The sequence below is a fragment of the Haemophilus sputorum CCUG 13788 genome, assembly GCF_000238795.1.
Taxonomy (GTDB): domain Bacteria; phylum Pseudomonadota; class Gammaproteobacteria; order Enterobacterales; family Pasteurellaceae; genus Haemophilus_A; species Haemophilus_A sputorum.
In genome coordinates this window covers 1-57671 of sequence record NZ_AFNK01000006.1, presented here as the reverse complement: position 1 = coordinate 57671, position 57671 = coordinate 1, and the positions used below count along the sequence as shown (strand labels likewise).

Genomic DNA, 57671 nt, shown 5'->3' with positions numbered 1-57671 from the left:
GGCTTTAGATGTAAAAGAGAGCAAAGCTAAAGCAAAAACAGCTTATGACAACGTTCAAATTGTAGATGCCAAAGGTAATGTGACTCAAAGTTTACAAGCAGAAAATGGCCAAGTGGTACTGACAGCAAATGGTCAATCTGAAACGATTGCGAATGCGACCATCGCATTAAAAGATAGCATCAAGAAAAGCGCGCCTTTAGGCATGGTACACGTGATTCAAATTTTCATGTTACTTGCTGGTGCTTTAATTGTGATTTTCACTAAAACAGATGCAGGTAAAATCAGTAAAAACGAAATTTTCCGTTCTGGTATGATTGCTTTAGTGGCGGTATTCGGGATTTCTTGGATGGCGGAAACCATGTTTGCTGTACATACCCCAATGATGAAAAGCGCATTAGGTGATATTGTAAAAGCACATCCATGGACTTATGCGGTAATGTTGTTACTTATCTCTAAATTCGTAAACTCACAAGCAGCGGCATTAGTGGCATTCGTTCCACTTGCATTAAATATCGGTGTAGAACCGGGTGTGATTTTAGCCTTCGCAAGTGCTTGTTATGGTTACTACATCTTACCAACTTACCCAAGTGACTTAGCGGCAATTCAATTCGACCGTTCAGGTACAACTCGCATTGGTAAATTCGTGATTAACCATAGCTTTATTTTACCGGGCTTAATCGGCGTATTTACTGCCTGCTTGTTCGGTTACCTCTTCGCAGGGCTTTACGGCTATATCTAATAACATTTTGAAACCCTTTTTAAACAGGGTAAAATGTTAGTCAAATAAAACGCCATCAGTTTTTGATGGCGTTTTTCAAATCTTCACTAAAATCCGACCGCTTGCAGAGCGGCAGCCCTCAACAAAGGACTCTTTATGACCAATAAAATCGTTAAAGTCGGCAATATTGATGTTGCTAACGACAAACCTTTCACCCTATTTGGTGGAATGAACGTATTAGAAAGCCGTGATATGGCAATGCGTGTGTGTGAACATTATGTTGAAGTAACAAACAAACTCAACGTGCCGTATGTGTTCAAAGCCTCTTTTGATAAAGCAAACCGTTCATCTATTCATTCATATCGTGGTCCAGGAATGGAAGAAGGTTTAAAAATCTTCCAAGAATTAAAATCAACTTTTGGTGTGAGCATTATTACAGACGTGCATGAAATCTATCAATGCCAACCTGTTGCGGAAGTGGTTGATGTGATTCAGCTTCCTGCTTTCCTTGCCCGCCAAACTGATTTAGTCGAAGCCATGGCGCGTACAGGAGCCGTGATTAACGTGAAAAAACCCCAATTTTTAAGCCCAGGACAAATGGGAAATATCGTAGAAAAAATTGCGGAATGTGGTAACGATAAAGTGATTCTTTGTGACCGTGGCACCAACTTTGGCTACGATAACTTAGTGGTGGATATGTTAGGGTTTAGCGTGATGAAAAACGTTTCAAACGGCTGCCCAGTGATTTTTGACGTGACGCACTCTCTACAATGTCGCGACCCATTTGGTGCTGCATCAAGCGGACGCCGTGCGCAAGTAACTGAGCTTGCCCGTGCGGGGATGGCAGTAGGTTTAGCAGGCTTATTCTTAGAAGCGCATCCAGATCCGAACAATGCGAAATGTGACGGCCCTTCAGCGTTACCATTAGCGAAACTTGAAGCTTTTGTTTCACAAATGAAAGCCATTGATGATTTAGTAAAATCATTCCCTGAATTAGACACAGCGAACTAATCTACAAGCGGTCATTTTTGTAAAATTTTTTGCGAAAATGACCGCTTGCTTTCGATCTCAGCGATAAGGAATTTTCCATGAATATCGTATTTCTAGACAGCACCGGCATTCCTGCCAGCCACCGTATTCCCAGTTTTTCATTTCCGCATCAATTAACCGAGTATGCACATACTGCAGCTGAGCAGGTCTTAGCACGTGCGAAAGATGCTGACATTATTATTACCAGCAAAGTGATTTTAAATCATGAAATTTTAAGCCAATTACCCAAGCTTAAGTTAATTGCTGTTACCGCAACAGGCACGAATAATATTGATTTGGTGGCAGCGAAAGCATTAGGCATTACCGTTAAAAATGTCACTGGGTATTCTTCGGTGACTGTACCGGAACATGTGATTGGAATGATTTATGCGCTGAAACATCGTTTAATTGACTATCATCGCGACCAACTTCTGACGGAGCGATGGGCAACTTGCGGACAGTTCTGCTATGTTGATTATCCGATTAGTGATGTGCAGGGTTCAACACTCGGCATTATCGGGCGAGGTTGTATCGGGAATGAAGTCGCAAGACTGGCACAAGCGGTCGGAATGCGCGTACTTTTTGCAGAACATCAACATGCGACAACCGTTCGTGAAGGCTATACTGCGTTTGATGAGGTATTAAAGCAAGCAGATGTCATTTCACTGCATTGCCCCCTTACGCCACAAACCGAGCAGCTTATCAACGCCAAAACACTAGCTTTGATGAAGCCGAAAGCTTGTTTAATTAACACGGGGCGTGGTGGTTTGATTAACGAGGCAGATTTACTACAAGCACTACAAAGCGGCAAATTAGCGGGCGCGGCGTTAGATGTGCTTGTTAAAGAACCACCAGCAAGTGATGATGCGCTTTGGCTTACCGCAAAAACGCAACCGAACTTGTTGATTACACCCCATGTGGCGTGGGCAAGTGATTCAGCCTTAACCACTTTGGTCAATAAAGTAGCACAAAATATTGAAGAATTTGTTTTAACGGGAAAATAAATCACATTTTCTCTACATTTATACATTTTTTTCGCTTAAAATCGAGATACTATTTTTAAATAACCGCATATAACAAAGGACACAACAATGGCTTTAAAAGATTTAGATTGGGCAAATTTAGGTTTCTCTTATATTAAAACGGACTACCGTTTTATTGCGCACTGGAAAGATGGCAAATGGGATGAGGGTAAATTAACCACAGACAGCACCTTACACATTCACGAAGGTTCAACGGCATTACACTACGGACAACAATGTTTTGAAGGGTTAAAAGCTTACCGTTGTAAAGATGGCTCAATTAACTTATTCCGTCCACAAGAAAACGCAGCGCGTATGCAACGCACAGCAGACCGCTTGTTAATGCCACAAGTGCCAACCGAATTATTTGTTCGTGCCTGTAAAGAAGTGGTAAAAGCGAACCAAGATTGGTTAGGCCCATATGGTTCGGGCGCAACCTTATATTTACGCCCATTCTTAATCGGCGTGGGCGAAAATATTGGTGTAAAAGCTGCACCAGAATTTATTTTCTCAGTATTCTGCTGCCCAGTTGGTGCTTATTTCAAAGGTGGCTTAGCACCATCTAACTTTATTACCACAGATTACGACCGTGCAGCGCCAATGGGTACAGGCGGCGTGAAAGTGGGCGGTAACTACGCAGCAAGTTTACTTCCGCATGAATTAGCCGCAGCGCAAGGCACAGAAACCCGTAAATTCGCGGATGCGATTTATCTTGATCCGAAAACGCACACGAAAATTGAAGAAGTGGGCGCGGCAAACTTCTTTGGGATTACCAAAGATAACAAATTTGTTACCCCGGCTTCTGAATCGATTTTACCGAGTATCACCAAATATTCTTTACTCTACATTGCGAAAAATCGCTTAGGAATGGAAACAGTAGAGGGTGATGTGTACATTGATCAGCTTGACCAATTTGCAGAAGCAGGCGCATGTGGTACAGCGGCTGTTATTACACCAGTAGGTGGCATTCAGCACAAAGGCAACTTCCATGTGTTCTATTCTGAAACTGAAGTAGGGCCGGTAACACGCAAACTGTATAACGAATTAACGGGTATTCAGTTTGGTGATGTTGAAGCGCCAGAAGGTTGGATTGTTAAAGTAGAATAATCTGTCAATCATACAAGCGGTGGGATTTCGCAAGAAATTTGCAAAATGTCACCGCTTGTTTGCATTTTCAAACAGGAAAATGAGATGAAAAAAATGGCATTATGCCTGATGAGTGCGACGCTGGTAGGGTGTGGCAGCACGGCTAAAAACGAAGATATTGTAGGGCAGTGGGTGTGTAAAACGGACTATCCGCCTAGTGCACAAATTTTAGATCACGTTCGCTATGCAGCAGATGGAAAACTCACGATTGAAGGGCTAATTTTAGCACCATTAGCGCAGCCTATTTTTGCTTATCAAACAGAATATCAAGGTCATTGGGCGTTAGATAAAACGCAGTTACGTTATCAAATTGAAAAACAAAATCTTCGTCGCGCACATCATCCAGATATTGAAGCTGAGTTGAAAACTAATGCCCAAGTGCAAAAAATCGAAGCGCAGATTTATCAGACTTATCAGCATAGCCAGCGTAATTTTTCAGGGCTGGAAATCAAAGCGTTTGATGGCAAGACGATGGTCATTGAACAACAAGTTGGGAAAAGTCGTTTTGTTAGCGGCTGTATGAGAAAAGAGGAAGAAAAATGATTCAACGTATTGATGTCAGCTCACGTTTTTCAGAAGTGGCGGTATTTAATGGTGTCGCTTATTTAGCTGGTCAAGTGCCAACTGACGCAAGCCAAGATGCTTATAGACAAACTCAGCAAGTATTAGGCGAGATTGATCGCTTTTTGGCAAAAGCGAATTCAGATAAAAGCCGCATTTTAATGGCAACGGTTTATTTAGCGAATATGGGCGATTATGCCGAAATGAATCGCGCGTGGGACGAATGGGTTGCCCCTAATCAAGCCCCGCCAAGAGCGGCAGTAGAAGCCCGTTTGGCGGATCCGAATTGGAAAGTAGAAATTGTTGTGACTGCAGCTGTCAATGGTTAACGTAGTGCCATTTGAAAGAGAATTAACTCTGCTTGGCAGCTAAAAAGTAATGCCATTTTTAACAAACACCCTTCTGCAAGCGGTAAGATTTCATGCGTGATTTGACAAGGTTCGCTTTCCACTGATTTTGCTTTTTGCGTGAAAAATTCGACCGCTTGCAATGCTTCTTCTTCACTTGAATAGACAATCTCAAAAGCCAATTGGCGGTCTTGATTATCTAACATCGACTCACCTTTTAACTTACACATATTGTGGGCTTCTGCCGCTTTTTGTTGCATGGTTTTATGCATGGGGTTTCTCCGATTAAGGCTGAATTGCATGGCTTATTATAAGCCTAAGCTGAATTCTTTGGCAAAAAAGCCTGTGGAGGCTACAATAGCGCTAATATTTTTATTTAGCATACAATCTTATGTCTTTTCATCTTCAATACACCCTACCGCTGATTAGTCAGCAAGAAGGGGGAAAATTTCAGGATCATCAAACGCTCGGGAATGTTATTGGGCATACCGATAGTTTGATTATTGCGCAAGCAGCGCAAGACTTTAACGGCGTGAGTGTTGTGGTGACGCCAGATTCTCAGACAGCGAATCGATTAGAAAAAGCACTCAAGCAGTTTAGTGCCTTGCCTGTTTCTGTTTTTGCGGACTGGGAAACCTTACCTTACGATAACTTTTCTCCGCATCAAGATATTATCTCTGTGCGTCTTTCCGCACTATTTCAGTTACAACAAGGCAATAAGCAAATTTTCTTGCTGCCAATTAACACCTTGTTACAGAAATTGTGTCCGCCAGATTATCTTGCTAATAATGTATTGTTAATTAAAAAAGGTGATCGTTTTTCGATTGATTCACTCAGAAACCAATTAGCCAAAGCGGGTTATCGTGCAGTTGAGCAAGTGTTGGAATATGGCGAATATGCCGTGCGTGGTGCGCTGTTAGATCTCTTTCCAATGGGGGCAGAATCGCCATTTCGTCTTGATTTTTTTGATGATGAAATTGATTCTATTCGCACTTTCAATACGGACAGCCAGCGCACCATTGCAGAAATTGACGAGATTAACTTACTGCCAGCGCATGAGTTTCCAACCGATGCAGCAGGGATTGAACATTTTCGAACTAAATTTCGTGAACAATTTGGCGAAATCCGCCGTGAGCCAGAACATATTTATCAGCAGGTTAGTAAAGGTATTTTGAATGCGGGCATTGAATATTGGCAGCCCCTCTTTTTTGAAGAGATGGTGAGTCTATTTGATTATCTGCCACAAAATACATTGTTTATTACTTTTGATGGTCTTCAAGAAAAAGCAGAACAGTTTTATCAAGATGCGAGCCGTCGTTATGAAAGCCGCCGTGTCGATCCGATGCGTCCATTACTTGCACCAGAAAAGTTATGGTTTAAGATTGAAGAGATTAACCGTCAGCTTAAAGGGTTCGCACGTTTAAGTTTAACGGCTGAGAAAGTGCGTAAATCCGCTGCTAAAAGTAACCTCAATGTAGCGAAATTGCCGCCAGTTGCGCTCAACCACAGCAGCAAAACACCCTTTGCGGATTTTGAAGCCTTTCGTGCTAAATTTAATGGTCGCATTGTTTTTTCAGTGGAAAGTGAAGGGCGACGTGAAACCTTATTGGATTTACTTTCGCCTTTGGCTTTAAAACCGAAGCAAATTCCAAACTTACAAGCGGCCGAGTTAGCCTTAAGCTTGTTGGTTTCGCCGTTAGATAAAGGCTTTATTATTGAAGATGCAAGCGGTCAGAATTTAGCAGTTATTTGCGAAACAGACTTTTTAGGCGAGCGCGTACAGCAAAGACGTGAATCCGATAAACGCAAAACGGTGAATCCAGACACCTTGATTCGCAATCTTGCTGAGCTAAAAATTGGGCAAGCGGTGGTGCATTTAGAACATGGCGTTGGGCGTTATGCTGGGCTAACGGTGTTAGATGCTGGTGGTGTCAAAGCGGAATATTTGGTGCTCAATTATGCTAACGAAGCAAAATTATATGTGCCTGTTGCCAGTTTGCATCTTATTTCGCGTTACATTGGCGGAGCGGACGAAAGCGCGCCATTACATAAATTAGGCAGTGAAGCTTGGGCGAAAACGCGCCAGAAAGCAGCAGAGAAAATCCGTGATGTGGCAGCAGAATTGTTAGATGTGTATGCGAAACGTGAATCGCAAAAAGGCTTCCAATTCCAGTATGATCGAGAGAGTTTCATGCAATTTGCAGGTACTTTCCCATTTGAAGAGACTTTCGATCAAAAAACGGCAATCAATGCAGTCATTAGTGATATGTGTTTGCCAAAAGCGATGGATCGATTGGTCTGTGGCGATGTTGGGTTTGGTAAAACTGAAGTAGCAATGCGGGCGACTTTCTTGGCGGTAGAAAACCACAAACAAGTTGCAGTACTGGTGCCGACGACATTGTTGGCACAACAACATTATGAAAACTTCAAAGATCGCTTTGCAAATTATCCGATCAACGTGGAAGTACTTTCTCGTTTCAAAACCGCGAAAGAGCAGAAAGCGATTTTAGAAAAAGTAGCAGATGGCAAAATTGATATTCTAGTCGGCACGCACAAATTGCTACAGGACGATGTGCAGTTTAAGGATCTTGGCTTATTGGTCATCGATGAGGAGCATCGATTTGGTGTTCGTCAAAAAGAGAAGATCAAACAGTTACGTGCGAATATTGACATTCTTACCCTAACCGCAACTCCGATTCCGCGTACACTAAATATGGCGCTCAATGGTATGCGTGATCTCTCGATTATTGCTAGCCCGCCAGCGCGCCGATTAACCATTAAAACCTTTGTGCGAGAACAAGATGATACGGTTATTCGCGAAGCGATTCTGCGTGAAATCTTGCGTGGCGGGCAGGTTTATTATCTGCATAATGATGTCGCCACGATTGAAAACTGTGCGGAAAAATTAGCAACACTCGTTCCAGAAGCCCGTATTGTAATTGGTCATGGGCAAATGCGCGAACGAGATTTAGAACGAGTGATGAGTGATTTCTACCATCAACGTTTTAATTTGCTCGTTTGTTCCACCATCATTGAAACAGGTATTGATGTACCAACGGCAAATACCATTATTATTGAACGTGCTGATAAGTTTGGTTTAGCGCAGCTACATCAATTAAGAGGCCGAGTAGGACGTTCGCACCATCAAGCTTATGCTTATTTGCTCACGCCGCATCCAAAAACGTTAACGAAAGATGCACAACAACGCTTAGAAGCGATTAGCTCAATTGATAATTTAGGCGCGGGTTTCGTATTAGCGACGCATGATTTAGAAATTCGTGGTGCAGGCGAATTATTAGGTGCAGAACAAAGCGGGCAGATTGAATCTATCGGTTTTTCACTCTACATGGATTTACTGGAAAATGCGGTGCAGGCATTACAAGCGGGTAGAGAGCCGAGTTTAGATGAAATTACACAATCTCAGGTGGAAATTGAATTACGAATTCCAGCCCTCTTGCCAGATAACTATGTACCTGATGTGAATATGCGACTTTCGTTCTATAAGCGTATTGCTTCAGCAGAAAATGATGAAGCTTTAAAAGCCTTGAAAGTTGAGCTGATTGACCGATTTGGTTTATTGCCTGAACCGACGAAGAATTTATTCCAAGTGACGCAACTTCGCCATATTGCGAAAGGGCTGGGTTTGAAGAAAGTGGAAGCGGGAATTCATGGCGGTTATTTAGAATTCTTACCAACGGCAGAACCCGAACCGATGAAATTCTTGAAACTGATTCAGTCTGATAAATCGGTATATAAATTTGATGGGCCACTGAAATTCAAATTTAGCATCCCGTTAGAAGAAGGGGAAAAACGCTTGGCGTTTGTGAGTGATTTATTGGTAAATCTTCAATAAGAAAAGACCGCTTGTACAAGCGGTCTTTTTTCGTGATTAGTTTGCTAATTTTTGGCGGACAATTTCAAACAAGCAAACACCCGTGGCTACTGACACGTTGAGAGAAGAAACCGACCCCGCCATTGGAATGCTAATGAGTTGATCGCAATGTTCACGTGTTAAGCGGCGCATACCATCTCCTTCTGCGCCCATCACTAATGCAATTGCTCCCGTTAATTTAGCTTCATAAATGCTAGCATCAGCTTCGCCTGCGGTGCCTACAATCCAAACATTGTGGTTTTCTTGTAGCTCACGCATGGTGCGAGCAAGGTTTGTCACGCGAATGAGCGGTACAGTTTCTGCTGCGCCACAAGCCACTTTTCGTGCGGCTGAGGTCAGTTGGGCTGATTTGTCTTTTGGCACAATGACGGCATCAACGCCAGCTGCATCTGCTGTTCGCAAACAAGCTCCGAGGTTATGCGGGTCGGTTACACTATCTAAAATGAGTAAAAATGGCGCAGATTTGTTGGCTAAAATCGCATCTAAATCATGTTCGTTGAGCTCTTTTTGTGGCACTATACGCGCAATAATGCCTTGATGCACTTCCCCTTGCGCTTTGTTATCTAAAGTTTGGCGGTTGACTTGTTGAACTGCCACGCCTAAGCGTTTTAATTCGCCTAATAATGGATTAAGACGTTTGTCTTCGCGGCCTTTTAGCACCAATACTTCAATTAAGCGTTCTGGTGCATTATCTAAAAAAGCTTTTATGGCGTGAATGCCGTAGATTTGTTCACTCATAGTGATTCCTTGATATGGATTTCAGGTATGTTAAGAAGGCGTAGGGCGTGTTATACACGCCCTGCTTTCTAGTATGTTTATTTGTTCTTATAACAACATTTTCACGACTTTATCGAGCTTCACGCGGCCAAATTTTTTCAGTAATTTGCGCACCGCTTCTGGGTAGTCTTTGAGCTGTTCTAAGTCGCTATAGTGGGTTAACACTTTGGTATGTTGACGAATATGGCTTAGCTCAGTTTGTGCTTTTTCACTTAATTCTGCTTTAGGATCATGAATCAATACCGCATTTTCCGCATCTAGCGCCCAAGCTCGTGGGTTGAGATTGTTACCGGTGAGTAAGATATAACAGTTATCGATCCAAACTCCTTTTAAATGGTAGCTGTTTTCATCATCTTTCCAAAGGCGAATCGTCAGTTGTTTGTTTTGAATAAAATGGTCAAAACGTCTAGCAAACGCGCGTAAGTTTTTCTCATAGAGATAAGGCAGCGCTGATGCCATCGTGAATTTTTCTTCTGGTTTAGTGTAGAAGTCGTTTGCAGTTTTATCGCCTACGATAATTTCTACTGATTTACCGCCTTCTAACAACCATTTAATACGCTGTTGGAGCGAGCGCGGGAAGTTAAAATAAGGTGTGCAAATCGTAAGTTTGTCTTGCACTTGGTAAAAGAGTGCTTCAATCACTTTGTTTAGTTGATTACGTTTGCGCAAACCGATAATCGGTGAAAGGCTTAAGTTTTCATCTTGTGCTTTGCCGGCAAATTGATATTGCTGCTGGCTTAAATATTTGCGAAACGCTTTAATTTGCGGGCGAAGTTCAAAGGTTTTCGGGCGATTGACATCATCCAATCGACAAACTGCAGGTTGGCTAATAATATGTTTTTCTAGCAATTCAACCATGCTGTCGGTTAAGGTTGCGTTTTCAATCACATGGTAACGGTCGTATCGATAACGCTCAAACTGTTGTAAATAGACGTTATTGATACTTGCACCGCTATAAACTAGCGTGTTGTCAAATATAAAACCTTTGAGATGTAACACACCGAAAACTTCACGTTTGTTAATTGGCACACCCCAAAACTCAATTGCTTGTTCAAGGTGATATTGCGCTTTTTGTTCTGCATACCAATCTGCATTAGAGCTTACTGCTCCTTCACCAATTCGCCCGCGTTGCGCACGGTGCCAATCGACTAGAATTTTAATTTCAAGAGAGGGGTTGGCTTGTTTAGCTTGATAGAGGGCTGCTAAGATTTCTTGCCCTGCTTCATCTTTTTCAAAATATAAAGCGGTCAAATAAATACGGGATTTTGCAGAATGGATAAGCTGTAAAATGCGCGTTTTGAACGCACGGCTATCTGCAAGAAATTCGACTTTTTCCGCTTGTTGCGGAATAAACATCAAATTATTCAGTTGCTTTTTAGCATATTGAGGTTTATTTAAAATCAGCATTTTACGGTTTCCTTGTATCATATAACTCGAACGTTATACAACATCATTTCTTCGTTAATCAATACTGCCAAATCTCCCCTACCCCTCGAGGCTCAAAGAGGGGATTTATCTTTACGAAATAATGAAGATCTTTATTCCTCATCAAAAATTCCCCCTCTTTGAGCTTCGAGGGGTAGGGGAGATTTGGCAGAAGAAAAAACGGAGAAATTAGTTTAATAAAATATGGGAAATGCATCCCCACATTTTATTTGTTTTACGCAAAATGACGAACTTCGCCACTGCCTGCTACGTTTTCAACGCAGCGTCCACACACTGAAGGGTGTTCTGCATTTGCACCGATATCGGTTGCATAGTGCCAGCAACGAGGGCATTTTTCGCCTTCTGCACGTTCAACTTTGACGGCTAAGCCTGCAAGTTCACCTTCTGCAACATCTGCTTCGCTAAGTGGTTTGATGACCGCTTGTGAAGTGATGAGTACGAAGCGTAATTCGTTGCCAAGCTGTGCTAATAGTGGTTGAATTTCTTCATTCGCATACACAGTCACTTTTGCTTCTAAGCCTGAACCAATGACCTTGTCTTTACGTGCTTGCTCTAATACACGGTTAACTTCTGCACGGACAGCAATGAGTTTTTGCCAGTAGTTGTCGTCTAATTTTTCATTTTCACCAAGTGAGAATAAACCTTCATAGAATTCTTCAGTGAAGACAAACTCTGCTCGACCTTCTACTTGTGGTAAGTAACCCCAAACTTCATCTGCCGTGAATGAAAGAATTGGCGCAATCCAACGCACAAGTGCTTCAGCAATGTGCCACAATGCAGTTTGGCAGCTACGGCGAGCAAGGCTATCTGCTTTGGTGGTGTATTGACGGTCTTTAATAATATCTAAGTAGAACGATCCCATTTCGATTGAGCAGAAACGCATTAAACGTTGTACTACGGTATGGAATTGATAGTTATCGTAGGCTTCTTTGATATCATTTTGTGCTTCTAATGCACAGCTTACTGCCCAGCGATCAAGTGCTACCATTTCTTCTGGTTTTACTAAGTCACGTTTAGGATCAAAGCCGTTTAAGTTTGCTAATAAGAAGCGAGCCGTGTTACGAATACGACGGTAAGATTCACCTGCGCTGTTTAAAATATTGTGTGAAACGGTAATTTCACCCGTGTAGTCAGTTGAGGCTACCCATAAACGTAAAATATCTGCACCGTTTTTATTCCAAACTTCGCTTGGTACAATCACATTACCTAATGATTTAGACATTTTTCTGCCTTTTTCATCAACGGTAAAGCCGTGAGTTAATACTTGTTTGTAAGGTGCTTTACCATTCGTTGCGGTTGAAAGCATCAGTGATGACATAAACCAGCCACGATGTTGGTCTGAACCTTCTAAATACATATCTGCGCTATTGCCATTAAACTCTGGACGAGCTTCTACCACAGAAGCGTAAGTTGATCCTGAATCAAACCATACGTCCAAAGTATCAGGCACTTTGCGATAAAGTTTTGCATCTGCTTCGCCGAGTACTTCAACCGGATCTAAATCCCACCAAGCTTGAATACCTTTTTCTTCTACACGTTTGGCAACATTTTCTAAGATTTCTAATGTGCGTGGATGTAATTCTTCGGTATCGTTATGCACAAACATCGTCATTGGCACACCCCAAGTACGTTGGCGTGAGATACACCAGTCTGGGCGATTTGCTACCATGTTTTCAATACGCGCTTCACCCCAGCTTGGAATCCAACGAACAGATTTAATTTCACCTAAGGCTTGTTGGCGTAAACCTTGCGTTTCCATCCCGATAAACCATTGTGGGGTTGCACGGAAAATAATTGGGGTTTTATGACGCCAACAGTGTGGGTAGCTGTGTTTAATGCGTTCTAATTTGAACAATGCGCCTACTTCTTTGAGTTTGTCTAACACTAATTCATTCGATTCAAACACGCCTTTGCCCGCAAAGAATGGTACATCAGATTTGAATTTGCCGTCGTTGCCAACTAAGCCTGCCATTTCGATACCGTTTTTGCGTGAAACGATATAGTCGTCTTGACCGTGGTCTGGTGCGGTGTGAACTAAACCTGTACCGCCGTCAGTGGTAACGTGGTCACCTAAAATAAATGGCACGCTAAAATCATAGAACGGGTGTTGGAAGCGAAGTAAATTCAACTCGCTGCCTTTAGTCTCGCCCAATACTTCAACCTGTTCAATCTCTCCCGCTTTAGCAACAGCCTCAACTAATTCTTTGGCTAAAATCAAGCGTTCTTCGCCCATTTGAACTAATTGATAATCAAAATTTTCGTTTAATGAAATCGCACGGTTAGATGGCAATGTCCAAGGTGTGGTTGTCCAAATTAACGCAGAAATTTGACCACTTCCTTTGCCTTCCGCACCGAATTTTTGCTCTATTTCTTGTGCATTGACCGCTGGGAAACGCACATAAATAGATGGAGAAACTTTATCTTCATATTCCACTTCAGCTTCTGCTAATGAAGAGCCACAATCTAAACACCAATGAACAGGTTTTGAACCTTTATATAAATGACCGTTAGCAATAACTTTACCCAGCGTGCGGATAATATTGGCTTCAGTTTCAAAGTTCATGGTTAAGTATGGATTATCCCAGTCACCTAAAATGCCCATACGGATAAAGTCTGCTTTTTGTCCTTCTACTTGTTCTTTTGCGTATTCGCGGCAAGCTTGGCGGAATTCAGCTGCTGAGATTTTCTCATTTGGTTTGCCCACTAAACCTTCTACTTTTAGCTCAATTGGTAAACCGTGGCAGTCCCAACCCGGAACATAAGGGGTATCGAAACCTAAAGCGGTTTTCGATTTCATAATAATATCTTTTAAAATTTTATTAACGGCGTGACCTAAGTGAATATTACCGTTTGCATACGGAGGACCATCGTGAAGAATAAAAGATTTTTTACCTTTTGAGGCTTCACGCACTTTTTGGTATAGGTTTTTTTCATACCAGTTTTTAAGCATATCAGGCTCACGTTTTGCGAGATCCCCACGCATTGGAAAACCTGTTTCAGGCAGGTTTAAAGTATTTTTGTAATCAGTCATTTTGTTGTTTCCAGTTAATAAAATTTATGCTTGCCACTTTTCTTTATATTGCCATAGAAAAGCAACCAAAAGGGGCTGATCGATACCCAATTTAAGATGATGCTAAATTGTTTATCAGAATTTTTATGTCATTTCTTTTTGCTTATTTTTCAAAAAATTTGACCGCTTGTTCGCAGTCTTTTTTAATCTGCGCTTTCAATTCTTCAAAAGAAGGAAATTTAATTTCATTTCGAATTTTATGTAAAAAGCTCACTTCAATTGCCTCTCCATAAATAGCTTGATTAAAATCGAAAATATGAACTTCAAGCAACGGTTTACTGCCGTTAATTGTTGGGCGGTTACCAACGTTAGCAACCCCATTAAATTTGCCAGATTTAGTTTCCACTTGCACTGCATAAACCCCTTGAATAGGGGTTACCAATCGGTTAAGCATAATATTTGCAGTTGGAAAACCAATTGTTCTACCGAGTTTGTTGCCATGTGCAACGCGCCCTGCAATCGAATAAGGTTTACCAAGCAGTTTTTCTGCCAATGTTAAGTTATCGGTTTGCAGCGCCTCACGAATAAGTGAGCTACTAATGCGTTCTGCTTCTAGGCTATGTGTATGGCTTTCTTCTACGGCAAAACGATATTTTAAACCGGCATTGCGTAAGGTTTCATAATTGCCGGCGCGTTTAGTACCAAAGCGGAAATCATCGCCTACGCTTAAATAGCGCACTTTCAGTTGTTTAACCAATAGGTCGGTAATAAATTCTTCTGCGCTAAGCTTGGCAAATTTTTCACAGAAACGGACGCAAAGCACAAAATCTACTCCCGCTTCGCCTAAATATTTGAGTTTATCGCGTAGTCGCATCAATCTTGCTGGTGGTTGATTTTGCGAAAAATCGCCAGATTTTTGTGCAAAAAACTCACGCGGTTGCGGTTCAAAAATCATCACCACGGAAGGTAAATTTAACGCTAGACTTTTATCAATAAGGCGCGCTAAAACGTTTTGATGTCCAAGATGGACACCATCAAAATTACCAATTGATAATACGCAACCTTTTTCAAGTTCTGCTTTGTGCGCTAAATTGTGGAATCCTCGAATGAGTTGCATGGCGAGATATTTATCCGTCAAATAATATAGAAAATGTTGCTGATTATAGCTTAAGCGGTCGAATTTGGCGAGATTTTTGCAAATCTTGCATAAAATCTGACCGCTTGTTTGATTATGTTATATAGATAAAGCATTGAGGAAATTAAACGGAGATAAAAAGTTATTCAAATGCTACATTTTAGGCTATGATAAGCAAAATATTCTAACGGGAGTATCCCTATGGCAGATTTTGCATACCTCCAATCTAAACGTAAACAGTTAAACCTCAAAGTAAACGATGTTTGTGAACAAGCAGGCGTGACACGCGCTTATTTTAATCAATTAGTCAGCGGCAAAATTAAAAATCCAAGTGCCAATAAATTGAAGGCTTTGCACCGTGTGTTGAACATTGTTGAAAACGATCACCAACGTGTAGGTGTTATTTTTGGGAAGTTCTACCCAGTGCATACTGGCCATATCAATATGATTTACGAAGCGTTCAGTAAAGTCGATTTATTGCATGTGGTGGTTTGTACCGACACCGAGCGTGATTTGAAGCTATTCCAAGAAAGTAAAATGAAGCGCATGCCGACAAATCAAGATAGATTACGTTGGATGCAACAGATTTTTAAATATCAGCAAAAGCAAATTTTTATTCACCACTTAAATGAAGAGGGTATTCCAAGCTATCCAAACGGTTGGGAAGCTTGGGCTGAGCGCGTTAAAGCGTTGTTTGAACAGAAAAATATTCACCCAACAATGGTGTTTAGCAGTGAGGTGCAAGATAAAGCACCTTATGAAAAATATTTAGATTTGGAAGTGGTTTTAGTGGATCCGGCGCGTGAGCGTTTTAACGTTTCTGCAACAAAAATTCGAAATAATCCATTCCAATATTGGCGTTTTATTCCAAAAGAGGTGCGCCCGTTTTTTGTCAAAACCATTGCCATTTTAGGCGGCGAGAGTAGCGGTAAATCGGTGCTGGTAAGCAAATTGGCAAATGTGTTTAATACCACTTCTGCTTGGGAGTATGGGCGTGAGTTTGTGTTTGAACAGCTTGGTGGCGATGAGCAGGCAATGCAATATTCTGATTATCCGCAAATGGCATTAGGACATCAACGTTATGTTGATTACGCGATGAAACACGCGCATAAAGTTGCATTTATTGATACCGATTACATTACTACACAAGCTTTTTGTATTCAGTATGAAGGCAAAGCACACCCATTCTTAGATTCAATGATTAGAGAGTATCCGTTTGATGTGACCATTTTGCTATCAAATAACACCAAATGGGTGGATGATGGGCTGCGTAGTTTAGGCTCGCAAAAACAGCGTCAACGTTTTCAAGCTTTATTGAAAAAATTATTAGAAAAACATCATGTGCCTTATATTGAAATTGAGTCGCCAAGTTATTTAGATCGTTATAACCAAACAAAAGAAGTGGTGGAAGCGATTTTAAATGATGAACCGATTCCACTTCAGTTTAAGCAATACAATACGGATGGTCAGTCATGATTCTTTTTGCTGGCGACCCACATGGAAGCTATGCGCATCTTTATCCTATTTTAGCATCACAAACGAATGTAGCTTTGGTGATCTTGGGTGATTTACAGCTCACTAGCCCTGCGGAGTTAGACCGATTAGCCAATTATGCTGATGTTTGGTTTATTCACGGTAATCATGATAGCAAAACGGTTGCAGCGTTTGACTCGCTTTGGGGAAGTGATTGGAAGCAACGTAATTTGCATGGCAAGGTGCAAGAGATTCAAGGGGTAAGAATAGCAGGCCTTGGCGGTGTATTTCGTGGACATATTTGGATGCCACCGAATCGCCCGATGTTTTTCGATCCGATTCATTATTGCCAATATATGCCTCAAGAGAAAATCTGGCGTGGTGGATTACCGCTTCGACACCGAACCTCAATTTTTCCTTCGGATGTTGAGGCCTTAGAAAATGAGAAAGCAGACATTCTGATTAGCCATGAAGCTCCAAAACCCCATCCACAAGGGTTTGCTGTATTAAATCAACTGGCTAAAAAAATGGGTGCAAGTAAGATTTTCCACGGGCATCACCATGATAATTTTGATTACCAAACGCTTAATCGTAATAAGCATTGCGAAATTTTCAATATTGGTTTTAGAAGTTTAGCAGATATTGAGGGGCAGTATTTAATTAAAGGGGTGGATGATCGCCACCTAAAATAATTGAACCTTTTAGGTTGGTTGCAAGCGGTAGAAAAAAAGCTATTTTTAACAAAAATTTGATAAAGTTCACCAAATTTTAAAATAGCCCTTTTTAGTTAGTAAATCATTAAGGTAGAATAACGCGTTTTTTGTTGCTGAATGTAGGGAATAGAGTATGCACAATCCACAAATTTTAATTGTTGAAGACGAAGCAGTTACACGTAGCACGCTCAAGAACATCTTTGAGGCGGAAGGTTATGATGTATTTGAAGCGAGCGATGGAGCTGCGATGAATGCTATTTTAGCCAAGCAGCAAATTGATTTAGTGATTATGGACATTAACTTACCAGGTAAAAACGGTTTAATGCTAGCACGCGAATTACGTGAAAATACTAAAGTGGCTTTAATGTTTTTAACTGGGCGTGATAACGAAGTTGATAAAATTTTAGGGTTAGAAATTGGGGCAGATGATTACATTACAAAACCATTTAACCCGCGTGAATTAACCATTCGTGCCCGCAATTTATTGCAACGTACCATGCTAGAAGAGCAAGCGCTCAATAAAGAAGGGAATCAAGTTGAGCAATATCGCTTTAATGGTTGGACGTTAGATGTGAATAGCCGTAGTTTAATCAGCCCTGAAGGCGAAGAGAATAAATTACCGCGCAGTGAATTCCGTGCTTTACAACATTTCTGCGAAAATCCGGGTAAAATTCAAACCCGTGAAACGCTTTTATTAAAAATGACAGGCCGTGAACTTCGTTCGCACGATCGTACTGTCGATGTTACCATTCGCCGTATTCGTAAGCATTTTGAGGATCATCCGAGCACACCAGAAATTATTGTGACTATTCATGGCGAAGGTTATCGTTTTTGTGGTGAACTTGAATAAGACTCTTGAGTCTATCTTTATAAGCAGTTTCTGCTTATCATTTTATCTTGTTTTATTTAGTGAGGATAACATATGAAACATATCGCAGCTTTAATCGTCGCGGGTGCATTTTCAGCATCTGCAATGGCAGCGCCTGTAGGTGAGACTTTTACTGGCGTAGGTGTAGGTGTAGATTTAACTAGCGCAAAATACAAAGTTGATGGCATCAAAGGTAAACAATCAACGGGTCCTGCATTAGTTGTAGATTACGGTATGGATTACGGTAATAACCTTGTAGGTGTTGTTCAAGGTAAAGCAAAATTAGGTAGCACCAAAGTATTTAGTGATGTAAAACAAAAAAATAAATACACAGTGGCTTACCAACAAGGCTATCGTGTAGGGGCGGATTTATTGCCTTATGTGAAAGTAGATGCAACCTCAAGCAAAGTTGGCGATGAAACTTTCCGTGGTTACGGCTATGGCGCTGGTGCGAAATATGCGGTTTCAAGCAATGTAGAAGTCGGTGCAGAGTACACTCGTAATAACTTAAAACGTAGTGGCACCAAACTAAGAGGCAATGACTTCACTGCAAACGTAGGTTATCGTTTCTAATCGTGTGAAAGACAACAAGCGGTGGGATTTTGCAGAGGTTTTGCAAAATCCCATTTTTTATAAAAAATCAGCTTTTTGCCTATTAGATCGGCAAATGTTGTAAAAATGCAGAAATTTGTGAGAAAAGCGTTTGACTTCTCGCTGAAATCCAGTATTATGCACACCCACAGACACAGTGTGTGGTGAGATGGCCGAGCAGGCTGAAGGCGCTCCCCTGCTAAGGGAGTATAGGGTTAAAAAGCTCTATCGAGGGTTCGAATCCCTCTCTCACCGCCATTTATTCTATCACGCACCCGTAGCTCAGCTGGATAGAGTACTCGGCTACGAACCGAGCGGTCAGAGGTTCGAATCCTCTCGGGTGCGCCATTTTAAACTTTACTCTATTCAGTTTAAAATGGTTGCAGATAAAATAAATAACACAATTCAATATACGCACCCGTAGCTCAGCTGGATAGAGTACTCGGCTACGAACCGAGCGGTCAGAGGTTCGAATCCTCTCGGGTGCGCCATTCAAGCTTTAAATCTTCTTCTTTAATCTAATTAAATCCTTTATAATCATCTTCATTTTTCATTATTCTTTTTATTTTATGCTGAATTTTGCATACCAAGAACACTATAAATCTTACTATTTTGATACTCGAAATCTTAATCTTCAATTTCCGCGTCTTTCCTCCCCGCAATCTTGTGATGTTTGCATTATTGGTGCTGGCTTTCAAGGGCTTTCCACTGCATTAGAGCTCGCTGAACGAGGCAAAAAAGTGATTGTGTTAGAAGGCGCTCGTGTTGGCTTTGGCGCTTCTGGACGTTCTGGCGGGCAGGCAATCAATGGTTTTGAAGAAGGCATTGATGAATATATTGAACAGGTTGGCTTTGAGAAAGCAAAAAAACTTTGGGAAATGTCACTTGAAGCGATTGATATCATTGACGAGCGTGTAAAAAAATATGGTATTCAATGTGATTGGAAGAAGGGTTATGCAACTTTAGCGCTTAATTCACGTCGAATGGATGACTTAATTGCAATGGAGAAAGCCAGTCGAGAAACTTTTGGCTATCAAAATATGCAGTTATGGGATAAATCTCAGTTGCAGCAACATGTCGGTAGCGATATTTATGTTGGCGGTTTATTTGATAGCAACTCAGGGCATCTTCATCCGTTAAATTATTGCCTTGGGCTTGCCAAAGCATGCGAGCAATTAGGTGTAACCATTTTTGAACATTCACCGGTTACCGATATTCAAATAAATAGCGATACGCAAGCGGTCGTTTTTGCAGAAGGTTTTGCAGTTTCTTGTGAAAACGTGGTATTAGCTACAAATGCTTATATCGATGCCCTTTCAAAACGAATTACTTTTGGTATTGAGAAGAAAATTTTACCAGTAGAAAGTTTTATTATTGCGACTGAACCCCTTTCTCAAGCAATGGCGGATAGCTTAATCAATAATGGCATGTCGGTATGTGATAACAATATTTTCTTAGATTATTACCGCTTGTCCGCAGATAATCGCTTATTATTCGGTTCAGATTCGAGTACGAATGTGGATATGATTGCAAAAATGCGTTCAGAGATGTTAGCCGTATTCCCACAGCTAGAAACCGCAAAAATTGATTATGGTTGGGCTGGGCCGATTGATATGACGCTTAATGCTACTCCACATTTTGGTCGAGTAAAACCAAACGTCTATTTTGCGCAAGGTTTTTCTGGGCATGGTGTTGCTTTAACAGGGCTTGCTGGGCGAATTATTGCTGAGGCGATTGAAGGCAATGATGAGCGTTTGGCTATTTTTGAAGGTTTAAAAGTACCGAGTATTCCTGGCGGTAAGTTAGGTAAAAAATTGGCGCTGAAAATAGGCATGCTTTACTACCGATTCTTAGACAAATATAGATAAGAGGCTGATTTGAAAGGCTTATTGATTCGATTTTTCATTGGATTTGCTTTGCTACTTTGGGCATGGGATATGGTTTATCCATGGCAAAAAGTCATGCTAGCCGAAGAGAATCGTCATACTCAAGTGCAACAACGTAAAATATTGAGGGTGGGGCTAATTAACCACCCACTTTCTTATTTCGTTGGTGCAGAAGGTAAGGCGGGAATTGATTATGAGCTAGCCAAGGCGTTTGCTGAATATCTTAATGTGAATTTAGAAATTAAAGCGTTTGATAATAGCGAACAAATCTTCAAGGCTTTAAAAGAAAATGAAATTGATATTGCCGCAGCAGGATTGTTGTATCAAGATCGATTAAGTGAGCAATTTCAGATTGGTGCAAGCTATTATTCAACCTCATGGCAGGTGGTTTACCGTAAAGATACCCCTCGCCCTTATCGCTTAGCTGACCTTAAGCAAGAGCTTGTTATTCCTAAAGGTTCGGCAGTTTTACCTATTCTACAACGACTTAAATTAGAAAACCCAAATCTTAACTGGCGAATTGCGGAAGAAGCAGAACAAGAAGAGCTTTTGATCCAAGTTGCAGAAGGGAAAATTCCTTATACAGTGGCAACTTCCGTAGATATTTCTGCTGCGCAACATATTAGCCCGAAAATTGCCGTCGGTTTTGATTTAACGGATGAAGCGCCTGTATTATGGTATTTGCCGAAAAGTACTTACAGTGAATTACAAGCGGCTGTGCTTGAATTTATGGGCGAAGCAAATGATACAGGGTTAATTGCTCGAATTGAGGAAAAATATTTTAGCTACCTCAATAAGTTTGACTATGTTGATGCCCAGAGTTATCTTCAAGCTATTCGAGAGGTATTGCCGAAATATCAACCGATTTTTGAAAAATATAAAGGCGACCTGGAATGGCAAATGCTGGCTGCCATTGCTTATCAAGAATCACATTGGGATCCGAATGCGACCTCTCCAACAGGTGTTCGTGGGATTATGATGCTAACGAAAGATACCGCAGAAAGAATGCGAGTAACAGATAGAACGCATCCAGAGCAGAGTATCCGAGGTGGGTCGGAATATTTGCACCTTTTGATTAGTCAAATTCCCGAAACTATCGCTCAAGAAGATCGAATTTGGTACGCCTTGGCGGCGTATAATATGGGCTTAGGTCATTTATTAGATGTACGCCGTTTAACCCGTCAGCTTGGTGGCGATCCGGATAATTGGTTAGATGTAAAGAAAAACTTACCATTATTGGCTGAAAAACGACATTATACTGGACTAAAATATGGCTATGCGCGTGGTTTTGAAGCGTTGCAGTATGTTGAAAATATTCGTCGATATTACAACAGTATTGTGAATCATCAGCGTATAGAAGAACAAAAAAATCAAGAAAAACAAATAGGAGTTGAAGATGAAACGCAAATTGCGCCTGAAACCCAAAAAAACGTTAACTTGCAATAAATTCCGCCGAATTCAACGCATTTGGAAACATAAACGCCAAATTGCTGAACGAAGAGGAATTGCCTTTATGGTATTCAATGAAGAATAAGAAATAAGCACCTATTTTGGAAATTTTTACGAAAATATGACCGCTTGTATGGCATAAATTTGGAATTTTATCTGTCCTATTTAGGGCAAATTGGTTGAAAAATAACTGCTACGATGAGTGGTAAATTCAGCAAACTTTCGCCAATTTTAGAAGATTTTATTCGCAAAATTGCCGAAAATCAGGTAACCTACGCACATCTTTTCCGCCGTCTATATTTGATGGACGGCATCCATTTCTTAATACACTTGACGGAATTTCATTATGGATATTCGCAAAATCAAAAAATTAATCGAATTAGTTGAAGAATCAGGCATCACTGAGTTAGAAGTGTCTGAAGAAGAAGGTACAGTACGTATTAGTCGTGCAGCACCAGTGGTGGCAGCACCTGCAGTACAATATACTGCTGCGCCAACACCTGTTGCAGCTCCAGCGGCTGCACCAGCCGCAGCGCCAAGTGCACCAGCAGCTGCACCAGCAAATAATGAAGTAAGCGGTCATGCAGTACTTTCTCCAATGGTTGGTACTTTCTATCGTAGTCCAAGCCCAGATGCTAAACCATTTATCGAAGTAGGTCAGTCAGTAAAAGTAGGTGATGCACTTTGTATTGTTGAAGCAATGAAAATGATGAACCGTATCGAATCAGATAAAGCCGGTGTAGTAAAAGCTATCTTAGTGAATGATGGCGAAGCTGTTGAATTCGATCAAAAATTAGTAATTATTGAATAAGGTAGCATGGGCAGTTGGTGAACTTATTGAGCCAAAGCCCGTGTGGTAAGCGGTGAAATTTGAAGAAAATTTTACCGCTTGATTGTTTTAAATGGCAGGCTATGCCTGCCCGATGAGGAACACGCAATGTTAGAAAAAGTTGTCATTGCTAACCGTGGCGAAATTGCCCTACGCATTTTGCGCGCTTGTAAAGAATTAGGTATTAAAACGGTTGCTGTTCATTCAACCGCTGACCGTGAATTAAAACACGTCTTATTAGCTGATGAAACCGTTTGTATCGGGCCAGCACCTTCTGTAAAAAGTTATTTAAACATTCCTGCTATCATTGCTGCAGCTGAAGTAACCGGCGCAGATGCGATTCACCCAGGTTATGGTTTTTTATCTGAAAATGCCGATTTTGCAGAGCAAGTAGAAAAATCAGGCTTTACTTTTATTGGACCAACTGCGGATGTGATTCGTTTAATGGGCGATAAAGTGTCAGCTATCAATGCGATGAAAAAAGCAGGCGTGCCATGTGTACCAGGTTCTGATGGCCCAGTAGGCAACGATATGGCAAAAAATAAAGAGATCGCTAAGCGCATCGGCTATCCTGTTATCATCAAAGCTTCAGGTGGTGGCGGTGGTCGTGGTATGCGTGTAGTTTACCAAGAAAAAGACTTGGAAGAATCTATTGCGATGACCAAAGCAGAAGCGAAAGCGGCATTTAATAATGATATGGTTTATATGGAGAAATATTTAGAAAATCCTCGCCATATCGAAGTGCAAGTTTTAGCAGATACTCACGGTAATGCGATTTATTTAGCAGAACGTGACTGCTCAATGCAACGACGCCATCAAAAAGTGGTGGAAGAAGCACCGGCACCAGGTATCACCCCTGAATTGCGTAAATTCATCGGTGAACGTTGTGCGAATGCATGTCGTGAGATTGGCTATCGTGGCGCAGGTACTTTTGAATTCTTATTTGAAAATGGCGAATTCTATTTCATTGAAATGAATACCCGTTTACAAGTAGAGCATCCGGTTACTGAAATGATTACCGGCATCGATTTAGTTAAAGAGCAATTACGCGTTGCAGCTGGCTTACCGCTTTCTATTACTCAAGAGGATGTTAAAGTGAAAGGCCACGCAATAGAATGCCGTATCAATGCAGAAGATCCAAATACCTTCTTACCATCACCAGGCAAAATTACGCTTTTACATGTACCAGGCGGTTTAGGTGTACGTTGGGATTCCCACATTTATGCGGGTTATTCTGTACCACCACACTATGATTCAATGATTGGTAAATTGATTACGTTTGCTGAAGATCGTGATATTGCTATTCGTCGTATGGAACACGCATTATCAGAGACTATCATTGAAGGCATTAAAACAAATATTCCATTACATGAACAAATCATGGCTGATGAAAACTTCCGCAAAGGTGGCACGAATATCCACTATCTCGAGAAGAAACTTGGTTTAAAATAATTTGGTAAAGCGGTATTAAAAAATTACCGCTTGTCATGAAAAAGTGGGTTAGCGTCTAAAACGTTAACCCACTTTATTTTTTGTTTATTGTGACTTATTTAATCACGCCACATGCCATGCGTGGACCGCCACCACCAAGTGCAGCTGGGTGATCTGAGTGGTTGTCACCACCAACGTGAATCATAATAGAGTGATTTTGCACTTCAGTTAATTTTTTAATACGTGGTGCTAAAACTGGTTGAGTTGCGCTACCATCATGTAATACGGTTAATGCCGGTAAGTCACCTAAGTGCGCATCATCAGACCATGGGAAGCCATGACCTTTAGCGTTATTTGGGTTCCAGTGTCCGCCTGCTGCTAAGCCTGCAGTCAGTTTACCGTCTTTTTCTTTTGGCTCACAGCTTGGGTTTTCATGAATATGGAAACCATGTAAGCCTGGTGCTAAGCCATTTAAATTCGGAGTGAAAACTAAGCCGTAAGGTGATTCGGTAATTTCAACAGTACCTACGTCTTTGTTGCCATGCTCAACATCTAATTGTTGTACTTTCACAACTAATTTCTCAGGTGCTTGTTCTGCATTAGCAGAAACTGCTGCGAACAAACCTAAGCTAGCTAAAATCGCGACTGCACTTTTCATTTTCATTGTAATACTCCATTTATGGTTGATGAAATGATGTCGTTAATTCTACCTATTATTAGGGTATTTTGTACAAAATTTACAAATCGGCAAAAACTATGGTTTCAAGCATTGCATTTTATGTCGAAATAGAGTATTTATGCACCTTACCCCTTAAAACATTATTAATTATTCAGGAGCAACACAATGCAAAATGTCGGTTTCGTCGGTTGGCGTGGAATGGTCGGTTCAGTATTGATGGATCGTATGGTTCAAGAAAATGATTTCGCCAATATTAACCCAGTTTTTTTCACTACTTCGCAAGCGGGTCAAAAAGCCCCAGTTTTTGCAGGTAAAGAAGCAGGTGATCTTAAAAATGCTTTCGATATTGACGAATTAAAAAAATTAGACATTATCGTCACTTGTCAAGGTGGCGATTATACAAATGAAGTTTATCCAAAACTTCGTGAAACCGGCTGGAATGGCTATTGGATTGATGCAGCCTCAGCACTTCGTATGCAAAAAGATGCGATTATCGTCTTAGATCCAGTAAACCAACATGTTATTTCAGAAGGCTTAAAAAACGGCATTAAAACCTTCGTCGGTGGTAACTGTACCGTTAGCTTAATGTTAATGGCAATTGGTGGTTTATTCGAAAAAGATTTAGTTGAGTGGATTTCTGTGGCAACTTACCAAGCTGCTTCAGGTGCGGGCGCTAAAAATATGCGTGAATTACTTTCACAAATGGGTCAATTAGAAGCCAGCGTGAAAGCTGAATTAGCAGATCCAGCCTCTTCTATTTTAGATATTGAACGCAAAGTGACCGCAACCATGCGTGATGACAGCTTCCCAACTGCAAACTTTGGTGCAGCATTAGGTGGAAGCCTCATTCCTTGGATTGACAAATTATTACCAGAAACCGGACAAACCAAAGAAGAGTGGAAAGGTTATGCAGAAACCAACAAAATTTTAGGTTTAAGTGATAATCCAATTCCAGTAGATGGTTTATGCGTACGCATTGGTGCATTACGTTGCCATAGCCAAGCGTTTACCATTAAACTGAAAAAAGATATTCCATTAGAGGAAATTGAGCAAATCATCGCTGCACACAATGAGTGGGTAAAAGTGATTCCTAACGATAAAGAAACTACTTTACGTGAATTAACACCTGCTAAAGTAACAGGGACATTAAGCGTGCCAGTTGGCCGTTTACGTAAATTAGCGATGGGCCCAGAATACTTAGCCGCATTTACTGTAGGCGACCAATTATTATGGGGTGCTGCTGAGCCTGTTCGCCGTATTTTAGTGCAATTGACTAAATAATTTTTAAGACTTCTTAATAAAATCAAGCGGTTAAATTTTCTTGATGTTTTGCAAAAAACTATAGAAATTTAACCGCTTTTATTTTTCACCAATCTTCGGTGTTATTTAACCTATTCTTTAAATTATCTATTATTTTGTCAGAGCCGGCTAAGCTCGTGCTAATGTCCAAACTTGAATTTCTTTTACCCCTTGCTTTTGTAGTACACGTGCGATGGCGTTGATAGTTGAACCAGTTGTCACGACATCATCAACTAAAGCAACGCGTTCATAATGTTTTTTAGGCGCATAATGAAAGGCATGTTGTAAGTTATGTCTGCGCGCTTTAGCGGTAAGTTCTCGTTGTGGCTGGGTTGCGCGAATGCGACTAATCGCAGTTTCTTCTAATGGCAGATTTAACCAAGTAGCTAACGGCCGAGCAAGTAGCGTCGCTTGATTGTATCCACGCCACCAATGGCGTTGCCAATATAGTGGCACAGGCATAATGACTTCAGGTAATTGCAAACCATGTGTGCGTTTTGCCTCTTTCAATGAAAGCAGCAATAATCGGGCGAGCGGTTTATCTAGCCAGTATTGTTGCTGAAATTTAAATCGATGAATCCAATCTGAAAGCGGCTTTTGATACATCGCAATGCGAACTAACCTTTGCCATTTAGGTTCGTGTTTTAAACACTCTCCACATTGCATAGAAAACTCTAATAATGGCATTCCACAATGACCACAATAAGGTTTTTTCTCCAGTAACCGTACACAACGACTACAAAATCCATGGTGGGATAATGCTAAACGTTTTTTACATTCGAAACATCTAAAATCTGCCTGATTCATCTTTTCTCCTTTTCGGCAGAATTTAGCATACCCGCCAAATAAATTTTGCGACGGCCTTCGAAATGCGAGTACAATCTTGGTAAATTTTTACCAAAATCTCACCGCTTGTAAGAAGGTACTCTCATGAAAATCACACCAGATTCTATTAAAGTCGTATTCTTTGATATTGATTACACACTATATATTAAAAACGAAGCTCGTATTCCCACTTCAATTATTGAAGAAGTGTTACCTCGCTTGAAAGCAAAAGGGATCATTCCAGCTATTGCAACTGGTCGAAATGTGGGTGGTTTTCCTAAAGCTTTATTGCCATATCTGAATGAAGGGGGTTTCAAATTATTAGTAACCATTAACGGGCAGGATAATCTTTATTGCGATCAGCAGATTAGCGCGTATGGCTTAAGCACAGAGCGCATTACGCAAGTGGTTGAAAAATTACAACGATTAGGCATTAAATATGCGTTCGTTAGCCGTGAAGCAATAGCCGTTTCTGCAGATGATGAGATTGTTAAAGAAGCGACCACCCCGATTACTGCAGATTATCTTATCGATCCAGATTTCTATTTGAAGAATAACGTTGTACAAATGTTAGCTTATTATAGTGAAGAGCAACGTGAAGTCGTAGAAGCAGCAGGGGTGTTAGGTGATGATCTTAAAGCAGTACGTTGGCATGAAAATGCAGTAGATATTTTCCTTAAACAAAACTCCAAAGCACGTGGGATTGAAGATACATTAGCTTACTTAGGGCTTGAGCCTGAACAAGCAATGGCATTTGGGGATGGGTTTAATGATTTAGAAATGTTTGAAACGGTTGGCTTTTCCGTTGCAATGGGAAATGGAGAAGAAGAACTGAAAGCCATTGCTGATTTTGTTACCAAAGATATCCGTGAAGATGGCATTTTGTATGCATTGGAAACGTTAGGGGTAATTTGATTTTTAATGCGCTTATTTATACTGATAAATACTAAGAAAAATTTCGTATATATAAGAAGTTAGCGTAAAAATAGAATGATAGAAAAGGATAGGATTTGAGTTGGTCCCCCCTGCCGGACTTGAACCAGCGACCAAGCGATTATGAGTCGCCTGCTCTAACCACTGAGCTAAGGGGGGAAAGGTGGCGGAATTATAGAGAAATTCCGCTCTGAAGTCTATAACTGCGCCTTTGGTCGTTGCAAAATTAACCGTTTTCACGTTGGGGCAACAGAGAAAGCAGATCGACGGCAATTTTCAGATTATCTGTTTTTTGTACGCATTCTACTTCCGCTAATAACGCAATGCCTTCCGATAGGCTCCATTGTGTTGGCATTGGCGCATAATGCGCAAAAAAGGTATCAAAATCGACCGCTTGTTGGCTAAATAAACCCAATAAAAGCTGTTGGAAATTCTGTTGGCGTAAGCAGCTTGGTACGGCTGAGATCGCTAAACAGGTCTCTGAATGCAGTTGCTTTTCTTGAATCTGAAAGCCAATTGCTGACAGTGCTTGTTGGTGTTGTTGCCATTGCAATGCTTGTGTTTCATTTAACCGAATAGAAAGAGGAATAAGCAAGGGTTGGCTTTCCTTTTTTGCTAGTTGAGCTTTCCATTTTGTCAGAACGAGATCCGCAAGCGGTATTAAATAAAAAGCCTCATTTTCTTTCAGTAATAAAGCTTGATTTCCTACAACGGCAAGCACTTGTGTTTGTGCGTGGTGTGCAGAATAAACATTTATTGCAGGCGCTTCCTCTTCCACAGAAGACGCAGGTTCAGCTTGGGCGATAATCGTTGGCGCTTGATGCACGGTTTCTAATGGCGGTGCAACAATAGGGGCTGAGCGTTCGCTTTTTTCGGTTTCGCTGGTATTCACTAATGCTTCATACCAACGTTGGGCAGATTGGCTTGAACCGCCAGATTTTGCAAAACGTGGCGCAAATTTCACCGCTTGTGAAGGTGCTGATGTTGGTTCATTTTGTGAAAAGCCTGCAAAAACATTCGCCCCTGCGCTTAATCGGTTGGTGTCCGCTGCATAGCTTGGTAATGGTTCGTTAACGGCATTGGTTAGCGGTAAATCTTGTTGAGTTTCTAGCCCTTGTAGTACGCCTTGTAAAATAAAGTCGTGTACAAGCCGTGCCTGATGAAAACGGACTTCATGCTTAGCTGGGTGCACATTCACATCAACTTGCTGTGGGTTAATATCTAAAAACAGCACAAAAGCTGGATATTCCCCCGCAGACAAACATTCCCCATAAGCTTGGCGGATGGCGTGATTGATGGTTTTATCGCGCATCATGCGTCCATTGACGTAGCTATAACAAAGATCGTTTTGTGCGCTCGTAAATTGCGGTGAACCAATCCAACCATGCAAATGCAAATCCCCATGCTGCCAGTCAATATGGTTGGCATGCGCAATAAATTCATCTCCACAAATCGCTGCAACACGGCGTTGCTGTTGTTCGACAGAATTGTCTTGTACTTTGCGATATTGACGTACTACTTTGCCATTATGAGTCAGAGTAAAACTCACATTCGGTTTTGCTAGTGCAATACGGCGCACGACTTCATCAATATGCCCAAATTCAGTTTTATCGGTTCGTAAAAATTTACGGCGAGCGGGAGTATTGAAAAAGAGATTTGCCACTTCCGTTGTAGTACCAACAGGGTGTGAGGCCGGGCGGATTTCAACTGCCATTTCACGCCCTTCGGCATAAGCTAGCCAAGCTTCTGCTTGCCCTTCAGGACGAGAAGTCAGTGTTAAGCGAGAAACGGAACTAATACTCGCCAGTGCTTCACCACGAAAGCCAAGACTTAAAATCATCTCTAAATCTTCTAAGCTCGCAATTTTACTGGTGGCATGGCGTGCAAGTGCAAGCGCTAAATCTTGTTTGGCAATTCCGCAGCCATTGTCTCGAATACGAATCAGCTGAGCGCCACCTTTTTCAATATCAATTTGAATTTGGTTAGCACCGGCATCCAGACTGTTTTCCACCAACTCTTTTACGACTGAAGCGGGGCGTTCAACCACCTCGCCAGCAGCGATTTGGTTAGCCAGTTGTGGCGGGAGAATTTGAATTAAATGTGATTCGCTCATAATCAAGAAAATAGGTCAAAATTGGCGATATTTTAGCAAATTTGCACCAATTATAAAATGGCGCAGCAAGCGGTCAGTTTTGTGGCATAATTTGCAAATTCATATAGACAGAATGGAAGTAAATAATGAGCGTACAAATTGGTATTGATTTAGGCACAACGAATAGTTTAATTGCCCAATTTATTGATGGCGAAACTTGTCTTATTCCTAATAAACTCGGACATGAATTAACCCCTTCTGTGGTCAGCGTAACAGAAGATGGCTCGATTTTAGTTGGGCTTGCCGCTCGTGAAAGATTAGCGACCGCCCCGCAGATGACGGCTTCTGCATTTAAGCGCTTTATGGGCAGCGATAAAATCTTCCGACTTGGCAAACAACAATTCCGCGCCGAAGAGCTTTCTGCATTAGTGCTCAAAAGTTTAAAAGAAGATGCCGAACATTTCTTAGGTGAGCCAGTTGAAGAAGTGGTCATTACGGTGCCTGCTTATTTTAATGCGATTCAGCGCCAAGCGACCAAAAATGCGGCAGAAATGGCAGGGTTAAAAGTCAGTCGCTTGTTAAATGAACCGACAGCTGCTGGGCTTGCTTACAACCTGCAAGATAAGCCAGACGATACCAATTTCTTAATTTTTGATTTAGGTGGCGGAACCTTTGATATTTCAATCTTGGATTATTTTGATGGTGTGGTGCAAGTCTCCGCGAGCGCCGGCGATAATCAACTTGGCGGTGAAGATTTTGTGCAAGCCTTACAACGCTGTTTCTTAACCAAGTGCACGAGTTTAAATGAGGCGCAAAGAAAACGGATTCAAACATCAAGCGAATCTTGGCAGGTGTTTGAACATGCGAAACGTCAGTTAAGCAAAGAAAAAAGTGTCAAAATTGCTTTAACCTTAGATGAACAAGTTCATGAAGCGATTATTTCTGAAGAGGATTTCCGTCAAGCAGCACAGCCGTTAATTACGCGTTTACGCCAGCCCATTGAGCGAGCACTGCGTGATGCCAAACTTAACCCGTCTAGTATTGATGGCATTATTTTGGTGGGTGGGGCAACCCGTATGCCGATTATCCGAAAAGCAATCGCCCAATGGTTCCAACGCTTACCGCTTTCTGCAATCAATCCTGATGAAGCGATAGCGCGAGGGGCAGCGGTACAAGCTGCACTGATTGCACGCAATCAAAATTTAGAAGAAGTTGTACTAACGGATGTCATGCCATTTTCATTAGGTACGACTATTGGTGTAGATATGCCAAATGGTCAACGCATCAATGACCGTTTCAGCCCGATTATTGAACGAAATATGCCGGTGCCGATTTCACGCGAGCAGCATTATGTCACGGCAAAAGATAATCAAACTGAACTTCAGTTTGATATTCGTCAGGGAGAATCTGCGATTAGCAGTGAGAATATTTTGCTTGGCGAAATGTTCGTCACCGTGCCACCTCACCCAAGAGGCGAAGTCGGCGTCACGGTTCGTTTTAGTTACGATATCAACGGATTGCTTGAGGTGGATTTAACCAATGATGAGTTAGATATTCAGATTAACCAAGTTTTCCAACATAACAGCCACAACTTGAGTGCGGCAGAAGTGCAGGCTTCACGCGAGAAATTAGCTAAACTGAAAATTCACCCGCGCGAACAACAAGAAAACCGTTATTTGCTCGAAAAAGCCAAACGCTTATATGAAAACTATTTAGGCGAAGAGCGAGCGGTAATTAGTGAATTTTTAGCTTATTTTGAAGCGGAATTAGAATCGCAAGATGAGGGCAGAATCCACCGCGCGAGAAAGAAAATGCAAGAGTGTTTAGCGCGCTATGATGAAGGTTGGTTAATCTAAGAGGTTTACATGGCAATTTGTTGGAAAATTTTAGAGATCAACTCAACCAGTGATGAAAAAGCGATTCGTCGTGCTTATGCAAAAAAACTCAAAGTCACCCGACCGGATGAAGATCCAGCAGGCTATCAAGCACTACGAGCCGCTTTTGATGAGGCGTTAGTTCAGGCAGCTTATCAGCGAGAATATGAAGAACGGGCAGCCGCAAATCGTGCTGATTCTCTATGGGAAGAGGAAGCTGAATTAAGCAGTGAATCTGCTGATGAAAGCCTATTACAAGCGGGTGAATTTGAGCCACGTTTTGCAAATGAGCCAGAAAATTCGACCGCTTATGAGCCTTGCCCGATTGAATTTAACTTAGCGGATAGCGCGCATGCAGAACCGACATCCAACTCTGCGCCTGAAGAAATTTCATACGTTTACCAAGATAGCACATTGCATGATGAAGTAGAGGCTGAAGAACCATTAGAAGCGCCAGCGCTTGATTTAGTCGATATGTTATTGATGGAAATTGATGAGGTTTTTGAAACGGAAGGTGAAATTGGCATTTTAAAAAATTGGGCAAATTGGCAGCCTCGTATTGAATCTCTGCCTTTTGATGAAAGTCCTATTTTTTCGCGTGCGTTATTACAACGTTTTTTTGCTTATCCGGTCGAAAATAATTATTTAATTCAGCTTTGGACAAATTATTTCCAATGGCATAAAGATTATGTCATAGCAGAACAATTAACTCCAGAAGGCATTCATTTATTACAAGCAAAAGTAGAACGTGCTGAACAAGAAGTTGGTTGGGCACCGATACCGGATTATTTAAAATCAATTCCTACTAATTTAATTAAAACAGCACCAGAAAAAGCTGCGGAGTCATTTTATTACGGCATTTTGGCAAGAGCAGCCAATAAATGTAGTGTGATTTTAAGCGTGATTTATGCTTTTTTCGCATGGATTTATATTGCCTATGAGAGATCGTTAATTCCGCATTGGAAAATTGAAGCAACGACACCCAAAGTGAATCGCATTTTTTCTGCTGCGAAAATATTAAGATATTTTTGGCGAGGGCTTTTATTTTTTGGCATAGCTTCCATTATTTTTAGCCATAGATTTAATGAAAACATTGGCGTACCATTTGTCATTGTTCTATTTTGCTTTGCAATATTTTATTTTGTTTCTGGATTTATTTTAGGTTTATCTAAATTTGAGGTTTTGAGAAAGTTTTTATATACCGGTAATGAACATAATGAATTCTTTAGAATGATTGCTTTCCCAGTAGTCGGTTGGTTATTTGCTTCACAGGTTAGTGAACAAACAAATAATTATTTTATACTAGGTTCATTATTACTTGGCGTATTGCTGATTTGTTTAAGTTTGATTCCTGCTTATATTGAGTATAAATACTCCCGTTATTTTTGGGGATTGGTTTTATCTACTTTAGCAATGGCGTTTTTTCCAATACCAGAAGGCTATCTTGTCCTTATTATCATTTATTGGATAAATTTAAATGTATATATGACAATCTTTAAACCACGGATTTATATTTATATTAAATCTATTTTAATTTATCCGTTTGTAAAACTGCCGAGCGATACTGAATTATTGCTTTATCCTTTTATGGTGATTTTTGCATTAGTGTTATGGTTCGTTTTCTTGCCAAGTTTAGCCGGGGAACATATTTTTAAAGTTAAAACAGTTAGTGGATTACTTGAATTAGGATTTTTAAGTTTTATTATTGCATGGTATGGCTTGGAAAACGTTGAGAATGGTCTTTACTATTTTTATCCGATAAGTTTGGTTGTTTATTTAATTCATGTCGGTATAATGAGGTTTGTTTCTCACCAATTAGCAAAAAATGCGGTTTAAATGAAAAAAGATTAACTGAAAGTTGAGAACTAAAAGCGGCCAGATTTTAAAAGCAATTTGCAAATTTGCTTAAGAATCTGACCGCTTTTTATATAAATAATAAATTTCGGTTTTTATTTTGTGTTGAATTAAGCTTCTTCTAACGCATAAGGTAATTCACAAATTTTCAATAACGTATCGTTAAAGCGGAATAATGTATCAGCTTCAATCTCTTTATTCAGTACAATTTGCACCCAAAGTTGTTGCTGATAATGTACTGCGGCTAATACAGTACCGCTCGCACGCCAGTTTTCCCCTAATTGCATTTCTAGTGCTTGACCGGCTTCTGGGCATTCCGTTTGTTCGCTGTTGCCAACTAAAATAAACATGGCACGCTTGTTCGCCCCACGATATTTCGCTCGTGCAACGGTTTCTTGCCCAATGTAGCAACCTTTGGTAAAAGAGATCGCATTTTCGACCGCTTGTAAGTTGGCAGCTTGTGGAATGAGCTCAAATTGGTTGGCTTTAGCGAGAATTGGTAAACCATCTTGAATATCTGCTAAATCCCAAAGCGCGCTTTCGCCATGCGTAGTAAGCGTTTCTCCCCAGACAATCGCGCGTTTCTGTGCGCAAGAGAGCACTAAAGCGGTCGCATTTTCACTCAAATTAGCTAAAGTCGTTGCATTCGCTACGCCAAATAATGGCGTATCTAATTCGGTAAATGTGACTTTAGAGAACACGGCATATTTTTTTAACTGCACTAATGCTTCGGGCAGTAATTCGCAACGAATAATGGCAAAAAACTGCTCGGCTTGTGCGCGATATAAACGAAATAGCGCACTCATTTTGCCTTTCGGATCGCAATGGCTAGTTAACGTGTGTTCGCCAATGGCAAGCTTTGTCACATCTGCGGTGAGCTGTCCTTGTAGATATTTTTCAGCATCTGCGCCTGCGATTTCAATAAGACGATATTGGTTCAGTAAAACGCAAAAATCGGGTTGGAGTTTAGTAATTTGTTGGCATTCACATTTCATAAAACACTCTTTATTGTGAAAAAATTTTTAAAATCATACACGCTAAAAATGGAAGAAAAAAGTGGAAAAATGACCGCTTGCAAGAATTCTTTTTGAGGCAAGCGCTATTTAAGGTAGAATCACGCTAATTTTTATCGCGTATTTTTGGAAAAACGATGAGTGCAACATTATCTTTAGAACAAATTCAAACGCTTGCAGCAGAAGAAATGCAGGCGGTTAATGCAGAAATTTTGGCGCAGCTAAATTCTGATGTGCCGCTGATTAACCAACTGGGTTTTTATATTATCAGTGGGGGGGGCAAACGTATTCGCCCGTTAATTGCAGTATTAGCTGCAAAAGCGCTAGGTTATACTGGGAAAAAACACGTTACCACAGCAGCCTTTATTGAGTTTGTTCATACTGCAACGTTATTGCATGACGATGTTGTCGATGAGTCTGATATGCGTCGTGGGCGCGAAACCGCCAATGCAGCTTTCGGTAATGCAGCGAGCGTGTTAGTGGGCGATTATATTTATACGCGTTCATTCCAGATGATGACTTCTGTCGATTCATTGAAAGTGCTTAAAGTGATGTCGGCAGCAACTAATGCATTAGCAGAAGGCGAAGTGCAGCAGTTGATGAATGTGAACGATCCGAACACAACCGAAGAAAATTACATGAAGGTTATCTACAATAAAACAGCGCGTCTGTTTGAAGCAGCAACCCAATGTGTGGCGATTGTAGCAGAGCAGAGTGAAGAAGTTGAATCGGCATTAAAAGCTTACGGTTGTTATTTAGGCACAGCGTTCCAATTAGTTGATGATATTTTAGATTATTCCGCGAATGCGCAAACCATGGGTAAAAATGTTGGCGATGATTTTGTGGAAGGTAAACCAACCTTACCATTGTTACATGCCATGCAACATGGCACAGCAGAACAAGCAGAGATGATTCGCCATGCTATTGAAAACGGTGGCGATATTGCCAAGATTGATGATGTGCTTGCGATTATGGCGGAGCATAAGTCGCTTGATTTTGTTATGGCAAAAGCAAAAGCTGAAGCGCAAAAAGCGGTAGATGCGCTTTCGGTATTACCTGAAAGTGAATATAAACAAGCATTGATTTCTTTAGCGTATTTGTCGGTAGATCGCGCTTATTAAATTTATCAAGAACAGAATAATGACTAATCAACACCAACCTCTTGAACATCAAGAGAAACTCAAACAGAAAAAGTTAACGCGTAAAGGCAAAGATCCCAATGCGCCTTTTGTGCGTGAAAAATTAAGTCTGCCGGGTGGGCACAATAAATTATTGCTGCATTCTTGCTGTGCGCCTTGCTCTGGCGAAGTCATGGAAGCGATTTTGGCTTCCGGCATTGAATTTACGATTTACTTCTATAATCCAAATATTCATCCGCTAAAAGAGTATATGATTCGAAAAGAAGAGAATATTCGTTTTGCAGAAAAACATGGTATTCCGTTTATTGATGTGGATGATGACTACGAAAACGATCGTAAAACCTGGTTTAAAAAAGCAGAAGGCATGGAATGGGAACCAGAGCGTGGCATTCGTTGCACAATGTGCTTTGATATGCGCTTTGAAAAAGCCGCACAATATGCACATGAACATGGTTTCCCCGTATTTACCAGCTGTTTAGGAATTTCTCGTTGGAAGGATATGAACCAAATCAATGATTGTGGCCACCGCGCAGCAGCACCATACGATGATGTGGTTTATTGGGATTACAACTGGCGAAAAGGTGGCGGTTCACAACGTATGATTGAAATCAGTAAGCGTGAGCGTTTCTATCAACAAGAATATTGTGGCTGTGTGTATTCGTTGCGTGATTCCAATAAATGGCGCTTAGAAACAGGCCGTCAGCGTATTGAAATTGGTAAACTTTATTATTCACCAGATTAGAAAAACGGGAGTTGAACTCCCGTTTTTTTATTGTTTCACATAATTTTTCACAAATTCCGCAATTTGCTCAATGTTGTTAATATCGAGCAGGTTTTCCCGTTCAAGCGGATAATCAGTTGCAGTGGCGATTGTCCATTCATCCAGTTCTGGCAAAGGTTTTTCAATCGCTTTGCGGTGGAGTTGCAATTTTGCCATCGCTTCATGCTTAAAGCCTTCCACCAACACTAAATCAACATGCTCAAATTTTGCAATAAATTGTTGAAAATCGACCGCTTGCTCGGCAGGCGTTTCACACATCAGTGCCCAACGTTGATCGCAAACAACCATAGTTGGATTAGCGCCCGCTTGGCGTAAGCGGTAGCTGTCTTTTCCTGGTTTATCGGTTTCAATATTGTGATGAGAGTGTTTAATGAGCCCCACTTTTAGCCCGCAAGCGGTCAATTTTGGTAGTAATTTTTCTAATAGCGTGGTTTTTCCTGTGCCACTATACCCCGTAATGCCTAAAATTTTGGGCGCTGATTTTGGTTGGGCTGCAAGGGCAAGAGCATCTAGCGTATTAAAATTTTGAAAGGCTTCAGGCTGCTCAGAAAAATCTACTGCAACACTACGCTGTGTTTGGAAAAAATAAAATAATCGTCGTTCACCCAAATTTAAATAGGCTTGTAGTGCAGGCACAACATCACGATGCAATAACGCAAAAGTTGGATGCGGGCGTTCGCCGTCATGCGCATAGGCGATCTGAGCATTGTTAATACGTAATGCGGTGGAAAGCTTATGTAGTAGATTCTCTGGTAAATAGGGGCTATCACACGGCACAAATAATAGGTAGTCTGCTGGAATTTTTGCAAAAGCACTTAACATTCCGCTTAATGCACCTTGGAAATCTGGCAGTTCATCTTGAAAGCGAGGATAGGTTGGGAAAAGGCGCTGATATTCGCTTTCTGAGCGGTTGATATTAAGCCAAATATCATTAATTTGTGGCGATAGGCGAGAAAGAATATGCGAAATAAGCGGTTTGCCATGCAAAAGTTGTAGCCCTTTTTCGACTCCGTGCATGCGACGAGCTTTGCCGCCAGCTAAAATCACCGCGCTGATGTGATGCATCATTGTCTCCTCTGCTTAAAAACATAAGCGATTGTTTTGCAAAAATAGAGCTAAAAGTATATGATCCGCCCTGATTTTCAACAAGAATTTTTAAGGATTTTTCATGAAATGCAAACGTTTAGAAGAGTTGCTAGAATTATTAGGTGAACATTGGCGTAAACAGCCAGATTTACATTTAATTGATATTTTGCAACAGCTTTCAGAAGAAGTCGGCGAGCCGAATAATTATCCAGCGTTGCGCGATGAAGTGTTAATTTATCAATTAAAAATGCGCAATTCAGATAAACACGAGCCGATTCCGGGCATTAAAAAAGATTACGAAGACGATTTTAAAAGCGCAATTTTACGTGCGCGGGGAATTTTAAAAGATTAACAGACTCTAATGGAAGTCTATTTTATTTCGATGCTAGTCTGAAGAACGCCTATAAAAATAAAACTGATCTGACCCCAAAAAGTTAGACTGTTATTTAAAGGACTGCTTTCGATATTGTATCGGACTCAGTCCTTTTAATTTTAATTGGATTCGTTCTTCATTATAGTACCGTACATAATCATTGATAGCCTTTTCAAGTTCATCAATGCTAGTAAACGATTTTCCGTGAAAACACTCCATTTTACTTTGCCTTTATTGCTCGTGGCAAGCACAATTTTTTGCTTCATGATTCTGTCCCTCATATCAAAGATTGTCTTATTTTAGCCTTCACCAAAAATTTTCGAAATAATATTGACCTTAACCTTAGGTTAAGATTTATGATTTACGCTCATTCAGTTATAACATAGGAGCAAAACATGAAAAAACTTATGACTTTTATCACACTTAGTGCTGCTGCAGTTTCAATTTGTGCCCAAGCTAATGAACAACCGCATCAAGCACACATGAATATGCCAATGTCGACAGATTCTGCAATGCAACAAGAATTAATGCAAGGTATGAGTCAAATGCATCAAGACATGATGGCAGCTGCGCAATATAAAGATCCTGATGTTGCTTTTGCAGCAGGTATGTTGCCACACCATATTGGCGCAGTAAAAATGGCGGAAGTTGAATTAAAATACGGAAAAGATCCTGAGATGCGTAAGCTTGCTGAGAATATTATTAACGCACAACAAGCGGAAATTGAACAAATGCAAAAATGGCTTAAAGTGCACAATAAAAAATAAGGGGCTGTACTAGATAACGACTAAAAATCCCATTTAGGTTAGAATAAACCAATGAGAAAAAGTCGCTTAAGTCAGCATAAATAAAATAAACTCATTGAACTGTTTGTCGCAGGTGTCACAGCAAGAACAGTCAGTGAATTGGTTAATGTAAACAAAATACAGCCGCTTATTACTTTCATCAATTACGCTTACTCATCTATCAAACAAGCCCACATTTGGAAATGTTTGAGGGCGAGATTGAAGCCGATGAAAGCTATTTCGGCGGTACTTGAAAAGGCAAACGTGGTCGCGGTGTCGTGGGAAAAGTCGCGGTATTCGGGCTTCTCAAACGAAATGGCAAGGTTTATACTGTCGTTGTCCCTAATGCGCAATCAGCGACATTATTGTCAATTATCTGAGAGAAAGTTAAGCCTGATAGCACAGTGTACACGGATACCTTTCGTAGTTATGATGTGCTTGATGTCAGTGAATTTAGCCATTTTCGCATCAATCACAGCACGCATTTTGCTGAAAATCATAACCACATAAACGGAATTGGGAATTTTTGGAATCAAGGCAAAACGCCATTTACGCAAGTTTAATGGCATTCCCAAAGAGCATTTTGAGCTATATTTAAAGGAATGTGAATGGTGTTTTAACAACAGTGAAATAAAATCTCAAATTTCCATTTTAAAACAATTAGTTAAGGGGAGTTTGGTCTAGTTATCTAGTACAGCCCCCTTTATTTTTAAGGATCAACAATGAAAAAAATGATGTTAAAAACCACTTTTGTTGCACTTTCTGCTTTATTTGCATTCAGTGCTAATAGTCTTGCAGCTGAACCTGTTGAAGGCAAAGAGTATAAAGTGGTTAGCCAAGCGCCAAGTAGCCAAAAAGAAGTGGTTGAGCTTTTCTCTTTCTATTGTCCACACTGCTATGCTTTTGAGTTGCAATATAAAATTCCAAGCCAAATCAAAGAGAAATTACCGGCAGATGTGAAATTTACTCAATATCATGTGGATTTTTTAGGTCGCCAATCTGAAAACTTAACCCGTGCATGGGCATTTGCAATGGCAAAAGGCGTGGAAGACAACGTAAAAACAGCCTTATTTGAAGGCGCACAAAAAGATGCATTTAAATCTATGGATGACATCAAAGCGGTCTTCTTAGCAAATGGTGTAAGCGAAGCGGATTTTGACAGTGGTATCAATAGCTTTGCTGTTAATGGCTTAGTTAGCAAACAAACACAATATGCAGAGCGTTTTAAAGTGCGTGGTGTACCTGCATTCTTTATCAATGATAAATATGAAATTAATCTAGAAGGATTTAGCGATTCAACTTCTACCGGTGCATTTATTCAGCGTTATGTTGATGCCGTGACCTTCTTAACTAATAAATAATTGAAATCGTAATTTATGTTTAGCCCCTTAATGATGCCATTAAGGGGCTAATTTTTTTCAAGCGGTCGGATTTTTCTTAAGATTTGCAAATTCTTTTCTATATCCGCCGGCTTATCCTGCTATTTTTTGAAGTAGATCACAAAATCATAGATTCCTAATTGCATGATTAAACCTGGGGCTTATGATCTCTTTAAATAAAATAAGAGGAGTTTATTATGGTGAATTACGGTATTGTTGGCGTGGGCTATTTTGGCGCTGAACTTGCCCGCTTTATGAATGAAGAGCCAGATGCACATGTGTCTATGGTCTTTGATCCGGAAAATGGTCAAGCCATTGCTGAAGAATTACAATGTGATTGTGCGCAATCTTTGGAAGAATTAGTCAGCTCGCCGAAAGTGGATTGTGTCATTGTTGCAACACCTAATTATTTGCATAAAGAGCCTGTGCTTTTGGCAGCAAAAAATAAAAAACATGTTTTCTGTGAAAAACCTATTGCGCTGAGCTACCAAGACTGCGATGAAATGGTTCGCGCTTGTGATGAAAATGGCGTGATTTTTATGGCAGGACATGTGATGAATTTCTTTAATGGTGTGCGCCATGCTAAAGCGCTGATTAACGATGGCGTGATTGGACGAGTGCTTTATTGTCATGCAGCTCGAACAGGATGGGAAGAGGTTCAACCGAGCATTTCATGGAAAAAAATTAGAGAAAAATCTGGCGGGCATTTATACCATCATATTCATGAGTTAGATTGCGTGCAGTTCTTAATGGGGGGGATGCCAAAAACGGTTACGATGACGGCGGCGAATGTTGCTCACCAAAGTAAAGAATTCGGTGATGAAGACGATATGCTCTTTGTTACGATGGAATATGAGGATAACCGATTCGCGTTATTAGAATGGGGATCTGCATTCCGTTGGGGCGAGCATTATGTGTTAATTCAGGGGGAGAAAGGTGCTATTAAATTGGATATGTACAACACCAAAGGAACATTGCGCGTAGATGGCAAAGAAAGTTATTTTTTTGTGCATGAAAATCAAGAAGAAGATGACGATCGCACGCGTATTTATCACAGTAAAATGATGGATGGCGCAATCCAATATGGTAAACCAGGAAATCGCACGCCAATGTGGCTGAATTCGATTATGAAGAAAGAAATGAAATATCTAAATGATATTTTACATGGTATGAAACCAGATGCTGAATTTGCCCCACTCTTAACAGGTGAAGCGGCACGCGCTGCTATTGCTACAGCAGATGCTTGTACCCGTTCTCGTTATGAAAACCGAAAAGTGGAACTCGCAGAGATTTTACAAGCGAAATAAACGAATAAAAAACCCGATACTACGTATCGGGCTTTTTTATCAAGATTCAATTATTTGAATTCGTAACGACGAATTGTTTTTAAATCTTCATCTTGTTGGTGATTTTCATCAGCTACAACAACACGCGCACCTACTGTTGCGTGAGCATCGTATTCGCGAGTTAGTTTCATTTTTTCGCCATTATCTTTTTGCACAGTCAATTCAACTTTGTTGTCGCCTAAGTCTTTGCTGTCTAAGATAGTTGCGTTGCCTTTATCTGCATAGAAATCCGCAGTACAAGCACTTAAAACGATTGCTGAGAATACAGCTGCTAAAGAGAGTTTTTTCATCATGCATCCTTACACATAACATAATTTAAAATGAATTTTAATCTGCAAAGCGATTAAAGTAGAGAAACGTTAAGATCCGCGTTTGAACCGACAATTCTTACTCGTTTACCAGCAACAAAACCGTCTTCTTTCTTCTGAACGACTACGATTTCTTTACCGTCATCTTTGCGAATCACCATCTCTAAAGATGATACTTGATTCGCTTTTTCTTCGATTGTGCTACCAGCCATTGCACCTGCAATTGCGCCTACTGCGCTTGCAATCGCACGACCGGTACCACCACCAACTGTAGAACCAGCGATACCACCTAACACACCACCGCCAACGCTTCCAATGACGCCTGGGCTTTCTGCTTGGATTTTTACATCACGTACAGAAACGATGGTGCCGTAGCTAATAGAACGAGCTTCTTTTGCTTGTTGGCCTGAATAAACACTACCGCTATAAATGTCAGTTTGTGCACAACCTGCCATGACTAAGCTTAATAAAAGCGCTGTTGCTAATCCTAATTTTTTCATAATGTACTCCAAATAAAAGATTATGCTAGAAATGTGTCTCTGAAGAAATCACACTTTTTATATCATAAGGGTGGAGCTTCAGACAGACATTATAGCATAAAGTTTCTGCTTTCATACTAATCGCAACCGTAGGATTTGGCAAGATTTCGCCTGTAACTTCGGGTTGACTAATCTTTACATTCAATGACGGATGATTGTCTAGTTGATAGGTGGTCATCATCCTTGCTATCCAAGCCTCAACAGGTTCTTTTTCTAAAAATGGCACCACAACTTCAGAATGTTCCCAACCTTCAACAGGATAAATTTTACTTTTAGGAAAAGGCAGCTCGACAATTTTTACAAATTGTCCGCAAAATTTAACCGCTTGTTGTAGCTCAAATAGTCCTATTGGGCGGCCATTTACCTCGCTTTCTTTTAAAAGTGTGGCATTTTCTAATAACAAATCTCGCCACTCTAGCGCTGTTTCAACGGTGTTCATTCTCACGGCAAGATGATCAATTTGAAATTGTGATAAATCTAATCCAATGGTTTGGGTTATTTGCAAGATTTTCTGTTCGAATTGAGATAAATCGCCAAAACAAGCGGTCATTTTCTCGAAAAAATTTGCATTTTGAGGTATAATTTTGTCCATTTTTTGAATGTAAAATTGAATAGGTTAAAAAGTGAATATACAACAAATTTTATCAGATAAAATCAAGCAAGCAATGATTGCAGCAGGTGCCGATGAAAATGCAGAAGCTTTAGTTCGTCAATCTGGTAAGCCTGAATTTGGCGATTATCAAGCAAATGGTGCAATGGGCGCAGCTAAAAAATTAGGCATCAACCCACGTGAGTTTGCGCAGAAAATCTTAGATAACTTAAATTTAGATGGGATTGCCGAAAAATTAGAAATTGCAGGTCCAGGCTTTATCAACATTTTCTTATCGAAAGATTGGTTAGCTAATGGCGCAAACAGCGCATTACAAGCGGTCAATTTTGGGATTAAAACTGCAAATCCGCAAACTATCGTGGTGGATTATTCTTCTCCAAATGTGGCAAAAGAGATGCACGTTGGCCACTTGCGTTCAACCATTATTGGTGATGCGGTGGTGCGTACTTTAGAGTTCTTAGGCAATAACGTGATTCGTGCTAACCACGTTGGTGACTGGGGTACGCAGTTTGGTATGCTAATTGCTTACCTTGAAAAGATGGAAAATGAAAATGCCTCACAGCTTGAATTAAGTGATTTGGAAGCATTCTACCGTGCAGCCAAAGCGCATTACGATGAAGATGCAGCTTTTGCTGAAAAAGCGCGTGGTTATGTGGTGAAACTCCAAAGTGGTGATGAATATTGTCGTACCATGTGGAAAAAGTTAGTGGATATCACGATGCACCATAACCAAGAAAACTACGACCGCTTAAATGTAACCTTAACTGAAAAAGATGTGATGGGTGAAAGCCTTTACAATCCAATGTTGCCGGAAATTGTGGCTGATTTAAAAGCAAAAGGATTGGCCGTAGAAGATGATGGCGCTTTAGTAGTTTTCCTTTCTGAGTTCAAAAATAAAGATGGCGATCCAATGGGCGTTATCGTGCAGAAAAAAGATGGCGGTTTCTTATATACGACTACTGATGTGGCTGCAGCAAAATATCGTTATGAAACTTTAAAAGCAGATCGTGCTTTAGTATTTTCAGATAGCCGTCAAGCACAACACATGCAACAAGCTTGGTTAATTACCCGCAAAGCTGGTTATGTGCCTGATTCATTCAGCCTTGAACATCCGTTCTTTGGCATGATGTTAGGCAAAGATGGTAAACCATTTAAAACACGTTCAGGTGATACCGTAAAACTAAAAGATTTGCTAGACGAAGCGATTGAACGTGCAGATGCGTTAATTTCACAACGCAGCACTAACTTAACGGAAGAAGAGAAAGCGGCAGTAGTTGAAGCGGTTGCAATCGGGTCAGTGAAATATGCAGATTTGTCGAAAAACCGTACCACAGACTATGTGTTTGACTGGGATAATATGTTGAGCTTTGAGGGCAATACCGCGCCATATATGCAATATGCTTACACACGTATTCGTTCTGTATTTGCAAAAGCGGGGATTGATCCAAGTGCTTTAAGTGGTGAGATTATCTTAACAGAAGAGAAAGAGCGTGCATTAGCCATCAAATTATTACAATTTGAAGAAGCATTAAATAGCGTCGCAAAAGAAGGTATGCCACATATACTTTGCCAATATTTATATGAGTTAGCGGGTGCATTCTCAAGTTTCTATGAAGCTTGCCCAATGCTTAATGCAGAAGAAAAAGTGAAAAACAGCCGTTTACGTTTAAGTGATTTAACAGCAAGAACGCTCAAACAAGGTTTAGATCTACTGGGAATTAAAACCGTAGAAAAAATGTAACAAAAAGTTCCCCTCTTTTCTAAAGAGGGGGTAGGGGAGATTTCAGCGATCTCAATTTGCAAAAAATAGGTCAAAAAAGACCGCTTATCAAATCTCCCCCAGCCCCTCTTTTCTAAAGAGGGGAGCTAAAATAAGGAACAAAAATGAAATTTATTGATGAAGCCCTGATTCGTGTTGAAGCAGGTGATGGCGGTAATGGCTGTGTAAGCTTCCGCCGTGAAAAATATATCCCGAAAGGGGGCCCAGATGGTGGTGATGGTGGTGATGGTGGCGATGTTTATTTGATCGCAGATGAGAACCTAAATACCCTTATCGACTACCGTTTCGAAAAGCGCTATGCAGCAGGGCGTGGTGAGAATGGGCGTAGTGCAGGTTGTACGGGGCATCGTGGTAATGATATTACTTTACGCGTGCCAGTAGGAACTCGTGCGATTGATAACGACACCCAAGAGGTCATTGGCGATTTAACCAAGCATGGTATGAAAATGTTGGTGGCGAAAGGGGGATACCATGGTTTGGGGAATACCCGTTTTAAATCTTCTGTAAACCGTGCTCCTCGCCAAAAAACAAATGGCACACCAGGCGAAAAACGTGATTTATTACTTGAGTTAATGCTTTTGGCGGATGTTGGGATGCTAGGTTTACCGAATGCAGGGAAATCTACTTTTATTCGTAGCGTTTCTGCAGCTAAACCAAAAGTGGCAGATTATCCATTTACTACATTGGTGCCAAGTTTAGGTGTGGCACGTGTAGGCGCTGATCGCAGCTTTGTGGTGGCGGATATTCCGGGGTTAATTGAAGGGGCAGCAGAAGGTGCAGGTTTGGGGATTCGTTTCCTTAAACACTTAGAGCGTTGCCGTGTGTTAATTCACTTGGTTGATATTATGCCAATTGATGAAAGTGACCCAGCGCATAACATTAGCGTGATTGAGTCTGAGCTTTATCAATATAGCGAAAAACTTTCTGAAAAGCCGACTTGGTTAGTTTTCAATAAAATTGATACCATCGGCGAAGAAGAGGCTCAAGCTCGTGCAAAAGAGATTGCAGAGCAAATTGGTTGGGAAGACGATTACTATCTGATTTCTGCGGCCACTGGGCAAAATGTACAACAGCTCACCCGAGATATTATGGACTTTATCGAAGCTAACCCACGTGAAGTGGAAGAAGAAAATAAAGAATCTGATGAAGTTAAATTCAAATGGGATGATTATCATCAAGAAGCAATGCAAAATCCAATTGAAGAAGATGATTGGGACGATTTCGATGATGATTGGTCGGAAGAAGACGAAGAAGGCGTTGAGTTTGTTTATACTCGATAATTGCAAATCGTAAAAAGAATGAGACCGCTTGTTGTAAGAGACAAGCGGTCTTTTATATATAATATAATCACTCTGGATCATTATATGAAATTGACAAAAACACTATTTACTACCTTTTTAGGGGCTTCTATTTTTGCTTTTCCTTCGGCTACATGGGCAAATACGGTAGAGGAGCAATTTCAACAAGGTTTGGCTGCTGCTGAAAAAGGAAATCATCAAACCGCTTTCCAATTTTGGAAACCTTTAGCAGAGCAAGGATATGCCAGCGCCCAGTTTAATTTGGGCGTAATCTATGATCATGAGCAAGGTGTAGAACAGGATTATATTGAGGCGGCAAAATGGTACCGAAAAGCAGCAGAGCAAGGACATAGAGATGCTCAGTTTTATTTAGGTGTGATGTATTCAAGAGGAGAGGGCGTAAAACAGGACTATCTTGAGGAGATAAAATGGTATCGAAAAGCAGCAGAGCAAGGGCATATAGACGCCCAGTTTAATTTGGGTGTGATGTATTCAAAGGGAGAGGGGGTAAAACAGGATGATATTGAGGCGGTAAAATGGTACCGAAAAGCAGCAGAGCAGGGGCATAAGAATGCCCAGTATAATTTGGGTGTGATGTATTATGATGGACGAGGTGTAAAACAGGATTATCTTGAGGCGGCAAAATGGTATCGAAAAGCAGCTGATCAAGGGCATATAAATGCTCTGTTTAATTTGGGCGTGATATATTATGATGGACGAGGTGTAAAACAGGATTATCTTGAGACGGCAAAATGGTACCGAAAAGCAGCAGAGCAAGGACATAGAGATGCCCAATTTAATTTGGGTGTGATGTATTCAAAGGGAGAGGGTGTAAAACAGGATTATTTTGAGGCAGCAAAATGGTACCGAAAAGCAGCAGAGCAAGGATATGCAAGCGCCCAGTATAATTTGGGTGTGATGTATGCAAATGGATATGGTGTTCCTCAGGATAAAAATTTAGCTAAAGAATGGATTCTTAAGGCTTGCGTGAATCATTATCAAAAAGCCTGTGAAGTGATTACAATTAAATAAGAAAATTGTAAAAAATTGCATGAAAAAGACCGCTTGTATTTTTTGACAAGCGATCTTTTTTCATCTTTAAAATACTAATAACAAATATTTTTAGGCTTAAATAAAAACGGTTCAAACTAAGTAGTTTGAACCGTTTGTTTAGAGATTATTTTGCATCTTTGTTTTCAGCAGGTTTTTCATTTGCTTTTAACATATCCGCTGGAATAAAGCTTTGTTGTACTTTTTCCATGTGTGGAAGGTTATGCGCAATACCTTTGTGACAATCGATACAGGTTTTGTTTTGTTCCTGTGCAAGTGCGTGCATTTGTTGTGCCACAGTTTTTTGTTGGGTAAAGTCCATATCATTGAAGTTATGGCAGTTACGGCACTCTTGTGAGTTATTCGCTTTCATACGCGCCCATTCGCGTTCTGCCATTTCTAAACGATGTTTTTCAAATTTCTCTTTAGTATCTACTTTACCTGTAAAGTGAGCATAAACTTCAGTCGATGCCTGCATTTTACGAATCATTTTTGGTACGAATTCGTGTGGAACGTGGCAGTCTGAACAAATTGCTTTTACACCTGAACGGTTGCTAAAGTGGATTGAGGCTTGGTACTCAGGTACAACATCGTTAGTATGACAGTCTGAACAGAATTGCTCAGTATTAGTTGTGGCCATTCCTACATTAAATAGGTTGGTTCCAACGATAGTCCCAATGATAGTTAATAAAATAACCCCACCAATTGCCATTTTGCTCGGAGAGCGTAACCAACGGCAAACTTTTTGAATGCTTGATTTAATCATGGTTTTGCTCCTTATTTACCTTGCGTTTGACGAATTGTATCGAATTTATTTTGAATAATTGGGTTCACATCTGCTTGTTGAACGTGGCATTGTAAGCAGAAATAACGACGAGGTGAGGTACCATCAGTTTTTTGTCCATCACGAGTTAAGAAATGGCTCTCTGGAACACGTGGTGCACCCGTTGTTGGTGCAACATCCGGAGAGTGGCAACCTAAACATTGGTTCACATTTTTAGTCACTTGTAAACCACGAATACTGTGTGGAACTAGTGGGGGTTGGTTAGGGAAAGTCACAGGAATATTACCGACATCTTTATAAGGATTCGTAAATGCTGGTGCAACACTTTCCGCTGTTTTATCAATACTGTTCGCAACTTGCGGTGCATCGGCAAATGCCAATCCACTGCATAAAGCTAGCATGAAAATAAATGATTTTTTCATGAAATCCACTCCATTAAATAATTAAATATTTTTAATTTTAATCTGTTTCTCAAAACGAGAACCAAAGGTAAATACATTTTCAGCGCAGACGTCAATACAACGCCCACAGGTAATGCAATCTTTCGCTAGTACAATTTGGCTATCTTCCGGACCACCATGCAATGGAATACGCAACACTTGCGGTTCAGGGCAAACGTTATAGCAGTCCATACAGCGGTCACATCGGTTACGATCGACAACATTAATTTTAACTAGGCTTTTAGCACCAATAACGCCATACATTGCACCAATTGGGCAAAGATGACCACACCAGCCGTGTTCGGCAACAAGCAAGTCAAATAAGAAGATAACAGCAACCAACCAGAGTGTTGCGCCTAGGCCATAGACAAAAACACGTCCAAGTGCTGCAACAGGGTTTATCCACTCCCATAAGAGAGTGCCAGTCATTGCACTACCGACTAAAATCACCGCTAAAATCACATAGCGAAGTTGGCGTGAAATTTTTAATGATTGTCTAATACCTAATTTTCTACGTAACCAAGCTGCAGCATCCGTTACCATATTCATTGGACAAACCCAACTACAGAAGGCTTTACTTGCAACGACTGCGTAGAATATCGCAATAATTAAGGCACCAATAATCGTTGAGATTTCTGGTAAGTAACCTGTCGCTAAACTTTCTGCGGTAATCAATGGATCCGTTAATGGCACGACATCCAAAAGCATACTGGCGCTGTAATTGCCTTTTAGAATCCAAACTTGCCAAATCGGGCCACTTAAGAACATTAAAATAATACTTAATTGACTGATTCGACGTAGAATTAAAAAGCGATAAGCATGCCACCAACCGAGTTTTTGGCGAGCTTCTAAGCCTGCATCTTTTGGCTTATTCGGGGTATATTTTTCAGCCATTATTTAACCCCCTTAATATTTAAGTCCAGATTTGGGAATTGCTCTGCTTCCGGAACTGTTGTTGGATTTGGTACATAATCCATTGTTGCACGATTCGGTGTTGCCACTTTTTGGTTCGGTTGAACCTGCATTGGTTGATAAACCGGCTCATGTAAGCCTTCCGGCATACGGGCATCCATTGCTGGACGTAAGCCATCCGGATGTTGTTCCTCAATTAAGGATTTTCCGGCATTTTGTTTTTCTTTCCAACCTAAGCGGTAGTGACGACCGAGTAAGCCTTTGGCGATATCCATCGGTAAGACTTTAATTGCCGCTTCTTCTAATACGCAAGCTTGTTCGCATTTACCGCATCCGGTGCAAGCATCGGAGTGAACAGTTGGAATAAGCTTCGCATGAATACCTGTACGATCATTATGAATACGTTCAAGTGTAATCGCTTTATCTACTAATGGACAAACGCGGTAACACACATCACAACGCAACCCCTGCCAGTTAAGGCAAGTTTCATGGTCTAGCAATACGGCTAATCCCATTCTTGCATCATTGATATCTTTAAGTTCTTCACTTAATGCGCCACTTGGACAAGCATTCATACAAGGAATATCAGGACACATTTCGCAAGGTTTATCCCGTGCGATAAAATAAGGTGTACCTGCTTCCATTGGAGAAATTAGCGAGGCTAGATACAACATATCATATGGACACGCTTGGACACACTGTCCGCAGCGGGTACAAGCTGCCAAGAAATCCTTTTCTGGTAAAGCACCAGGTGGACGTAAAGCAATCCCCTCTTTGGCTTTAGCTTGTTGTTGCTGTAGGCCAAGAATTACACCAGCTCCACATACTCCGACGGCTGTTCTTGTCACATTTTTTAAAAACTGACGACGGTTAGGATCAAGTTTCATCTGCGTTTCCTTCTATAAGCGGTCTAGTTTTGTCAAAACTTTGCAAAATTTGACCGCTTTTGTTTTAAATTCCTCTCTTTGTTTAAAGAGAGGAGTGACTAGAAACGAAAGGGAAAATTTACGCTTTCACCACTTTAACCGCACATTTTTTGAAGTCGGTTTCGCCAGAGATTGGGTCGGTTGCATCCAATGTTAATTTGTTAGCAAGCTGACCTGCATCAAAGAAGGTGGTGTAAATTAAGCCTTGAGGGCATTTGTTACGACCACGGGTATCTAAGTAAGTGATCATTTCACCACGACGAGTGATTAATTTCACTTTATCCCCATGACGTAAGCCATATTTTTTCGCATCAGCTGGGTGCATCCAAACTAAGTTGTTCGGGAACGCACGGTGTAACTCAGGTACACGACGCGTCATGGTACCGGTATGCCAGTGTTCAAGAACACGACCAGTACATAACCATAATGGATATTCCTCATCTGGTGATTCTGCTGGTGCTTCATAAGGTACACCTAGAATAATCGCTTTTTTATCTGGATAGCCGTAGAACGCAACATCTTCGCCTGCTTTAACATACGGGTCAAAGCCTTCACGGTAACGCCATAAGGTTTCTTTACCGTCAACAACCGGCCAGCGTAAGCCACGTACTTGGTGGTAAGTATCGAATGGTGCTAAGTCATGGCCATGACCACGTCCGAAGTCAGCGTATTCTTCGAATAAACCTTTTTGTAAGTAGTAACCAAAGTGATCAGCTTCATCATTGATGTATCCCGGAACATCGGTTGGTACTTTATATTTGTTTACTTCACCATTTTCGTAAAGCACTTCATATAAAGTTTTGCCACGATATTCAGGCATTTGAGCTAATAATTCTTCACCCCATACTTCATCAGTTTTGAAGTATTTAGAGAATTCAACAATTTGCCATAAGTCCGAACGAGACTCACCTGGGCCTTTCACTTGTTGACGCCATAATTGGGTACGACGTTCTGCGTTACCATAGCCTCCTTCTTTTTCTACCCACATACAAGTTGGAAGAATTAAGTCAGCAGCTACTGCAGAAACAGATGGGTAAGGGTCTGAAACAACGATGAAGTTTTCAGGGTTACGCCAGCCAGGGAAAATTTCTTCGTTAATATTCGGACCACCTTGCATATTGTTCGTACAAAGTTGCCATAAGAAGTTTAATTTACCGTCTTTTAAGGCACGGCTTTGTTGTACCGCTGGATAGCCAGGTACAGTTGGAATCGTACCTTTTGGTAATTTCCATTTTTTCTCTGTAATTTCAACGTGTTTAGGATTGGTTACCACCATGTCCGCTGGTAAACGGTGAACGAAAGTACCTACTTCACGCGCTGTACCACAAGCTGAAGGTTGACCAGTTAATGAGAACGGACCACAACCTGGTTTAGAAATTTTACCGGTTAATAAGTGTACGTTATAGATCATGTGGTTAACCCATACACCACGAGTGTGTTGGTTAAAGCCCATTGTCCAGTAAGACACTAAGTTCTGTTCTGGATCTGCATACATTTTAGCGAGGGTTTCAAGCTGATCTTTTGGTACACCAGAAATACGGTGTGCTTCATCTAATGTATAAGGTGCAACGATTTTCTTGAATTCTTCGAAGTCAGAATCGTGCATTTTACCTGCGGTTTTACGGTTTTTCGCTGCAACTTCAAGTGGGTGTTCTGGGCGTAAACCATAACCAATATCGGTTTCACCACGTTTGAATTTAGTGTGTTTATTAACGAAGTCCCAGTTTACTTTATCGTTTTGGATAATATAGTTTGCAATGTAGTTAAGAATTGCAAGGTCTGAATGTGGATTAAACACAATAGGCACATCAGCTAATTCAAACGAACGGTGTTCGAATGTTGACATAACTACCACTTTCACATTATCAGAAGAAAGACGACGGTCAGAAATACGAGACCATAAAATTGGGTGCATCTCCGCCATGTTTGAACCCCAAAGCACAAACGCATCGGTTTTCTCGATATCGTTATAGCAACCCATTGGTTCATCCATACCGAATGTACGCATAAACGCCACCGCTGCAGATGCCATACAGTGACGAGCATTTGGGTCGATAGTATTGGAACGGAAACCAGCTTTCCAAAGTTTTACTTTTGCATAGCCTTCATAGATAGTGGTTTGACCGGAAGAGAACATCCCTACAGCATTTGGTTCTTTTTTCTTTAGGATATCTTTGATTTTTTCCGCCATGATAGTGAAAGCTTGATCCCAAGAAACCGGTGTAAAGTCACCCTCTTTATGGAATTTACCATCTTTCATACGTAATAACGGAGTTTGTACACGGTCTGCACCGTACATAATTTTAGAAAGGAAGTAACCTTTGATACAGTTTAAACCGCGGTTTACCTCTGCATCCGGGTCACCTTGGGTGGCAACAACACGACCGTCTTTGGTACCTACCAATACGCTACATCCTGTACCACAGAAACGGCATGGGGCTTTATCCCATTTAATGCCCATATCTTCTGCTGCATGAACCTCTTTAACAGGGATAGTCATGCCAGCCGCCGCAGCTGCTGCAAGCGCAGCATTGGCTTTCATAAAATCTCTACGATTAAGTTCCATAGTTTTTCCCACACAGTTGTTAAATTTTAATAGTGCTTGTTAATTTCATCCAAAAGACACAAGCGGTCAATTTTGCAATCAATCTTATTATAGTGCCTAAGTGTTTAAAATTCACTCACACTACGATTTATTTTTCATCTAAATAATTTGAAATTAAAGACACGACAATTACGCCTGGGATATCTTTAATCTCATCCATCAAATCAGCTAAAGCTAACTGACGATTACTTTCAAGGGTAACCACCAATTTGCCTTCATCAGACTTTTCGCCATGAATTTCAGCCGATGGAATGGCTAAAATAGCTGCTTTGACTTGGCTGAGTTTTTCTGGTCTGGCTTGCACGATAATGCTACAAACATACCAGTTTTCTTTTTCGTTAAATTGACTCATTGTTATTGACTTCAAAATTAATAATTCTAATCGCTTTAGTTGGGCAGATGTTTAAACATGCCCCGCAACCATTACAAGCGGTTAAATCCAGTTGTAGGGTTGCAATCCCGCCTAATGTCGGTCGAAAACGAATAGCCCGTTCAGGGCAGTAATCTCCACAAGAACGACATTCAATCCGCTGTTTCAGTAAGCATTGATCTAAGATTTCAATTTTATGTAACCAAGCTGGTTCATCGAGTGAGAGAAAAACGTCTTCAGGACAAGCCTTAACGCATTCGGTACAAAAGGTACACTCTCCGCGAGTAAAATCGATTTCAGGGTAGCCCCCAATACCTTGCTTGATAATCTTGGTCTCACAAACTTCAACACAACGTCCACAAGCGGTACATTTTTCAAGAAAATTTGCTAAATTTGCCCAAGGTGGACGAATAGCTTGGTGACCTTGTAAAGTTACTTGTTCGCTTTTTAGCGTGTTAAGAAATTGTCCACGTAAAAAACCGCGACGAGAAAGCGACGGACCAGTGTTTTCAGACAAGTTTCGCCTCTTTCAACAGCAAGTAAAAATGGTATGGAATTATCTCTGTTTTTGTTGTTTACTTAATCACTCAAACGGGGTATTTGTGACAATATTTGCACTTTAATTGATAGGTATCAAGGTATTGTGGCAAAATGGTGATAGACTCTTACTCTTTTTTAATATGATCGTAACAAACATTTAACATTATTATAATAAGGCAATAACATGAACCATTTAATTATTTATGCACATCCTAATGCGCAGAGTTTTAACCACGCGATTTTAGAAAGCATTATCGCAGCAAGTAAAGGGCATGAAGTTCATGTGCGTAACTTATTTGAACTCAATTTTAACCCAATTTTAGATTGGCAAGAAGCATTGGAGACTTTCAGTGGAAAGTTAGCAGCAGATGTGGCTATTGAACAAAGTTTTTGGAAACAAGCTGATCTCATTACGTTGATTTATCCCCTTTGGTGGATGGGTTTTCCAGCGATTTTAAAAGGCTATTTAGACCGTGTTTTAACGTATGGATTTGCCTATGAAAATGGAGAAAATGAAACAATAGGTCTGCTTAAAGGAAAGAGAATTCAACAATTTGTGACTATGGGCAATAGCAATCAAAAATATGCCGAAAAAGGTTTTTTACAATCGCTTGATCACACGTTAGGTAATGGATTATTTAATTTTTGTGGTATGGAAGCCGATATGCATTTTTTAGGCGCAGTTGGCTTAAAAACGACAGACTATGAAGCGTTGTTGAATCAAGTGAAACAGGCTTGTCTGACAAACTTAAAGTAGTTGCAAAAGATTGATTAAATTTGACCGCTTGTCGGTATGAAAATAGCCCCAATGTTGGGGCTATTTTTATTTTAGATTATTTTAAAAGATAAGCACGTAATTGCGCGAAGTCGTTATCCATTTCATCAGATAACAATGGCAATTTATTGTGTTTATCTAATGCTTCAGGCAGTGGTAAATCTAACGCTAAAATGCGTTCAACCGACTCTTTGAATTTTGCCGGATGTGCTGTGCAAAGGAAAATACCTGTTTCACCTGCTTGAAGTTGGTCTTTTAACACTTGATAAGCGATCGCACCATGCGGTTCGCATAAATAGTTTTCAGCATACATTGCTTTTAAGGTTGCTTCAGTTTCTGCATCGCTGAGCGCATCTGAACCTAACTCACTTAATGCCCAACCGTTATGTTTAAATAATTCTTCTACACGTGGCCAGTTGTTTGGACGGCTTACATCCATCGCATTTGAAAGCGTCGCAACAGTCGCATTTGGTGACCATTCGCCTGATTTTAAATAACGTGGTACGGTGTCATTTGCGTTGGTTGAAGCGATAAAACGTTTAATTGGTAAACCTAATGTTTTCGCAATTAACCCCGCAGTTAAGTTACCGAAGTTACCACTTGGAACTGACACAACAACCTCTGAACGTTTTTCTTTTGGTAACTGTGCAAATGCCTCGAAGTAGTAGCAGATTTGCGCTAATAAACGGCTGATATTGATAGAGTTGGCTGAGTTTAAACCAATCGCTTGACGTAATTGGGCATCATCGAAAGCTTGTTTCACTAATGCTTGGCACGCATCAAAGTCACCATTGATTGCCACAGTGCGAATGTTGCCACCTAATGTACAGAACAATTTTTCTTGAAGCGGGCTGATTTTACCTTTCGGATACAAAATCACGACATTGATATTTTCTAGACCATAGAAGGCATGCGCAACAGCTGCGCCGGTATCGCCAGAGGTAGCAGTTAAAATGGTAATTTTGCCATCGCCACGCACAGCACTTAATGCTTGTGCCATAAAACGGCCACCGAAATCTTTAAATGCTAATGTTGGGCCGTGGAATAATTCTAATGCATAAATACTATCAGAGACTTGCGCAAGTGGTGCTGGGAACGTAAACGCATTTTTTACCATGCTATTTAAAGTTGCTTCTGGAATTTCTTCACCGATAATTGCAGAAAGAATTTTCTGGCTGCGTTCAACTAATGGTAGCGCAAGTAGTTCATCAATGTTATTTAATTTAGGTAAAACTTCAGGAAAGAATAAGCCTTGATCTTTCCCTAAACCTTGACGCACGGCTTGGGCGAAGTTTACTTGCTCTTCAGGATGTTTGATGTTGTATAAGTTCATGAAAATGGAATCCTTTATCTTAGAGTAAAATCTGCTTGATTGTAGCTATTCCCTTTAATTAGTCAATGCAACATCTGCAAATAAGCGGTATGATTTGCTTAAAATTTTGCAAAAGGAGGCTATATGCAAACGACAATTCGGGTCATTCCAAATCAAAAACAAATCGCGCTTGTGGCTCACGACCACTGTAAACAAACTTTATTGGATTGGGTGAAAAAACACCAAGATGCGCTTTCTCAACATCAGCTTTATGCAACGGGTACAACAGGGCATTTGCTTGCACGCGAAACGGGTTTAGCAATTACGCCATTATTAAGCGGCCCAATGGGCGGAGACCAACAGCTTGGTGGGTTAATTGCGGAAAAGAAAATTGATGTGCTCATTTTCTTTTGGGATCCGATGAATGCGGCACCGCACGATCCAGATGTAAAAGCGTTAATGAGAATTGCAACAGTCTGGAATATTCCCGTTGCAATTACGCCAAGTACAGCAGATTGCCTATTGGCTTCATCGCTTTTTGATCAGCCAATTGAGGTAGAAATTCCAGATTATGAAGGTTATTTAGCTTCACGCTTATAATTTGTTAAATAAATGTGAAATTTAATTGCTTTTGTGATCTGCTTCACGGCATTTCTGAAAGAAAATCGCTAAACTAGTGGCATTTTTAAACGACATTGAGGCGTGAATATGCAAACATTTAATACAAAAAAAGTAGGTTGGGTCGGTTTAGGACAAATGGGCTCACCAATGGTAGGTCATTTGCTCCACGCTGGTTTTGAGGTGGAAGTTTATAACCGCAGCCCTGAAAAGGCACAAGCGGTAGTAGAAAAAGGTGCGCTATTAGCACCGAACGTAGAAACAGTTGCGCAAAATAACGATGTTCTTTTTCTGATGGTCTCTGATTATCCAGCGATTGAAAGCTTATTAACACTGGCAGTACTTGCGGCATTAAAAGGCAAAGTGGTTGTGAATATGTCTACCGTTTCGCCAACGCAGAATCAATTGATTGAAACACAGCTAAAATCACACCAAGTACATTTTATTGAAGCGCCAGTTTCTGGCTCAAGTAAAGTTGCAGAAGCTGGTAAATTATTAGTACTCGGTGCAGGTGATAAAGCCATTTTTGACCAACTTGTGCCCCTTTTTAACGCATTTAGTAGCAAAGTTTATCATTACGGAGAAGTGGGCAAAGCGGGCGGTGTGAAATTAGCCGTAAATGCATTATTGGGTATCTTTAATGAAGCCTATGCAGAAGCGCTGGTTTTTGCTGAGCAATTTGGTATCAATCAAGCTGATATTATTGACACCATTGCCAATGGCGCCATGAATTCACCAATGTTCCAAAGCAAAATTGCGATGTATGAAAGTGGAGAATTCCCGCCAGTCTTTATGCTAAAACACATTACTAAGGACTTAAACTTGGCTGTGGATGAATTAGAAAAAGCTAACAAACGTTCGCCACTGATTGAAAAAGCTGCGAAAACGTTTAGTGAAGCGAACCAAACAGCGTTAAGTCAGCAAGATTTAGCGAGCATCTATACTTACTTAAAAAAATAAAATCAATAATTTGTTGGGAGACAAATATAAAAAAAGCGTTGCCGTTTAACACGACAACGCTTT

At 40.7% G+C, this 57671-nt stretch carries 52 protein-coding genes, 4 tRNA genes and 2 pseudogenes (1 of these 58 running past the window's edge); 35 read left to right on the top strand and 23 right to left on the bottom strand.

Annotated features, from left to right (window positions below; genetic code table 11):
- The 6 genes from HSP_RS0101370 to HSP_RS0101345 form a co-directional block, all read left to right on the top strand.
- Nucleotides 1-739: the end of an anaerobic C4-dicarboxylate transporter gene (locus tag HSP_RS0101370; RefSeq protein WP_010128239.1), read on the top strand. 929 nt of this gene lie to the left of the window's left edge; the window shows 739 of its 1668 coding nt (coding positions 930-1668); the start codon falls outside the window, past its left edge; it ends in the stop codon at nucleotides 737-739.
- A 135-nt stretch (nucleotides 740-874) separates the two neighbouring features.
- Complete coding sequence (kdsA, locus tag HSP_RS0101365) at nucleotides 875-1729, top strand: 3-deoxy-8-phosphooctulonate synthase (protein ID WP_007526827.1); 855 nt, start codon at nucleotides 875-877, stop codon at nucleotides 1727-1729.
- Nucleotides 1730-1806: 77 nt separating this feature from the next.
- Nucleotides 1807-2751 (top strand): 2-hydroxyacid dehydrogenase, encoded by a 945-nt coding sequence (locus HSP_RS0101360; RefSeq protein WP_007526636.1) that lies wholly within the window; start codon nucleotides 1807-1809, stop codon nucleotides 2749-2751.
- Nucleotides 2752-2838: 87 nt separating this feature from the next.
- A complete protein-coding gene (locus tag HSP_RS0101355; RefSeq protein WP_007526725.1) occupies nucleotides 2839-3876 on the top strand; it encodes a branched-chain amino acid aminotransferase in 1038 nt (345 codons plus the stop codon).
- Nucleotides 3877-3960: 84 nt separating this feature from the next.
- Nucleotides 3961-4458 carry a hypothetical protein gene (locus tag HSP_RS0101350; RefSeq protein ID WP_231287874.1) on the top strand — a complete coding sequence of 166 codons (498 nt, stop codon included), beginning with the start codon at nucleotides 3961-3963 and terminating at the stop codon, nucleotides 4456-4458.
- Nucleotides 4455-4805: a RidA family protein gene (locus HSP_RS0101345; protein WP_007526785.1), complete on the top strand. Its 351-nt coding sequence runs from the start codon at nucleotides 4455-4457 to the stop codon at nucleotides 4803-4805. Before HSP_RS0101350 ends, HSP_RS0101345 begins: the two co-directional genes overlap by 4 nt.
- Here the strand turns inward: HSP_RS0101345 and HSP_RS0101340 are convergent.
- Nucleotides 4802-5095, bottom strand: coding sequence for a YfcZ/YiiS family protein (locus HSP_RS0101340; RefSeq protein ID WP_007526960.1), 294 nt, complete (start codon nucleotides 5093-5095; stop codon nucleotides 4802-4804). The genes HSP_RS0101345 and HSP_RS0101340 overlap by 4 nt on opposite strands.
- 119 nt (nucleotides 5096-5214) lie before the next feature.
- Here HSP_RS0101340 and mfd point away from each other — a divergent pair, with 119 nt between their 5' ends.
- The gene (mfd, locus tag HSP_RS0101335; protein ID WP_010128236.1) at nucleotides 5215-8676 is read left to right on the top strand and encodes a transcription-repair coupling factor; all 3462 of its coding nucleotides are present in this window, start codon (nucleotides 5215-5217) and stop codon (nucleotides 8674-8676) included.
- Between the two features lie 36 nt (nucleotides 8677-8712).
- Here the strand turns inward: mfd and rlmB are convergent, their stop codons facing one another.
- The 4 genes from rlmB to ribF form a co-directional block, all read right to left on the bottom strand.
- A complete protein-coding gene (gene rlmB / locus HSP_RS0101330; RefSeq protein WP_007526887.1) occupies nucleotides 8713-9453 on the bottom strand; it encodes a 23S rRNA (guanosine(2251)-2'-O)-methyltransferase RlmB in 741 nt (246 codons plus the stop codon).
- Nucleotides 9454-9540: 87 nt separating this feature from the next.
- Entirely contained in the window at nucleotides 9541-10899 is a 1359-nt protein-coding gene (gene pssA, locus HSP_RS0101325; RefSeq protein ID WP_007526860.1) for a CDP-diacylglycerol--serine O-phosphatidyltransferase, read from the bottom strand.
- A 253-nt stretch (nucleotides 10900-11152) separates the two neighbouring features.
- On the bottom strand, nucleotides 11153-13969 hold the full coding sequence (ileS, locus tag HSP_RS0101320; RefSeq protein ID WP_010128232.1) for an isoleucine--tRNA ligase: 2817 nt from the start codon (nucleotides 13967-13969) through the stop codon (nucleotides 11153-11155).
- A 142-nt stretch (nucleotides 13970-14111) separates the two neighbouring features.
- Nucleotides 14112-15065 carry a bifunctional riboflavin kinase/FAD synthetase gene (gene ribF, locus HSP_RS0101315; RefSeq protein ID WP_010128230.1) on the bottom strand — a complete coding sequence of 318 codons (954 nt, stop codon included), beginning with the start codon at nucleotides 15063-15065 and terminating at the stop codon, nucleotides 14112-14114.
- A 219-nt stretch (nucleotides 15066-15284) separates the two neighbouring features.
- On the opposite strand from ribF, the gene nadR reads away from it, so the two are divergent.
- From nadR to accC, 11 genes are all read left to right on the top strand, one after another.
- Nucleotides 15285-16559, top strand: coding sequence for a multifunctional transcriptional regulator/nicotinamide-nucleotide adenylyltransferase/ribosylnicotinamide kinase NadR (nadR, locus tag HSP_RS0101310; RefSeq protein WP_010128228.1), 1275 nt, complete (start codon nucleotides 15285-15287; stop codon nucleotides 16557-16559).
- On the top strand, nucleotides 16556-17248 hold the full coding sequence (locus HSP_RS0101305; protein WP_007526697.1) for a metallophosphoesterase family protein: 693 nt from the start codon (nucleotides 16556-16558) through the stop codon (nucleotides 17246-17248). Before nadR ends, HSP_RS0101305 begins: the two co-directional genes overlap by 4 nt.
- A gap of 154 nt (nucleotides 17249-17402) precedes the next feature.
- Nucleotides 17403-18119: a two-component system response regulator ArcA gene (gene arcA / locus HSP_RS0101300; protein WP_007526899.1), complete on the top strand. Its 717-nt coding sequence runs from the start codon at nucleotides 17403-17405 to the stop codon at nucleotides 18117-18119.
- A gap of 72 nt (nucleotides 18120-18191) precedes the next feature.
- Nucleotides 18192-18710 (top strand): porin family protein, encoded by a 519-nt coding sequence (locus HSP_RS0101295; protein WP_007526706.1) that lies wholly within the window; start codon nucleotides 18192-18194, stop codon nucleotides 18708-18710.
- A gap of 181 nt (nucleotides 18711-18891) precedes the next feature.
- A tRNA-Ser gene (locus HSP_RS0101290) sits at nucleotides 18892-18986 on the top strand.
- A gap of 13 nt (nucleotides 18987-18999) precedes the next feature.
- Nucleotides 19000-19076, top strand: a tRNA-Arg gene (locus HSP_RS0101285).
- 66 nt (nucleotides 19077-19142) lie between these two features.
- Nucleotides 19143-19219 (top strand) — tRNA-Arg (locus tag HSP_RS0101280).
- 78 nt (nucleotides 19220-19297) lie between these two features.
- Nucleotides 19298-20596: an NAD(P)/FAD-dependent oxidoreductase gene (locus HSP_RS0101275; RefSeq protein ID WP_007526909.1), complete on the top strand. Its 1299-nt coding sequence runs from the start codon at nucleotides 19298-19300 to the stop codon at nucleotides 20594-20596.
- A gap of 9 nt (nucleotides 20597-20605) precedes the next feature.
- Nucleotides 20606-22060: a membrane-bound lytic murein transglycosylase MltF gene (gene mltF, locus HSP_RS0101270; protein ID WP_007526732.1), complete on the top strand. Its 1455-nt coding sequence runs from the start codon at nucleotides 20606-20608 to the stop codon at nucleotides 22058-22060.
- A gap of 349 nt (nucleotides 22061-22409) precedes the next feature.
- The gene (gene accB, locus HSP_RS0101265; protein WP_010128226.1) at nucleotides 22410-22874 is read left to right on the top strand and encodes an acetyl-CoA carboxylase biotin carboxyl carrier protein; all 465 of its coding nucleotides are present in this window, start codon (nucleotides 22410-22412) and stop codon (nucleotides 22872-22874) included.
- Between the two features lie 126 nt (nucleotides 22875-23000).
- Entirely contained in the window at nucleotides 23001-24344 is a 1344-nt protein-coding gene (accC, locus tag HSP_RS0101260; RefSeq protein ID WP_007526802.1) for an acetyl-CoA carboxylase biotin carboxylase subunit, read from the top strand.
- 94 nt (nucleotides 24345-24438) lie between these two features.
- Here accC and sodC read toward each other — a convergent pair whose 3' ends face one another.
- Complete coding sequence (gene sodC, locus HSP_RS0101255; protein WP_007526920.1) at nucleotides 24439-24987, bottom strand: superoxide dismutase family protein; 549 nt, start codon at nucleotides 24985-24987, stop codon at nucleotides 24439-24441.
- 180 nt (nucleotides 24988-25167) lie between these two features.
- Here sodC and asd point away from each other — a divergent pair, with 180 nt between their 5' ends.
- Nucleotides 25168-26283: an aspartate-semialdehyde dehydrogenase gene (gene asd, locus HSP_RS0101250; RefSeq protein WP_010128225.1), complete on the top strand. Its 1116-nt coding sequence runs from the start codon at nucleotides 25168-25170 to the stop codon at nucleotides 26281-26283.
- A gap of 147 nt (nucleotides 26284-26430) precedes the next feature.
- Here asd and HSP_RS0101245 read toward each other — a convergent pair whose 3' ends face one another.
- Complete coding sequence (locus tag HSP_RS0101245) at nucleotides 26431-27108, bottom strand: DNA utilization protein GntX (protein WP_010128224.1); 678 nt, start codon at nucleotides 27106-27108, stop codon at nucleotides 26431-26433.
- 123 nt (nucleotides 27109-27231) lie between these two features.
- Here HSP_RS0101245 and HSP_RS0101240 point away from each other — a divergent pair, with 123 nt between their 5' ends.
- Nucleotides 27232-28041: a Cof-type HAD-IIB family hydrolase gene (locus HSP_RS0101240; protein ID WP_010128223.1), complete on the top strand. Its 810-nt coding sequence runs from the start codon at nucleotides 27232-27234 to the stop codon at nucleotides 28039-28041.
- A 101-nt stretch (nucleotides 28042-28142) separates the two neighbouring features.
- On the opposite strand, the gene HSP_RS0101235 is transcribed toward HSP_RS0101240, so the two are convergent.
- Nucleotides 28143-28218 (bottom strand) — tRNA-Ile (locus HSP_RS0101235).
- A 67-nt stretch (nucleotides 28219-28285) separates the two neighbouring features.
- A complete protein-coding gene (gene mutL, locus HSP_RS0101230) occupies nucleotides 28286-30172 on the bottom strand; it encodes a DNA mismatch repair endonuclease MutL (RefSeq protein ID WP_010128221.1) in 1887 nt (628 codons plus the stop codon).
- Nucleotides 30173-30297: 125 nt separating this feature from the next.
- Here mutL and HSP_RS0101225 point away from each other — a divergent pair, with 125 nt between their 5' ends.
- Both HSP_RS0101225 and HSP_RS0101220 read left to right on the top strand, forming a co-directional pair.
- Nucleotides 30298-32007, top strand: a complete 1710-nt coding sequence (locus tag HSP_RS0101225) for a molecular chaperone HscC (protein WP_010128220.1) — start codon at nucleotides 30298-30300, stop codon at nucleotides 32005-32007.
- A gap of 9 nt (nucleotides 32008-32016) precedes the next feature.
- Nucleotides 32017-33861, top strand: coding sequence for a J domain-containing protein (locus HSP_RS0101220; RefSeq protein ID WP_010128219.1), 1845 nt, complete (start codon nucleotides 32017-32019; stop codon nucleotides 33859-33861).
- A gap of 128 nt (nucleotides 33862-33989) precedes the next feature.
- Here the strand turns inward: HSP_RS0101220 and ygfZ are convergent, their stop codons facing one another.
- Complete coding sequence (ygfZ, locus tag HSP_RS0101215; protein ID WP_010128218.1) at nucleotides 33990-34874, bottom strand: CAF17-like 4Fe-4S cluster assembly/insertion protein YgfZ; 885 nt, start codon at nucleotides 34872-34874, stop codon at nucleotides 33990-33992.
- A gap of 155 nt (nucleotides 34875-35029) precedes the next feature.
- Here ygfZ and ispB point away from each other — a divergent pair, with 155 nt between their 5' ends.
- Entirely contained in the window at nucleotides 35030-36013 is a 984-nt protein-coding gene (ispB, locus tag HSP_RS0101210) for an octaprenyl diphosphate synthase (protein ID WP_010128217.1), read from the top strand.
- Between the two features lie 19 nt (nucleotides 36014-36032).
- A complete protein-coding gene (locus HSP_RS0101205) occupies nucleotides 36033-36773 on the top strand; it encodes an epoxyqueuosine reductase QueH (RefSeq protein ID WP_029494980.1) in 741 nt (246 codons plus the stop codon).
- A gap of 27 nt (nucleotides 36774-36800) precedes the next feature.
- On the opposite strand, the gene mobA is transcribed toward HSP_RS0101205, so the two are convergent.
- Complete coding sequence (mobA, locus tag HSP_RS0101200; RefSeq protein ID WP_010128215.1) at nucleotides 36801-37877, bottom strand: molybdenum cofactor guanylyltransferase MobA; 1077 nt, start codon at nucleotides 37875-37877, stop codon at nucleotides 36801-36803.
- Nucleotides 37878-37980: 103 nt separating this feature from the next.
- Here mobA and HSP_RS0101195 point away from each other — a divergent pair, with 103 nt between their 5' ends.
- On the top strand, nucleotides 37981-38250 hold the full coding sequence (locus HSP_RS0101195) for a YihD family protein (RefSeq protein ID WP_007525888.1): 270 nt from the start codon (nucleotides 37981-37983) through the stop codon (nucleotides 38248-38250).
- Nucleotides 38251-38340: 90 nt separating this feature from the next.
- On the opposite strand, the pseudogene HSP_RS11130 reads toward HSP_RS0101195, so the two are convergent.
- Nucleotides 38341-38493 (bottom strand): annotated as a pseudogene (locus HSP_RS11130) (IS3 family transposase); the annotation flags it as partial.
- A gap of 173 nt (nucleotides 38494-38666) precedes the next feature.
- Between HSP_RS11130 and copM the strand changes: the two are divergent.
- The 4 genes and pseudogenes from copM to HSP_RS0101175 all read left to right on the top strand — a co-directional run bounded on the left by copM (nucleotide 38667) and on the right by HSP_RS0101175 (nucleotide 41742).
- Nucleotides 38667-39038: a CopM family metallochaperone gene (copM, locus tag HSP_RS0101185; RefSeq protein ID WP_010128211.1), complete on the top strand. Its 372-nt coding sequence runs from the start codon at nucleotides 38667-38669 to the stop codon at nucleotides 39036-39038.
- 93 nt (nucleotides 39039-39131) lie between these two features.
- Nucleotides 39132-39740: pseudogene (locus HSP_RS11125) on the top strand (IS1595 family transposase).
- A gap of 38 nt (nucleotides 39741-39778) precedes the next feature.
- The gene (gene dsbA / locus HSP_RS0101180; protein WP_007525832.1) at nucleotides 39779-40417 is read left to right on the top strand and encodes a thiol:disulfide interchange protein DsbA; all 639 of its coding nucleotides are present in this window, start codon (nucleotides 39779-39781) and stop codon (nucleotides 40415-40417) included.
- 215 nt (nucleotides 40418-40632) lie between these two features.
- Nucleotides 40633-41742 carry a Gfo/Idh/MocA family protein gene (locus HSP_RS0101175; protein WP_007525806.1) on the top strand — a complete coding sequence of 370 codons (1110 nt, stop codon included), beginning with the start codon at nucleotides 40633-40635 and terminating at the stop codon, nucleotides 41740-41742.
- Between the two features lie 50 nt (nucleotides 41743-41792).
- Here the strand turns inward: HSP_RS0101175 and HSP_RS0101170 are convergent, their stop codons facing one another.
- Genes HSP_RS0101170 through HSP_RS0101160 form a run of 3 tightly spaced genes read right to left on the bottom strand, consistent with a single transcriptional unit; the run spans nucleotide 41793 to nucleotide 43220 of the window.
- Nucleotides 41793-42071, bottom strand: a complete 279-nt coding sequence (locus HSP_RS0101170) for a hypothetical protein (RefSeq protein ID WP_007525863.1) — start codon at nucleotides 42069-42071, stop codon at nucleotides 41793-41795.
- A gap of 53 nt (nucleotides 42072-42124) precedes the next feature.
- Nucleotides 42125-42589, bottom strand: a complete 465-nt coding sequence (locus tag HSP_RS0101165) for an outer membrane lipoprotein (protein ID WP_010128210.1) — start codon at nucleotides 42587-42589, stop codon at nucleotides 42125-42127.
- 25 nt (nucleotides 42590-42614) lie between these two features.
- Nucleotides 42615-43220 carry a VOC family protein gene (locus HSP_RS0101160; protein WP_010128209.1) on the bottom strand — a complete coding sequence of 202 codons (606 nt, stop codon included), beginning with the start codon at nucleotides 43218-43220 and terminating at the stop codon, nucleotides 42615-42617.
- A gap of 31 nt (nucleotides 43221-43251) precedes the next feature.
- Between HSP_RS0101160 and argS the strand changes: the two genes are divergently transcribed.
- From argS to HSP_RS0101145, 3 genes are all read left to right on the top strand, one after another.
- Complete coding sequence (gene argS, locus HSP_RS0101155) at nucleotides 43252-44979, top strand: arginine--tRNA ligase (protein ID WP_010128208.1); 1728 nt, start codon at nucleotides 43252-43254, stop codon at nucleotides 44977-44979.
- A 143-nt stretch (nucleotides 44980-45122) separates the two neighbouring features.
- On the top strand, nucleotides 45123-46298 hold the full coding sequence (gene cgtA / locus HSP_RS0101150; protein ID WP_007525795.1) for an Obg family GTPase CgtA: 1176 nt from the start codon (nucleotides 45123-45125) through the stop codon (nucleotides 46296-46298).
- Between the two features lie 84 nt (nucleotides 46299-46382).
- Nucleotides 46383-47348: an SEL1-like repeat protein gene (locus tag HSP_RS0101145; protein WP_007525784.1), complete on the top strand. Its 966-nt coding sequence runs from the start codon at nucleotides 46383-46385 to the stop codon at nucleotides 47346-47348.
- A gap of 145 nt (nucleotides 47349-47493) precedes the next feature.
- On the opposite strand, the gene HSP_RS0101140 is transcribed toward HSP_RS0101145, so the two are convergent.
- The 7 genes from HSP_RS0101140 to napF form a co-directional block, all read right to left on the bottom strand.
- The gene (locus HSP_RS0101140) at nucleotides 47494-48132 is read right to left on the bottom strand and encodes a NapC/NirT family cytochrome c (protein WP_007525868.1); all 639 of its coding nucleotides are present in this window, start codon (nucleotides 48130-48132) and stop codon (nucleotides 47494-47496) included.
- 11 nt (nucleotides 48133-48143) lie between these two features.
- A complete protein-coding gene (locus tag HSP_RS0101135) occupies nucleotides 48144-48572 on the bottom strand; it encodes a nitrate reductase cytochrome c-type subunit (protein WP_007525873.1) in 429 nt (142 codons plus the stop codon).
- Nucleotides 48573-48593: 21 nt separating this feature from the next.
- Entirely contained in the window at nucleotides 48594-49484 is an 891-nt protein-coding gene (gene napH / locus HSP_RS0101130) for a quinol dehydrogenase ferredoxin subunit NapH (protein ID WP_007525815.1), read from the bottom strand.
- Complete coding sequence (gene napG, locus HSP_RS0101125; RefSeq protein ID WP_007525812.1) at nucleotides 49484-50389, bottom strand: ferredoxin-type protein NapG; 906 nt, start codon at nucleotides 50387-50389, stop codon at nucleotides 49484-49486. Before napG ends, napH begins: the two co-directional genes overlap by 1 nt.
- 118 nt (nucleotides 50390-50507) lie before the next feature.
- Nucleotides 50508-52994: a nitrate reductase catalytic subunit NapA gene (gene napA, locus HSP_RS0101120; RefSeq protein ID WP_007525802.1), complete on the bottom strand. Its 2487-nt coding sequence runs from the start codon at nucleotides 52992-52994 to the stop codon at nucleotides 50508-50510.
- Nucleotides 52995-53121: 127 nt separating this feature from the next.
- Nucleotides 53122-53385: a chaperone NapD gene (locus HSP_RS0101115; protein ID WP_007525793.1), complete on the bottom strand. Its 264-nt coding sequence runs from the start codon at nucleotides 53383-53385 to the stop codon at nucleotides 53122-53124.
- The gene (gene napF / locus HSP_RS0101110) at nucleotides 53372-53920 is read right to left on the bottom strand and encodes a ferredoxin-type protein NapF (protein ID WP_007525882.1); all 549 of its coding nucleotides are present in this window, start codon (nucleotides 53918-53920) and stop codon (nucleotides 53372-53374) included. The genes HSP_RS0101115 and napF overlap by 14 nt, the downstream gene beginning before the upstream one ends.
- Before the next feature lie 207 nt (nucleotides 53921-54127).
- On the opposite strand from napF, the gene HSP_RS0101105 reads away from it, so the two are divergent.
- On the top strand, nucleotides 54128-54700 hold the full coding sequence (locus tag HSP_RS0101105) for an NAD(P)H-dependent oxidoreductase (RefSeq protein ID WP_007525859.1): 573 nt from the start codon (nucleotides 54128-54130) through the stop codon (nucleotides 54698-54700).
- A 76-nt stretch (nucleotides 54701-54776) separates the two neighbouring features.
- Here the strand turns inward: HSP_RS0101105 and thrC are convergent, their stop codons facing one another.
- Entirely contained in the window at nucleotides 54777-56051 is a 1275-nt protein-coding gene (gene thrC / locus HSP_RS0101100) for a threonine synthase (RefSeq protein ID WP_010128206.1), read from the bottom strand.
- 123 nt (nucleotides 56052-56174) lie between these two features.
- On the opposite strand from thrC, the gene mgsA reads away from it, so the two are divergent.
- Both mgsA and HSP_RS0101090 read left to right on the top strand, forming a co-directional pair.
- Nucleotides 56175-56630, top strand: a complete 456-nt coding sequence (gene mgsA, locus HSP_RS0101095; protein ID WP_007525890.1) for a methylglyoxal synthase — start codon at nucleotides 56175-56177, stop codon at nucleotides 56628-56630.
- A 108-nt stretch (nucleotides 56631-56738) separates the two neighbouring features.
- Entirely contained in the window at nucleotides 56739-57608 is an 870-nt protein-coding gene (locus tag HSP_RS0101090; protein ID WP_007525901.1) for an NAD(P)-dependent oxidoreductase, read from the top strand.
- The last annotated feature ends 63 nt before the right edge of the window (nucleotides 57609-57671 follow it).

What these genes read in the sequence shown, in the direction of transcription:
- ribF (WP_010128230.1), bottom strand. Translation starts at nt 15,065, where the DNA reads ATGCAACTCATTCGAGGATTCCACAATTTAGCGCACAAAGCAGAACTT.
- kdsA (WP_007526827.1), top strand. Translation starts at nt 875, where the DNA reads ATGACCAATAAAATCGTTAAAGTCGGCAATATTGATGTTGCTAACGAC.
- HSP_RS0101170 (WP_007525863.1), bottom strand. Translation starts at nt 42,071, where the DNA reads ATGAAAAAACTCTCTTTAGCAGCTGTATTCTCAGCAATCGTTTTAAGT.
- cgtA (WP_007525795.1), top strand. Translation starts at nt 45,123, where the DNA reads ATGAAATTTATTGATGAAGCCCTGATTCGTGTTGAAGCAGGTGATGGC.
- HSP_RS0101105 (WP_007525859.1), top strand. Translation starts at nt 54,128, where the DNA reads ATGAACCATTTAATTATTTATGCACATCCTAATGCGCAGAGTTTTAAC.
- HSP_RS0101165 (WP_010128210.1), bottom strand. Translation starts at nt 42,589, where the DNA reads ATGAAAAAATTAGGATTAGCAACAGCGCTTTTATTAAGCTTAGTCATG.
- HSP_RS0101160 (WP_010128209.1), bottom strand. Translation starts at nt 43,220, where the DNA reads ATGGACAAAATTATACCTCAAAATGCAAATTTTTTCGAGAAAATGACC.
- HSP_RS0101225 (WP_010128220.1), top strand. Translation starts at nt 30,298, where the DNA reads ATGAGCGTACAAATTGGTATTGATTTAGGCACAACGAATAGTTTAATT.
- HSP_RS0101175 (WP_007525806.1), top strand. Translation starts at nt 40,633, where the DNA reads ATGGTGAATTACGGTATTGTTGGCGTGGGCTATTTTGGCGCTGAACTT.
- HSP_RS0101145 (WP_007525784.1), top strand. Translation starts at nt 46,383, where the DNA reads ATGAAATTGACAAAAACACTATTTACTACCTTTTTAGGGGCTTCTATT.
- thrC (WP_010128206.1), bottom strand. Translation starts at nt 56,051, where the DNA reads ATGAACTTATACAACATCAAACATCCTGAAGAGCAAGTAAACTTCGCC.
- mfd (WP_010128236.1), top strand. Translation starts at nt 5,215, where the DNA reads ATGTCTTTTCATCTTCAATACACCCTACCGCTGATTAGTCAGCAAGAA.
- ileS (WP_010128232.1), bottom strand. Translation starts at nt 13,969, where the DNA reads ATGACTGATTACAAAAATACTTTAAACCTGCCTGAAACAGGTTTTCCA.
- ygfZ (WP_010128218.1), bottom strand. Translation starts at nt 34,874, where the DNA reads ATGAAATGTGAATGCCAACAAATTACTAAACTCCAACCCGATTTTTGC.
- HSP_RS0101360 (WP_007526636.1), top strand. Translation starts at nt 1,807, where the DNA reads ATGAATATCGTATTTCTAGACAGCACCGGCATTCCTGCCAGCCACCGT.
- ispB (WP_010128217.1), top strand. Translation starts at nt 35,030, where the DNA reads ATGAGTGCAACATTATCTTTAGAACAAATTCAAACGCTTGCAGCAGAA.
- HSP_RS0101355 (WP_007526725.1), top strand. Translation starts at nt 2,839, where the DNA reads ATGGCTTTAAAAGATTTAGATTGGGCAAATTTAGGTTTCTCTTATATT.
- napA (WP_007525802.1), bottom strand. Translation starts at nt 52,994, where the DNA reads ATGGAACTTAATCGTAGAGATTTTATGAAAGCCAATGCTGCGCTTGCA.
- HSP_RS0101245 (WP_010128224.1), bottom strand. Translation starts at nt 27,108, where the DNA reads ATGAATCAGGCAGATTTTAGATGTTTCGAATGTAAAAAACGTTTAGCA.
- sodC (WP_007526920.1), bottom strand. Translation starts at nt 24,987, where the DNA reads ATGAAAATGAAAAGTGCAGTCGCGATTTTAGCTAGCTTAGGTTTGTTC.
- HSP_RS0101115 (WP_007525793.1), bottom strand. Translation starts at nt 53,385, where the DNA reads ATGAGTCAATTTAACGAAAAAGAAAACTGGTATGTTTGTAGCATTATC.
- napG (WP_007525812.1), bottom strand. Translation starts at nt 50,389, where the DNA reads ATGAAACTTGATCCTAACCGTCGTCAGTTTTTAAAAAATGTGACAAGA.
- copM (WP_010128211.1), top strand. Translation starts at nt 38,667, where the DNA reads ATGAAAAAACTTATGACTTTTATCACACTTAGTGCTGCTGCAGTTTCA.
- dsbA (WP_007525832.1), top strand. Translation starts at nt 39,779, where the DNA reads ATGAAAAAAATGATGTTAAAAACCACTTTTGTTGCACTTTCTGCTTTA.
- arcA (WP_007526899.1), top strand. Translation starts at nt 17,403, where the DNA reads ATGCACAATCCACAAATTTTAATTGTTGAAGACGAAGCAGTTACACGT.
- HSP_RS0101275 (WP_007526909.1), top strand. Translation starts at nt 19,298, where the DNA reads ATGCTGAATTTTGCATACCAAGAACACTATAAATCTTACTATTTTGAT.
- accB (WP_010128226.1), top strand. Translation starts at nt 22,410, where the DNA reads ATGGATATTCGCAAAATCAAAAAATTAATCGAATTAGTTGAAGAATCA.
- HSP_RS0101240 (WP_010128223.1), top strand. Translation starts at nt 27,232, where the DNA reads ATGAAAATCACACCAGATTCTATTAAAGTCGTATTCTTTGATATTGAT.
- accC (WP_007526802.1), top strand. Translation starts at nt 23,001, where the DNA reads ATGTTAGAAAAAGTTGTCATTGCTAACCGTGGCGAAATTGCCCTACGC.
- napH (WP_007525815.1), bottom strand. Translation starts at nt 49,484, where the DNA reads ATGGCTGAAAAATATACCCCGAATAAGCCAAAAGATGCAGGCTTAGAA.
- mgsA (WP_007525890.1), top strand. Translation starts at nt 56,175, where the DNA reads ATGCAAACGACAATTCGGGTCATTCCAAATCAAAAACAAATCGCGCTT.
- mobA (WP_010128215.1), bottom strand. Translation starts at nt 37,877, where the DNA reads ATGCATCACATCAGCGCGGTGATTTTAGCTGGCGGCAAAGCTCGTCGC.
- rlmB (WP_007526887.1), bottom strand. Translation starts at nt 9,453, where the DNA reads ATGAGTGAACAAATCTACGGCATTCACGCCATAAAAGCTTTTTTAGAT.
- nadR (WP_010128228.1), top strand. Translation starts at nt 15,285, where the DNA reads ATGGCAGATTTTGCATACCTCCAATCTAAACGTAAACAGTTAAACCTC.
- HSP_RS0101205 (WP_029494980.1), top strand. Translation starts at nt 36,033, where the DNA reads ATGACTAATCAACACCAACCTCTTGAACATCAAGAGAAACTCAAACAG.
- HSP_RS0101340 (WP_007526960.1), bottom strand. Translation starts at nt 5,095, where the DNA reads ATGCATAAAACCATGCAACAAAAAGCGGCAGAAGCCCACAATATGTGT.
- HSP_RS0101090 (WP_007525901.1), top strand. Translation starts at nt 56,739, where the DNA reads ATGCAAACATTTAATACAAAAAAAGTAGGTTGGGTCGGTTTAGGACAA.
- HSP_RS0101220 (WP_010128219.1), top strand. Translation starts at nt 32,017, where the DNA reads ATGGCAATTTGTTGGAAAATTTTAGAGATCAACTCAACCAGTGATGAA.
- HSP_RS0101345 (WP_007526785.1), top strand. Translation starts at nt 4,455, where the DNA reads ATGATTCAACGTATTGATGTCAGCTCACGTTTTTCAGAAGTGGCGGTA.
- pssA (WP_007526860.1), bottom strand. Translation starts at nt 10,899, where the DNA reads ATGCTGATTTTAAATAAACCTCAATATGCTAAAAAGCAACTGAATAAT.
- HSP_RS0101350 (WP_231287874.1), top strand. Translation starts at nt 3,961, where the DNA reads ATGAAAAAAATGGCATTATGCCTGATGAGTGCGACGCTGGTAGGGTGT.
- HSP_RS0101195 (WP_007525888.1), top strand. Translation starts at nt 37,981, where the DNA reads ATGAAATGCAAACGTTTAGAAGAGTTGCTAGAATTATTAGGTGAACAT.
- HSP_RS0101305 (WP_007526697.1), top strand. Translation starts at nt 16,556, where the DNA reads ATGATTCTTTTTGCTGGCGACCCACATGGAAGCTATGCGCATCTTTAT.
- HSP_RS0101140 (WP_007525868.1), bottom strand. Translation starts at nt 48,132, where the DNA reads ATGATTAAATCAAGCATTCAAAAAGTTTGCCGTTGGTTACGCTCTCCG.
- mutL (WP_010128221.1), bottom strand. Translation starts at nt 30,172, where the DNA reads ATGAGCGAATCACATTTAATTCAAATTCTCCCGCCACAACTGGCTAAC.
- HSP_RS0101135 (WP_007525873.1), bottom strand. Translation starts at nt 48,572, where the DNA reads ATGAAAAAATCATTTATTTTCATGCTAGCTTTATGCAGTGGATTGGCA.
- HSP_RS0101295 (WP_007526706.1), top strand. Translation starts at nt 18,192, where the DNA reads ATGAAACATATCGCAGCTTTAATCGTCGCGGGTGCATTTTCAGCATCT.
- asd (WP_010128225.1), top strand. Translation starts at nt 25,168, where the DNA reads ATGCAAAATGTCGGTTTCGTCGGTTGGCGTGGAATGGTCGGTTCAGTA.